Here is a 57,671-nt window from a genome sequence, read left to right on the forward strand (position 1 = left end):
AAGAAGAGCTGCGTACTGTGGTACATGAGGCAGGGGCACTCATCCCCCGACGCCACCAAGAAATGCTGTTATCTATCTTGGATTTAGAGAAAGTCACCGTTGAAGATATTATGGTGCCACGCTCAGATATCTACGGAATTAACGTCAATGACGAATTTAAGGTTATCAATCGTCAGGTGATCCAAAGTCCACATACCCGAGTGTTAGTGTATCGCGACACCATAGACGATGCAGTGGGCTTTATTCATCTACGCGATGCCCTGCGCCTCCAATCTAAAGAGCAATTTAGCAAGTCATCTTTGCTACGTGCAGTGAAAGAACTCTACTTTGTGCCAGAAGGTACACCACTCAATGTGCAGCTAGCTAACTTCCAACAAAATAAAGAGCGCATCGGCTTAGTCGTTGATGAATATGGTGATATTCAAGGTCTAGTAACACTCGAAGATATTCTTGAAGAGATTGTCGGTGACTTTACCACTTCTATGTTGACCACCCCGAGTGAAGACATTAAGGTGCAGCAAGATGGCAGCTACTTAGTCGATGCGGGCATTACGATCCGCGATTTGAATAAAGAAATGAAGTGGAACTTTCCCACCGATGGCCCTAAAACCCTCAATGGTCTGATTCTGGAGTATCTGGAGGAAATTCCATCTGCGAATACCAGTTTACGTTTAGCAGGTTATCCATTAGAGATAATTGATGTGTCAGAAAATATGATTAATACAGTGAGAATCATCCCGCTGTATTATCATCCCCCCAGAGTTTAATCCTCAATTTTGAGCATAAAAATTGGCCGAACCACACAAGTTAAGATGTGGTCCGGCCGATGATTTCCTCCAAGCGATGATGCTCCCCCGAGCTATACCTTTAGTGCTAATCTATCGACTCTAATTCACTATCTAGCCAAGCTATGCAGACTTTTTCGCCTCAAGTATACGACGCTTCTCAAGCGCGATTGGCGTTATCTGGGCATTCAGCGCCTTTTCTAAGCCCAACATAAAATACACTTCCGCCATTAAGAAAAATGGCCCAATTAATAGCTGATTTAAGTCATCCACAAAGGCTGGCTTGGCTTTTTCATATTGATGGCCGATTAGCTGGAACACCCAGCCCACCACAAATACCCCTAGGGCAAGCCAAGTGGCACCGGCGATATGCGCCGCCCACTCAGTCGTGAGCAGCACAGGTACCATGAATAATATGAGCCCCATTGAAAGCCTTAAGTGTAAACGGACATAATAGGCCAACACGAATATACCGACTATCACTGCTAAACTTGTCTCCCCCATACTGCCCAGCGGAATACGCACTGTGGCCAACAACAGGAAAGCAGACCAAATAATCAGTGGGATGCCAATAAAATGGGTCTGAATATTACGCTGATTTAAATGCACACTTTTGTAGGTCGATAACTGCTCTGCGGCGGATTTCATGTCGGGTTCCTCTTCATTTGCCCCTGCTTTTGCCTGCGCCAAATTGAGCGACGCGCAAGCCATAAACTAACGTAAAACAATTAAGCTGAACAGTAAAAGTAAATAAATTGTTGCATTCGCTGATTTAGCACTTATTTGGATACCCATCCAGAAATGAAAAAAGGAACACTAAGGTTCCTTTTTTACCGCCAACAGACACTAACTCGGGTTTATTGAGACTCTATGATTACCGTCGCAATCGCGTAGGATTTTTCATCGGCAATAGAGATATGCCCAACCGTCGCTTTAAGCTGCTGTAAGCGCGTTAACGCCCCCTCGGTAAAGTGAATCGTCGGTGCACCATCCTCATTGTTGCCAATGTGAATATGCTGAAACGACACGCCGCGGCCAATACCCGTACCGAGGGCTTTGGCTGCGGCTTCTTTTGCAGCAAAACGCTTGGCAAGATAACGACTTGGCTGACTATGGGCAGTATAAATGGCTAACTCAGACTCGGTCAGCACACGTTTCGCCAGCTTGTCACCTGCGCGTGCCACATGGACCTGAATACGCTCAATCTCGACGATATCTGTGCCTAGGCCGACAATCGCCATTATTCGCCTCGACGACCTTCAAGCATTAACACTTTCATGTCTTTCACTGCTGTCGCTAAACCGTCAATGGCGGCACGTGCGACAATCGCATGGCCGATATTGAGTTCATATAACTCAGGAATCGCCGCGATGGGTTTCACGTTGTGATAATGTAAACCATGACCCGCGTTAACCACTAAACCTTTGCCATGGGCGTATTTTGCCATTTCGCGAATACGCGCTAACTCAATAGCTTCTTCCGCTTCAGTTTTAGCATCGGCATAACAGCCCGTATGAATTTCAATAAGCGGTGCGCCAGAGGCAACGGCGGCATCAATTTGAGTTTTATCGGCATCGATAAATAAGGAGACTTGAATACCCTCAGCAGCTAAACGAGTCACTGCAGCAGTGATTTTATCTAACTGCCCCGCCACATCTAAGCCGCCTTCAGTGGTGACTTCTTGACGTTTTTCTGGTACTAAACAGACATAGGTCGGCTTAATTTCACAGGCGATGTTAAGCATTTCTTCGGTCACAGCGCATTCAAAATTCATGCGGGTTTTCAAGGTTTTTGCCAACAAATATACATCGCGGTCTATGATGTGGCGTCTGTCTTCACGCAAATGGATAGTGATGCCATCGGCACCAGCATGTTCAGCAACGGCAGCAGCATGCACAGGATCAGGATAACTGGTGCCACGGGCTTGGCGCAGAGTAGCAATATGGTCGATATTCACGCCCAATAAGATACGGCTCATCGGGAACTCCTTAATGTTTAACGCTGATATTGCGGCCTATTGTACTTAGGCTCACGCTAAAAAACAGGAGCTAGGGCGAATTATTCCCATCAATCTTAGTTGGTACGGCAGTGCTGACGAACAATTGTCGACTCAACAAAGGTTTAGTCCCGAGTAATGGCGTTAACAGGGAGCGCATCAACAACTTAGCGCTCAAAAAATGTGCGTCGGTGAGCTGGTTATCGTTAAGCGCCGTCAACATTGCCCCTTGATAGGCATTGCGAGCACGGGAGTTGAGTACAAATTGAAAACCTAACTCAGGCACGAGCTGGTAATAATAGTCAGGCACGAGGGGTTCACCTTGAGTATCGCGGCTAAGAGAAGGCATAAAACCTAATTCCCGCAGCAAGGCAAGCTCAATATAACGCAGTTGGGATTGGCAAAACTTCGCGGCAAGGCCGACTAAGGCTTGATGATAAATGAGGAACAACTCTTCGGCATTGTGCTGTACAGACAAAGTGCGAACCAATAACTCATTGATATACATGCCAGCAAACAAGCTTTGACCAGAAAGAGGCACAGCAGGCGCAGCGGCTTCGACTTGAGTTAAGGTTTTTAATTCAGACTTACCGCTAAATTCGAAGATCAGCGGTTGAAAGGGCTGGAGAATACTCTTGATAGAGCGCTTACCGCTGCCGGTTCGGGCAACCACATCAACCCGTCCAATGCCGTCAACTAAGAGGTTAACTAAGACACTGGACTCTCGATATGGGCGATGATGTAAAACGTAACCACGTTTCATCGGTAAGCGCGCTCGCTGAAATTAATGCTTAATCGTCGCCGTAACCTAAGCTACGCAAGGCGCGTTCATCATCGGCCCAACCGGATTTCACTTTCACCCACACTTCGAGGAAAACTTTATTATCAAACAAGGTCTCCATGTCTAAGCGAGCTTGAGTTGCGATAGTACGAATACGTTCGCCCTTGCTACCAATCACCATACGTTTTTGACCTTCACGCTCAACAAGGATCAAGGCATTGATTTGATAAACACCATTTTCCATCATCTTGAACTGTTCAATCTCAACTGTCGCATCATAGGGTAATTCATCACCTAAGAAGCGCATCAGTTTTTCACGCACAATTTCCGACGCCATAAAACGTTGCGAACGATCGGTAACATAGTCTTCAGGGAAGAAGAAAGGTCCTTCAGGAATAGACGCCGCCGCTAGCTCTAAAATGCGCTTAACGTTGGTACCTTTACTGGCTGAAATCGGCAAAATTTCATCGAAAGGATATTTTTTGGCGACTTCTTCCAAATACGGGAACAGCGATTCTTTGTCTTTGATATTGTCGACTTTATTGATCGCCAGAATTGTCTGACGCTCTTCACCACCACGGCGTAATTTACTCAACACCATCTCATCATCGGCGGTCCACGTCATGCCATCGACCACAAAAATCACCATAGCCACATCGGCAAGCGAACTGGCTGCTGCGCGGTTCATCAGGCGGTTAATCGCCCGCTGCTCTTCTATGTGTAAACCTGGTGTATCGATGAACACGATTTGCTTCGGACCATCGGTATGAATACCCATGATACGGTGGCGCGTTGTTTGTGGCTTTTTAGAAGTAATACTTACCTTCTGACCAAGCAAACGGTTGATTAACGTTGATTTACCGACGTTAGGGCGACCAATGATCGCCACCATGCCGCAATAAGTGACATCGTATTGGGCCGACGGCGTTGGCGCGGCCGCATTCATCCTTGCCAGTAATTCATCTAAACTCGGCTCAGTTGCCGCTTTTGCAGCATCGATACCTGACAAGTCTGTTTTTTTGGTCATTTCTTTAGTAACTCCAATACTTGAGCGGCCGCGATTTGCTCGGCTTTACGGCGTGAACTCGCCACACCAATGACGCTTTGGCTCAAGTCTTCAATACGACATTCAACAGTAAATGTCTGATCGTGGGCATCGCCTTCTATGTTGATTACTTGGTAATCAGGCAGCGGCTTTTTAAACCCTTGTAAATGTTCTTGCAGTAATGTCTTAGCGTCTTTCTGGCTGATCCCGGGTTGGATTTCGGCCAAACGCTCGGCATACCATTTCAACAGTAATGCACGGCAAACTTCGAGATCGGAATCAAGGTAAACGGCGCCAATAATGGCTTCAACCGCATCGGCAAGAATCGACTCGCGTCTAAATCCGCCACTTTTCAACTCGCCAGGACCGAGATATAAATAATCGCCGAGCTTAAACTCTTGGGCGATGATAGTTAAGGTATCACCGCGAACTAAAGTGGCACGCATCCGGCTTAAATCGCCTTCGGTTGCCTTCGGAAACTGATGATACAAAGCATCAGAAATCACAATAGATAAAATTGAATCACCTAAAAACTCTAAGCGTTCATTGTGTTTATTTGCCGCACTTCTGTGGGTCAGCGCTTGAGTCAAAAGCTCAATATTCTTGAACTCATAACCTAAAGTACGACACAAACGTGGCAAATTTTTAATCGGTTCCATGCTATTTAATTCCACCTACACGCTCAAAACGTACACCACTTGGCACCCAAGTTGGGAGGAAGTCGGCTTTTGAACGGTCAAATTCAAAACTAATCCAAATCGCTACCGCTTTACCAACAAGGTTCTCTTCTGGCACAAAGCCCCAGAAACGACTGTCGGTACTGTTATCGCGGTTATCACCCATGGCAAAGTAATGGCCTTCAGGCACTAAAAACTCACCCGCGGGTAAATTACCTTCACGCTTAAAATACCCCAGCATGTCAGGACGACTTGGGTTGATCAAAATATCGTGGGCAACATCGCCCAATTCCTCTTTATAACGCAGTAATGGCACACCATCTTGGCTGTAATCACCACGACTGATCTCTGTGCGGGCGATAACTTGCGGTTCTGGACAAGCTGTTTGCTCAACGCCACAGGCCTTTTGGATCATCAACTGTTTATTACGGTAAATAATTCTATCACCCGGCAAACCGACTACACGTTTAATGTAGTCAATGGCGGGGTTTTCAGGATATTTAAATACCACCACATCACCGCGTTTGGGCTCGCCAGTTTCAACCAGCTTGGTTCGCCATACGGGATCTTTAAGCCCATAACTAAATTTTTCCACCAGAATGAAGTCGCCCACTAAGAGGGTTGGCATCATAGAACCCGATGGGATTTGAAATGGCTCATAAATGAATGAACGTAGGATCAACACAAAGGCAATCACAGGGAAGATAGAGTGCGCAGTTTCGACGATGGTTGACTCACGAATGATTTGGTACTCAGCTTCTTCAGTTAAATTCGCTTGTGATGCCTTTGCTAACGCTAAACTCTCACGACGCTTTGGGGCGAAAACGAGCACATCGACTAACCAAATAAGTCCTGAGATCAGGGTGATTAGCACTAGAATAATGGAAAAATACGCTGCCATTGCTTATTGAACTCCTGCCTTAAAAATAATTAAAGGTGCCTAACTCAGCGAATATCATACTTTAGTTAACTTACCGTATTCGACCTTGGTAAACCAAAGTGATAAACCAATGCGATAACCTAACTAAAGCGCCGCAAACAGCGGCGCAATAGTCAACTAAATTGTCACTTCTTATGCTAACGATTACTCGTTTAGCTTAAGTACCGCTAAGAATGCTTCTTGTGGCACCTCAACGTTACCTACTTGCTTCATCCGTTTCTTACCCTCTTTTTGTTTATTTAAGAGTTTTTTCTTACGAGAAACGTCGCCGCCATAACACTTAGCCGTTACGTCTTTACGCAGGGCTTTCACGGTTGAACGGGCAATAATTTGACTGCCCACCGCCGCTTGAATCGCAATATCAAACATCTGACGTGGAATAAGTTCTTTCATCTTATCCACTAAAGCTAAACCGCGGTGACGAATGTTTGATCTATGGATAACCATAGCCAAGGCGTCGACTCGGTCACCGTTGATGAGAATATCTAAACGCACCATGTCTGCAGGATCGAAACGAATAAAGTTATATTCGAGGGATGCATAGCCACGGCTAGTGGATTTCAAACGGTCGAAGAAGTCCATGACCACTTCCGCCATTGGCAGATGGTAAGTTACAGCCACTTGGTTACCGTGGTAAACCATGTTCACTTGGGTGCCACGTTTTTCAATACACAGGGTAATCACGTTACCTAAGTATTCTTTTGGCACTAAAATGTTGGCCTCAACAATCGGCTCACGCATTTCTTCAATGTTGTTAATCGCAGGCAGATCAGACGGGTTATCAACGTAAATCGTTTCACCGCTGGTCATGACAACTTCGTACACTACGGTTGGCGCAGTGGTGATCAACTCTAGGTTGTATTCACGCTCTAAACGCTCTTGTACGATTTCCATGTGGAGCAGGCCTAAATAGCCAATGCGGAAACCAAAACCGAGTGCCGAAGAACTTTCAGGTTCAAAGAATAATGACGCATCGTTCAGGCTGAGTTTGTTCAGCGCATCACGGAAGTTTTCATATTCGTCGGTCGAAATTGGGAATACGCCAGCGTATACCTGTGGCTTCACTTTCTTAAAACCAGGTAACGGCTTTTCAGCACCATTTTTGGCTAAAGTTAACGTATCGCCCACGGGCGCGCCGTGAATTTCCTTCAGACCCGCAATCACAAAGCCGACTTCACCGGTTTTAAGTTCGGTTTTGTCAGTTTGTTTTGGGGTGAAAATACCCACGCGATCCGCTGTGTGGTTTTGCCCTGTAGACATTACCTTAAACTTGTCACCTTTTTTCAGGCTACCGTGTTTAATTCGCACTAACGACACTACGCCTAAGTAGTTATCAAACCAAGAATCGATAATCAAGGCTTGCAATGGTGCGTCAGGATCGCCTTCTGGCGGTGGAATTTTGGCAACAATGACTTCTAAAACCTCATCGACACCGACACCGGTTTTAGCCGAACAACGCACAGCATCCATCGCATCAATACCGACGATATCTTCAATCTCGGCAGCAACACGTTCTGGATCGGCTTGTGGTAAGTCAATCTTGTTTAAAATGGGTACCACATCTAGATTCATATCCAGCGCGGTATAACAGTTTGCCAGTGTCTGAGCTTCAACGCCCTGACCCGCATCAACCACCAGCAAAGCACCTTCACAGGCAGCTAATGAGCGCGAGACCTCGTAGGAGAAGTCAACGTGACCAGGGGTATCAATAAAGTTGAGTTGATAGACAAGGCCATCTTTGGCTTTATAATCCAAAGTGACACTTTGTGCCTTAATCGTAATACCACGCTCACGTTCTAGATCCATAGAATCTAAAACTTGAGAATCCATTTCACGGTCGGTTAAACCGCCACAAACCTGAATAAGACGATCTGATAGCGTCGATTTACCATGGTCGATATGGGCAATAATTGAGAAGTTTCTAATTTGTTTCATTATGCTGCAATGACTAATACTGAAAATGGATACGGTTCAAAGGAGCGAAATTGTACCTGATTGCGGTTTCAATACCAATCACATTCACTCCTACTTAAGACAGGCCGATAAAACAACGTCCAAAACCGCAGTTAGCTGTTATTTGATAAAAAATAACACATTGAAATTATTGGGCTAATTCGTTCAAATTGATGCTCCTACCTAAATAGGCCAAAATCACAGGCTGAGCATCAACTTCTAAACGTTTAGCCTGTTGCTTACCAAAAGACCACGCAATCAAGGCACCAACGGCCGCAAAGCCCATGGCACCTAGGTTAGGATTAAACTCAAGCAACTGGCCTAAAAATTGTCCTAACGCCGCGCCGACAAACAGGCCAAACAGCGGCATTAAATAGATTAATGCCGCGGCTTTGAGGATCACGCTCTCGGGAAGGCCTAATTTGAGTAATTCACCAGCCTCACAGCGGCGGTCACTCTGAATAGAAAATTGCTGGGTTTTCGAGGAAAAAGCCTGAGCGACAGCAGAGGTCCCGCAAGACTCACTGTTACTGCAGCTCTTGCAGGTACTCTTAAGTTCCACTTCAACCGTCAACCAGCCTTGACTATCACTGGAGACGACTCTGGCAATTTCTTCCATCATAATCGGCGTCCTATTCTAGCGTCAGACTTTTAGCAATGCGCGTTAAGGTTTCTGTCGGCACTTTACCCACAGCAACCACTTCGGCATTACCGACTTTTTCTGAGACTAACGACAAGCCATTACGGGTAATTAATTCTTCAGGCAATGGACTCGTGCCCGCACGCGCCACATAAACAGAAATATTTGCCAGTCCATCGGTCAGTGCTATGTATTCCACCGCCTCATGGCTGCCAATCAATCTATGGTGATCACGCACTACCACAGTAAAACCTGCGGGTAACCAAGCAAATTGCCAGTTTTGACCGTCTTGGCGCTCGGCTTGATCGATAACTGCCGGCCACTCTTGCTTATAAGCCTCTTGCAAAATGGCTGGCGGCTCGCTGAATTCAATGAGTTCAATCACCATGATCTGCTCAAGTAATTGCTTATCTTGAGTCAGCATGTCGTATCTCAGCGGCAGATAGGTTTCCATATCAAGCCAAATTTGAAAGCCATAACGGAATTCATCATTAGGCAACAGGCGGATCATCTGCCCCGGACGCCCAGCGATACGGGTACGGCCACCGAGTACAAACTGATAACCCACTTCTAAGTCCGCCATATTGGCAGAGAAAGCAGCAGGCCAGACACCTTGAATATGATTAGAAACGATACTATACGCAGGCTCATCGTGCTCAATAAAGGTCACACGATTACCGACACGCACTGCATTTTTGGGTGGACCGTTAAGGTATTCTAGAAAGGCAACTTCTTGATTATTCACCTTACCGTGCAGGTAAACCAAAGGCCGAATATGATCGGCCTGAAGTTGAATAATCGATGCTTTAAACTCTTTCTCTCGTAAAGCCTGACTCATTTTCTCGAGCCAAGCTTTGGCAGGCATGTCTTCCTGCGCGGTTGCAGGAAAGACCAAGGCTAATAAAGCCAACAGGATTAGACGCAAGCTAACTCCTCGTTATTGATTGACCGGAACGGGTACGACCTCGGTATTGTCCTCTACAACAGCACCAGTATTCAATCGTTGTTGCAACATATGATCTTGGATATAAGTATTAATTCGGCGACGTTGCTCATTCACCTGATCATTGGTATAGCCTTGATTCTGTTGTACAGGACCGGTTTGTAGGCTCACAGGTGATGCGCTACCAATAAGCGGCCTTGTAATTAACACGGGCGATGGTGACGCGGCATCATCGGCGGTTTGATTGTAATTCTGCACACCCACAATCGCAAACATAGCAACCGTCGCAGCAATGGCATATTGACCAAATTGCTTAAATAAAGGTACGACGCGGCTTTGCTCCGAATTGGCGGCAATTTGTGGCGTTACAGGTGCAGCAACGTTAGACGCATGATGCTTAGGCGCAACTATCGCTGGCTCAAGCTCAATGGCGGCGGCAATGCTAGCAGAGAGATCTAACACAATATTCTGCGGCAACTCGCCACGCATGGCATCGCCTATCATATGATAGTTATGCCATTTATCATGTGAATGTGTATCAGCAGATAACTCTGCCATGGTCTGCGCATCAGTCTCTCCATCGACTGCGGCAGATACCCATTCTTGACCTAATTTATCCATTTTTCACCTGTCTAAATATAAGGGTTTCTTAAAATAAGAATTTAGGCTTCCAGCAAAGGCTGGAGCTTTTTATCGATTGCCTCTCGAGCTCGGAAGATACGCGATCTTACGGTCCCGACAGGACAATCCATGACTATGGCAATATCTTCGTAACTCATACCATCGAGTTCACGCAATGAGATGGCCATTCGTAATTCTTCAGGTAAGGTCTCTAATGTATCGAAAATCACTTTTTTGATTTCATCCGATAACATTAGCCGTTCTGGGGAGGCAAACTCCTTCAGCGCGTCACTGCCTTCGTAATATTCGGCATCTTCTGCATCAACATCATTCGCAGGCGTTCTACGCCCCTGTGATACGAGATAATTCTTCGCAGTGTTTACTGCGATGCGGTACAACCAAGTATAAAATGCACTTTCACCGCGAAAGTTTGGCAAAGCTCTGTAAGCTTTGATAAACGCTTCCTGTGCGACATCAGCAACGTCCGCTTGGTTCCGTACATAACGGGATATCAAGCTAATGACTTTACTTTGATATTTAAGCACTAACAGGTTAAAAGCGTTTTTATCACCTTGTTGTACGCGCTCAACTAATTGTTGATCACTTAATTGTCCACTCATCCGAGCCGACTTCTCCTAAATCTAAAATGCTGATTTCTCAGTCGCTCGAATCATATTCACTTATGTAGACTCGCGGGCTTTGAAAAAGTTCTAAAAATTATACAAAAAAAGTAAGGTAAAAAGGAAAGTACCCATAATCGGTGAGTTGGTTTACCATAGTTGGCACTCTTCAGTCACATCATGATACCCGATGAAACAAGTAGTTGAACACCAATCTGACATATTAGTCATAGGTAGCGGTGCCGCAGGTCTGACACTAGCTTTGCATCTTGCTGAAAAAGCAAAAGTAATTCTGCTTTCAAAAGGCCCACTCTCGGAAGGGTCGACTTACTACGCCCAAGGCGGTATCGCCTCCGTCTTCGACGAAAGTGACACTATCGAATCCCATGTTGCAGACACCTTAATCGCTGGGGCGGGTTTATGTGACAAAGACGTTGTCACTTTCACGGCTGAAAATGCCAAGAGTGCGATGCAATGGCTTATCGAATGTGGTGTCGCCTTCGATAAAGAAGAAACCACAGACGGCAACGCAAAAGATGCACCTTACCATTTAACCCGTGAAGGCGGCCATAGCCACAGACGTATTCTGCACGCTGCCGATGCCACAGGCAAAGAAGTGCAAACGACACTCCAAGAGCGCGCACTCGACCACCCCAATATTCAAGTTTTAGAACGCTATAACGCCATCGACCTCATCACCACCCGTAAGTTAAATCGCCCAGGTAATCGTGTGTTAGGCGCTTATGTGTGGAATCGTAATGAAGAACACGTCGAAACCGTTAAGGCTAAGTTTGTTGCGTTAGCAACAGGCGGTAGCTCTAAGGTTTATCAATATACCTCAAACCCCGATGTCGCTAGTGGTGATGGTATTGCCATGGCATGGCGTGCAGGTTGCCGCGTGGCGAATATGGAGTTCAACCAATTCCATCCAACGTGTTTGTACCACGCAGATGCGCGCAACTTCTTACTCACCGAAGCCCTGCGTGGTGAAGGGGCTTATCTGCGTCGTCCAGATGGCAGCCGCTTTATGCCGGACTTTGATGAACGCGCTGAGCTCGCTCCCCGTGACATCGTTGCCCGCGCCATCGACTACGAGATGAAACGTCTGGGTGCCGATTGCGTCTATCTCGATATCAGCCATAAAGATGCTGACTTTGTGATGAAGCATTTCCCGACCATCTATAGCCGTTGCTTAGATCTAGGAATCGATATCACTAAAGATGCGATTCCTGTGGTACCCGCCGCACACTATACCTGCGGTGGTGTAATGACAGATATGCACGGTCAGACGGATCTCAATGGTCTCTATGCTATTGGTGAAGTCGCCTATACGGGCTTACATGGCGCCAATCGCCTGGCGAGTAACTCACTACTCGAATGTTTAGTGTTTGCCCGTGCGGCGTCACAGGACATAGAAAGCCAACTGCATAAAATTCAAATCCCGGGACAAATTCCAGCATGGGATGAAAGTAAAGTATCGAACTCAGATGAGGAAGTGGTCATCGCCCATAACTGGCACGAGCTGCGGTTATTCATGTGGGACTACGTTGGAATTGTACGCTCTGATAAACGTCTGGAGCGAGCACTGCGCCGCTGCCTGATGTTACAGCAAGAAATTCAGGAATATTACAGTAACTTCAGGGTTAGCAATAACTTGCTCGAATTACGTAACTTAGTGCAAGTGGCCGAATTAATTATTCGCTGTGCCATGGAGCGTAAAGAAAGCCGTGGGCTGCATTTTAATATCGATCATCCAGAGAAATTAGACGCGCCTCGCCCAACAATTTTACTACCAGAAAAGTAACCGCATACGCATAGGTGACTTCATCATAAACAGACTAAATCTCAGAATGAGGTTTAGTCTGTTGCATTTTAGCCCGCAGCAACAGCCGACATAAATGTCGATAGTCAGTATCGTCTAACATATCAGCCCAAATCAGCAAGAGCCGTAGCTGAGTATCCACTTCGATATAAATCAAGCAAACAAAGGGCGTGACCCAAGTGCGTTTTAGTACCTGAAAGTGCTCCCCCGTTGACAAACGTCCCTCGCCTTTATCACTCAGCACAAAATCTAAACGCCAATGCTGCAGTCGCCACAACTGCGACAGCAAAAAAATACTGACAAGTACGATAAACAAATATTTAAGCAGAGATAAGGCGATAATGTCGCTTTGGGGCCAAAGCAGAAATGAGCTAGAACAAACACAAATAAAAACGACCAACGAGAGTCGTTGGTCGAAAGAGGCTTTTACACTGAAACTATGGTGCCGGTCTTCCACGGACTTTCACTATCATACGAGCCAGTTCAGTGTCAGGGCACACTTCATGGCCCATAAACCAAGCAAACAATTCTGGATCTTCACATTCCAACAAACGGATAAACACGGTTTTATCTTCATCGGACATTTCTTGATAGAAATTTTCAACAAAAGGTTGAAGCAAGACGTCTAATTCCAGCATCCCACGGCGACATGCCCAGCGAACCCTTGCGATGTTCATTAATTCCAAGGTATTTCTCCCAACACAGATTTGGCATTAGTCTATCAGTTCACTGACTAAAGTGTCGATTAACCCTTCAAATTGACTCACAAAATTAGCATTGTTGTACTTGCGTATCGAGCCCCTCAAAGAGATCGCTGAAATCTGTATCCAATAATCGCTTTACCGCAGGATGTTGGATCATACGTTCGGCAAACATCACATGGTATTCCTCTTTCACATCGGTGGTTTCACCGAGCAAATTCATACCATGGGAAATCACTTCTTGGCGATAAATCGACGGTGTGACAAAAATACCTCGTTTAAGGTAACCAAAGGCTTTCATCATGGCCGCATCATCGAACTCACCTAAGATACTGACTTTAAGGTTTTGCTCGTCAAACCAGCGATATAGCTGTTGTCCAAGTGAAGTTCTACGGCCGGGGATTAATAGCTGGCCTTGTTCTAAACAGGCAGGAAAATCAGCGCTATAAGTCTCAGCGGAGAAAAAACTCACTCCACATTCGCCCAATTTTTTAGATAAAATTTCAGGGTATTTGAGTGACTCACCTGCACAATCCGAAAGGATCATATCCAGTTTATGCTCACGTAAACGCGCCATTAGGCTCTCGTGAGTCGCCTCATAGCAGGCTAAGTGCATAGAATTGTCATTAGGCACTACGGATAATAAAACTCGACTGACTAAAGCTTTAGATAAGGCATCGGCAATACCCACCTCGAATAACATGGCATCCGCTTTTTGATAATTAAGTAAATCGAGCATTTCATAGCTAAGGCTAAACATCTTATCGGCGTAGCGAAACACCAATTCACCTAACTCTGTCGCCTCCAATGTCCGCCCGACTCGCTTGAACAGACTGCCGTTTAACCTATCTTCTAAGGCACGAATTTGCCCTGTTATCGTTTGCGGCGTTAAACATAGGGCTTCGGCCGCCTTCGCGACTGAGCCCTTTTTCTTAATCATCCAAAAATAATACAAGTGGTTATAATTCAAGTGCAGCATGCTAACCCGCTGTTAATGCTCCCTCAAACGCCAAGGCGCTGAGGGGTTACTGTGTTATTTTAAACTCGATAGTTTAAAATCAGATGATTAAAAACCTGATGATTCCCAGTCAAGTTACTTTAAACGCTGGCAGTCGAGTAAGTTAGTAACTATGCCTTGTAACTGCTCCAAATCGGCAGCATTCCCCAGACTTACCGCTTCAGTGACTCCTGAAACTAAAACGTTACGTTCAGGAATACGTTCGGCGCAATAGGTTCGATTCGCTTCTTGGAAACGTTTACCACCGCGATACTTAAGTGCCCTCGATTCATAACCATTAGTTTCTAATCTCGCTCCTAAGGAATCAGATTTAAACATCAAAGCGCCATCCACTATTCCTTCAAGATAGCTTTGGCAAGTCTGCGAGTTTGCATCCTGATTACAGGCCAAAATTTGCGATGCCGTCGCGGTTGTCGATAAACATAAGAGCGTTGCGATTCCCATTAATTTCAACTTTATCATAGTTATACTCCTTTATTAGGTAACACTTTTGATAACCAGAAATACCCGACTAACGCTGCCATAATCGAACCGATTAAGGTCCCTAGGCGTGCTAAGTCACCGTACATAGGGTCTGCATGTTCAAAGGCTAACGACGCAATAAACATAGACATAGTAAAACCAATACCGCACATGGCCGCGACGGGGGCAATCTGCTTCCAACCTACGCCATCGGGCAATTGCGCTAATTTTAGTTTCACCGCAATAAAGCTAAATAACATTACACCGATTGGCTTACCTAACATCAGGCCCAATGCAATACCAACAGGTACAGGAGAAATTAACGTCTCCAAATTCATATTGCCGACATAAACGCCCGCATTGGCAAAAGCAAACACTGGCAAAATGAGGAAAGTACTCCAAGGATGCAAACTATGCTCTAAGCCTTCTGAGGGTGAACTGCCATCCTTTGCCCGCAATGGAATACAAAAAGCAATGATGACGCCAGCCAGAGTCGCATGCACTCCAGACTTAAGTACGGCAACCCAAAGGATTAACCCTAAGATGCCATAGGGTAAAAGTGAGGTAACCCCTTTGCGGTTTAACCCAACCAAGCCCGCAATCGCTAAACTGGCAATCACTAAACTGATGGTTGATAAGTCAGTACTGTAAAACAGCGCGATAATCACTATGACGCCTAAATCATCGATGATAGCTAAAGCAAGTAAGAAGACTTTCAGTGAAACAGGAACGCGGCTTCCGAGCAGTGCCATAATACCTAAGGCAAAGGCAATATCAGTCGCGGCAGGAATCGCCCAGCCCGCCTGTGTGACAGGATCACCATAGTTAAACAGTAAGTACACACCAGCAGGGACTAACATGCCGCCAATGGCAGCAAAGGTAGGCAGGGAAGCTTGAGCGACACTCGATAAGGCGCCTTCAAGTAACTCACGTTTCACTTCTAAACCAATCAGCAAAAAGAATATGGCCATCAAGCCATCGTTTATCCACAGGATGAGTGGCTTGTGTATATTGAGCTCACCAATTTTGACTTGAACGTCAGTGCCTAAAAAGCCTTGATAAAGTCCAGATAAGGGGGAATTGGCCATCAGCATGGCTAAGGCAACAGCAACCAATAACAGGATACCGCCAGCCGACTCTTGGCTCAGAAAATTTCTAATTGCTTTTTCCATCTTGCACTCCTAAAAATCATAATGAATTGAGTGTAGACGAATTGTAATAACAAATATAATCGTAAGTTTCTCCCCAACACCTCGGTTATCCCGAAGTGTTAGGCTAAAAAACATACATCACACAGCAACAGGGGCTTTGATATGAGGGTGTGGAGCGTAGTTTGTTAATTCAAAATCATCGAATTGATAGTCAAAAATCGACTCAGGTCTGCGTACAATAGTCATGGTCGGCAACGGTTTTGGATCACGGCTTAACTGCAGTGCCGTCTGTTCCATATGATTAGAATATAAATGGGTATCGCCACCCGTCCATACAAAATCACCTAAGGCCAAGTCACATTGCTGGGCGACCATCATAGTAAACAAAGCATAACTGGCAATATTAAATGGCAAACCAAGAAACACATCACAACTACGCTGATACAGCTGACAAGATAATTTGCCATCGGCTACATAGAACTGAAAAAATGCGTGGCACGGTGCCAAAGCCATTTTATCCAGTTCGCCCACGTTCCACGCAGAAACGATAAGACGGCGAGAATCTGGCTGAGATTTTATCTGGGCGATAACTTGCGAAATCTGGTCGATAGCATCACCACTCTGGGTTGGCCAGCTGCGCCACTGGGCACCATAAACTGGGCCCAAATCGCCATTATCATCGGCCCATTCATCCCAAATGCTGACCTTATTTTCGCGTAAATAGGCAACGTTAGTTTCACCCTTCAGAAACCACAGCAATTCATGGATGATAGAGCGCATATGGCATTTTTTGGTGCTCACCAAAGGAAAACCTTTGCTCAAATCGAAGCGCATTTGATAGCCAAATACCGAGCGAGTCCCAGTACCTGTGCGATCCGATTTATCCACGCCTTCGGCTAATATATGCTTCATTAAGTCTAAATACTGTTTCATTGCTGCTTACCTTGCTTACGAAAAATCAAGTACAAACCGATTAACACCATAGGAACAGAGAGTATCTGCCCCATAGTCATATATCCCCAGTAGAGTCCCAACTGTGTGTCGGGTTGCCTCACAGTTTCAACCATAATACGGAACATACCGTAACCGACTAAGAACATACCAGAGACTGCACCGACTTTATCGGTACGTTTGCTAAACCAGTAAAGTAATAGGAATAATGCTACGCCTTCAAGGGCGAACTGATACAACTGGGATGGATGACGTGGGTCAGGCCCACCAGTTGGAAACACCATAGCCCAAGGCACATCAGTGGTTCGTCCCCAAAGCTCGCCGTTGATAAAGTTACCAATACGACCAGCGCCTAAACCAATAGGCACAACAGGTGCCACCATATCGGCGACAGCAAAAAAAGTACGTTTTTGTTTCCACGCGATATAGAGCATCGCCGTAATCACGCCCATCAAACCGCCGTGGAAGGACATGCCACCTTCAGAGATTTTAAATAAATATAGGGGACTGGCGAGGAAATAATCGAAATGATAAAAAAGCACGTAACCGATACGGCCACCTAAAATCACCCCAAGAAAACCATAAAAGAGTAAATCTGAAACTTGCTCCCGCGTCCATATCCCCTTTGAACGGTCGGCTTGGCGGTTCAACAACCACATGGCCGCAACAAATCCGACTAAATAGGTAAAACCATACCAACGCAGTGCCGGTTCAAAGGTTTGTCCAAAAAGATTAAACGGTCCAAATGAAACGATCACGGGATCGATATTGGGAAAACTCAACGCCATAACACATCCATTAGCAGCCTAAAACAAAGATAAACATAAAAACTAGGTCAGAATTAACTTAAGGCCGACACATAGAAGTAACAATGCAAATATCTTTTTAAGTACAGGTGTTGGCCAAGTGCTCGCCGCTTTTACCCCCACAGGCGCCATCAAGACAGAAGTGATTACTAAACCAAACAATGCAGGTAAATAGATATAGCCTAAGGTACCATAGGGCAACTCAGGGGCATTCATACCTGCAATAATATAGCCGAAACTGCCAGAAAGAGAGATTAAGAAGCCCATCGCAGCAGAAAAGCCCACGGCTTGACGCATCTGTAAACCATAAAAAGTCAAAAATGGCACTATCAGTATACCGCCACCTATCCCGGTCAAACCTGCCAAAACCGCAACAAAAGCCGATACAACAAAAAGCACTACTGAATTAGGTAATTGACGATTTGATTCGGCCTTAACGGGATAAGCCATTTGAATTGTCATTAAAATCACAAAGATGGCAAAACCTTGTTGTAACTTATCAGCGGGAATACGCTCAGCAATAAAACCTGAAGCCAGCGCGCCTATAATCAGGCCCGGTAACATTGATTTGAATAAATCCCAAGGCACATTGCCACGCTTATGGTGGGCACGTGCCGACGAAATAGAGGTGAGAATAATGGCTGCTAGCGAAGTGGCAATTGCAATATGGGGGAGCTGAGTAGAGCTAATACCGACCGATGGCAAAATATAAAGCAGTGCCGGCACTACAATCAAGCCGCCACCGATACCTAATAATCCTGCCATAAAGCCGACAAATGCGCCTAAAGCCAAGCAAATAAAGAACACCAACAACAAACTATCCACACGAGTACCTACAGCGTGATAAATTGAGGGCCTTAGCTTAAAGCAAAACACAGCATTAGTTAATTAAGAATTGTTGCGAGACCCTGCTGGGTCAAATATTCTTTAACCAGCTCACGCACTTGGAAGCCGTTTGATAGGCTCAGCGCTTTAGCAAGTAATTGATCTAAATCGGCCCGCGCAACACGTCGCAATAGATAATTGATCCGCGCTAAACTGCCCTGATTCATACTCAACTGATCGTATCCCATAGCCACAAGCAAAATGGCCCCCATAGGTTCGCCCGCGAGCTCTCCACAGATACTAATATCGAGTTTATGGTATCGACAATCGAGGTGCGCCTGATGCAAAGCCCGCAATATTCCAGGATGATAACTGTCAAATAACGAGCTCACCCGCGGGTTATTACGATCAACAGCCAGTAAATATTGGGTTAAATCATTACTACCAACAGAGACAAAATCCACTCGTTTTGCCACATCATCCAACTGATATAACATGGCAGGCACTTCGAGCATAATGCCTATTCGTGGCATCACTATGTCTCTGTTAACATCGTTTTTTAATTCGACATAGGCTTGTTGCAAATATTCTAAGGATTGATCGATTTCATCTAAGTTGCTTACCATAGGCAGCAAAATACTTAACTGTTTACCGTCTCCCCCAGCCTGTAGCATGGCCCGTAACTGCACCAAAAACAGCTCAGGATGATCCAGAGACAAGCGAATACCGCGCCATCCAAGGAAAGGATTGTCTTCTTTAATCGGGAAATACGGTAAAGGTTTATCGCCTCCCACATCTAAAGTACGCATCACCACAGGTCGACCGGACGCTGCCGATAAGACCTGTTGATAGACTTTGACTTGCTCAGATTCACTCGGGAAGCGCTGTTGCAACATAAAAGGAATTTCAGTGCGATAAAGCCCAATACCGTCGGCGCCCTCTGCAATTTCAGAGGCCACACCACTGAGTAATCCCGCATTGAGATACAAGCGAATACGTGAACCATCTAAGGTTACAGAAGGCAGCGCTAATTCTTGGGCATACTGGCGTTGCAAGGCTTTTTGTGCCGAAATAAGGCTACGATACTCACCGACAATAGCGGGTGATGGCGACACCAATAACTGACCACGGCTTGCGTTTACGACTAGAAGTTTTTGGTCAATATTGGCAGATAACAGTTGCTCGACACCTGTGATTGCAGGCACACCTAAGGCGCGGGCTAAAATGGCGGCATGGGAGTTTACGCCACCAAGCTCCGTGACAATACCCGCAAGCTTTTGCCTTGGGAACTCAGCCAACATAGTCGCATCGGCTTCACGGGTAATGAGGATTACAGGTTTATCGGGCTCAAGCTCTAGACGTTCTGGCTCAATAAGTTGGCGCAATACTTTTTGACCTAAGTCGCGAATATCGCTAGCCCGCTCCTTAAGGTAAGGGTCTTCCATTGCTAAAAACTGTTGAATATAACGTAGAGACACTCGGCTCACCGCCGACTCAGCAGCCCAGCCTAATTGCACTTCACGGGTATATTCGCCGCCTAAACTAGCATCATCGAGCAGTAACTGTAATGCATTGAAAATGGAGACAACTTCGTCATCTTGCTCACGATCAAACCGTTGAGATAAGGCACCTATCGCTTCTTTACAACGCACCATAGCCGTGGTTAAGCGACTCGATTCATAGGCAATATCGTCAGAACGCACCTCAGGCTGTTCAAGGGGGATTTCCCCACCAAGTACGAAGGCATACGCAATGGCGATACCGTTTGATGCTGAAGTACCTTGAAACAGAATTTGTTGATGATGGGAGCTGACTTGTGCTTTTTGTTTTAACCCACGCACTGCCATCGCTAATTGGGCGGCGAGGGTCATCAGGAAGGCTTCTTCGCCCTCACTGAATTGACGAGCACTCGCCTGCTGTACCACTATCACCCCAACCACAGCCTTCTGGTAGATAATAGGTACAGCTAAAAAAGCGCGGTATTCTTCTTCGGCGACTTCAGGAAAAAGCTTAAACCTTGGATGAAGCCGAGCATCCGCTAAATTAACGGCCTCTTCTCGCTGGGCAGCGAGTCCAACTAAACCTTCAGTCAGCGGCATACGTACTCGACCAACGGCGCTTTTTTCAAGACCATCGGTTGCAGATAACACGAGTTCTTGCTCTTCTAGGATATAGATGGAGCAACATTGGGTTTCCATCGCCGCTTTAGTCGATGAAACTAAGATTTCTAATGCGGTTTCCAAACTGTGGGCAGATGCCACAGCCTGAGTAATATCCCTAAGCGTATTTAACACTGTTTTCAATCCTCTTTTGAAAATCAGCCCGTTGTTTTTTGTCTTCCCCGTTTCCTAGGTATTTCTAGGGTTTGGAATGACAATGCCGTTACCGCAAACTCTTTCATCACCTTACGATAAACATCACGCTTAAATGACACGACTTGCCGCACAGGATACCAATAACTTACCCAGCGCCAATCGTCAAATTCAGGATGCCCAGAAGAACTCAAATTAATCGCACTATCTTGGCTTTTCAGTTGTAACAGAAACCACTTTTGTTTTTGCCCGATACACACAGGTTTACTGTCTTGTCTGACTAAACGCTTTGGCAAACGATAGCGCAACCAAGAACGGGTCGAGGTTAATATATGCACGTGTTCAGGTCTTAGGCCCACTTCTTCATACAACTCACGGTACATAGCCTCTTCTGCTGTCTCGCCATCATCGACGCCACCTTGAGGAAATTGCCATGAGTGTTGACCGAAACGTCTAGCCCACATGACTTGGCCATATCTGTTACAAATTATAATGCCCACATTTGCGCGAAAGCCGTCGCTATCAATCACATGGACTCCAAATCACATTAAATTTTAATAAACTGATTGTTTCATAAAGCTAGTCTCTCAGCAAACCTCTATTTTATCCTAAGCTTTGGATAACATCTGACTTAAAAGACATTTATCAACAATGCTAGGGGATGGAATCCGGGGATATCCACATTTTCTGTGGATATCTCTGTTTGAAACTCAGGTGAACTTGTTATAACGTTCAAAAAACATCTATTTACCATCGTTTTTAAAATTTAGCGTTAAAACTTAATAGCAAACAAATTCATAAACTTGCACATTAATCATGATTTATTTTAGACTAAAAAACCAATAAAGCTCATTATTTGACCAGCAAGAAGTATTTCTATCATTCTCGCGATATTACTCAACTTTATACACAAATAGTGTCCACAACTGTCCACAAAAGCCAGAATAAATGCACTTTATTCGCATTGACTTAGGATTTTTATTAGGTTAAGAGGCTCACTTTCCTGAGTTATCCATAATATCTGTGGATAAGTATGTGGGGAACGCAAGGGAAAGCAGAGAGTAACTTTGAACACTTTTTTGCAAAACGGGGGTTAACACGGATATAAAATTTAAAATCAGTTACTTAGAATAAAAACATTCGGTACAAGTTCACTCCCCCTGTAGTGCTCGTTTTTTAACCGCCATTGCTAAGCGGTTATTTTTAAGTAAAATCCAGCCATGAATCGAATTATCCCCCCCGAAAATCTATCTGAACTACTCGAACGTGCCAACATGATGGCGGGCGTGAGTTTGGCGCAGATAGCCAGCCAAAGAAGCATTCGTGTCCCCAAGGATCTTAAACGCGATAAAGGTTGGGTCGGTCAATTAATCGAAATGGAATTAGGCGCAACGGCGGGTTCTAAACCTGAGCAAGATTTTCTACATTTAGGGGTCGAGCTAAAAACTATCCCCATTGATACACAGGGGCGACCGCTGGAGACCACTTATGTCTGCGTGGCGCCGCTATCGAATATCCAAGGATTAACCTGGCAAAACAGCTTAGTCTGCCATAAGTTACAGCGAGTACTTTGGGTACCCGTTGAAGGAGAGAGGCATATTCCTGTGGGTGAGCGCCGTATAGGTACGCCAATATTGTGGGAACCGGATCCGCACGAGTTGCAATTACTGCAACAGGATTGGGAAGAGATCATGGAGCTTATCGCCCTCGGAAAAGTAGAGAGGCTTACAGCGCGCCACGGCGAAGTGCTGCAATTGCGCCCTAAGGCCGCTAATAGTAAGGCGTTAACACAAAGCATTGCCGAAGATGGTAGCCTCAAAATGACCAACCCTAGGGGCTTTTATTTAAAGACCAGTTTCACTGCTATGATACTTAATAAGGTATTTGGTTAATTTTTAGTAACGATATGGACTTGGATTGATCCAGATCACAAATTTCACTGGCACTAAGGTGACTCTTTTCTATAAACTACGGCATCCTGAAATCACAGCCGTATTCGGATACCAATCAAGCAGTGAGAGCACGTAGACAAGCGAAAAAACTCCTTTTTGCGATTTTAGCTTGGGCGATTGCCATGGCTGCATTCGTGTTTTTTCGATATGCCCAATCACCAGAGCTGCCCCAATGGGCTGTAAGTTCGGCTGATCTCGCAACACTTGCTATCTACATGGGGATAATTTTTGGCAGCTTACATTGGATGTCGAACGTCATTGCAGATTTCAGTGCAATCAATCGCCTCCCCTATGTGTTTTCAGTCATCTTTAAGGGCTTGTTTTTATTACTGGGTGCTACGACGTTAGCTTACATGACTCAGTTTTTAAATATGTGGGCCATCGAAAATCACATGTCGACCCTCAGACAGATGCTGACGGCGCACATTCTCTATAGCCCTTCATTCCAAGCATTGATCGTATATTTGGTCGTCGTACGAGTCAGCTTAGCTTTTGTCGAGCAAATGGCATTATTAGTCGGGCCGCGTATTTTACTCAACATAGGCCTTGGTAAATACCACAAGCCAAGATATGAGCAGCGCTTATTCCTCTATTTAGACATGGTCGCCTCAACCACACATGCCGAATCACTTGGCGATTACCGCTTTAGTCGATTGATCCAAGACAGCTTTAGTTTACTTTCAGATACAGTGTCCAATAACGAAGCTGAAATCTACCGCTATATGGGAGATGCAGTGCTGCTTCACTGGCCATTAGAAGAAGGGATAGTTCACGACCGCTGCATGAATATTTATTTTGAATTTAGCCAACAACTGAACTGGCAACGCCGCTACTTTGAAGAGCATTATGGCTTTGTGCCGAAATTTAAAGCGGCAGCCCATTGTGGCCAAGTCGTCGCTGCAGTTGTTGGTGTACAGAAACAAGAAATTAGTTTCTTTAGTGACGTGCTCAATACCTTAGCAAGACTGCAAGATCAATGTAATCCACTAGGACAGCGCATGTTGATTTCGGGCGCACTCGCGGGACGTTTAGATAACCCCAACACTCAGTATCACCTATCAAATCTAGGCCCAGTAAAACTCAAAGGGAAACAACACTCAATTGAAGTGTTTGGCGTTTCCCCGCTCTGATTTGTAATCGACTTTAAGCTTTAGCTTGAATTAATGCTTTGCAGTTACAGTCAGTTTATTCCTCGTCCTTAGCTAATAATTTTTGGATCATTAAACCTAAAGTGCGGAAAGTTAAGATCCGACTGGTGGTTTGACGCCAGACAAGGCCGATATCACGGTAAGGTGCCTCACCCGGTGGCGTCATCACCACTAAATCTGTGTCATTCAAAATACCCGCGTCAATGGCCATTTGCGGAAGAAACGTGGTGCCCAGTTTACTGTTCACCATCTGCACTAAAGTATGCAAACTGGTGGCGGCAAACGGATTGACTTTCGCACTATCACCTAGCTGACATGCAGTAATAGCATGGCCAGTGATGCAATGCTCACTTTGCAGAAGAAAAATGCTCTCGTCCGGCAGAGTTTGATAATCAATAGGTTGATGTATGCCACCCGCTAAATCTTTGTGGGCAACCATTTTGAAAGGATCTATGCCCACTTTCATGCTGTGGTAACCGCTAGTATCAACGGGTAGCGCTAGGATCAATAAGTCCAGCTCTCCTTTACCCAAAGCATCTAGCAAACGCTCAGTGGTATCTTCCTTCAATAATAAACTCATCGCCGGATAAGATTGCTGACACTGGCGGATCACACGACTCAATAGGAAAGGCGCTATGGTTGGAATACAGCCTAAGCGAATATCCCCCGTCATCGGCTCACCTTGATTTTTCACTAATTCCACCAAATCATCCACATCAGTGAGAATTTTACGGGCGCGCTGCACCACTTCTTCACCAATGGCGGTAAACATAAATGACTTATGGTCTCGCTCAATCAACTGATGTCCTAACTGCTCTTCTAGGTTTTGGATCCCACTTGAAAGCGTTGATTGACTGACAAAACACACCTTAGCGGCGCGGTTAAAATTCTGCTCTTGATGGAGATTCACCAAATAGAATAAGTTTTTTAAGCTAGGTAAACTTTTCATTTTCTCGATTGCCATTAAGGTTATGAATTAAGAAATTAAATCTACTTTAGCATAAGTGATGAGCAATAACGCGGCATAAGATATCAGGATTGTGACCCGAATCGATATTCAATCGGTTCGCCGTAAAACTTAAGTGGGAGTAACAAAATAAGATGGGAAAAGCGCTAACAAGAAAATGTCGAAAACAACAAACTTAATCGTAAAACCAATGCAAGATTCACTCAATTGAGCGCAACAATAGACATTATTGCTGCGCCTTAACTTACCTTAGCAAGTAATATTTTATGCTTTGGCTTGGAGGAATAACTTTAACTGTTGTAAATCTGCACTCGCGTGTTCAACGATGTCAGCAACCCAAGAGCCATGTTCAGCATCCCATCTTGCTTCTTCGCCATGCTGTAATAATTGGGCGATTTGCTGAATACGTTTTAACCCCACAGAACCTGCAGCACCTTTAAATTTATGTGCTTCTGAACATAAGGTATCTTTGTCTGCTGCGTCGTTAGCCTTCACTAGATTTCCAACATATTCAGGCATTAGCTGCTCAAATAACACCACACTCTTGAGTAAGGTACCGGCACCAATGGCGCTGCAGTACTGTTCGAGAGTATTGAGATCTAGGATTGCTTCTAATTCAACTGTGGCCATAAGGCCTCCCTTAAGTGGTTCAATGCTTAAAACGAATTTATCACATGATACCCACTAAAATTGTCAGTGCAACTTATAGCGATATTCATGGTCTAATTCAGATTAAAATTAACAAAAAACAAACTAATAGTCGTAAATAAACGCTTACGACATAATAGCGACGACATAACATTTGGGGAGTAAATTTATCCCACTAACTTGCCTCTATCGTTGCGCTAATGCGTGCCCTTGTCCACCATAAAGCTGCAAATTATCCACAATCGCCACCAATCCATCCCAACGATAGACACACCAATCGGGTGCTAATAGCATAGGTTTTTTCGCATAAGCGGTGACACGGTGAAAAATCACTTCCGCGGGAGTATGGCGGATCATCTCACCGACACTGTGGGCATAATCCTCAAGACTCAATAAAGGTAAGCGCCCACTTCGCCACGACTTAGCCATAGTACTACCTTCGACGATATGCAAAGGATGTAGCTTCAAGCCATCAACGCCATGCTGCAATACAGCAGCTAAAGTCGCCATATAATCGCTATGGGTTTCATCGGGTAAGCCAAGAATGAGATGAGTGCACACCTTAAGACCGCGAGCTCTCGCCCTCGACACAGTGTCACAATAACAAGCGAAATCATGGCCACGGTTAATTCTACGCAGTGTTTCATCTTTGGCTGTTTGCAACCCGAGCTCTAACCACACATCGACACCTTTTTCCTGATAGCGCGCCAGTAAATCCAGTACATTATTCGGCACACAATCGGGGCGAGTTCCTACACATAAACCGACTATCTCGCCATCTTTAACCGCTTCATCGTACTTAGCCATTAACACTTGATATTCATCATAAGTGCTAGTGTAAGCTTGAAAATAAGCAATAAATTTATCGGCTTGTGCCTGAGGCTTCGCCTCACGATAGCGGCTCTTACCCTGTTCGAGTTGCTCAGTAATACTCAATACATCGGCGGTTTGATGGCTAAATGACGCCACATTACAGAAAGTACAACCTCCGCGCCCTAAAGTGCCGTCACGGTTAGGGCAAGTAAACTTGGCATCTATAGTGAGTTTTCGCAGTCGGGTGCCATATCGCGCCTTGCAAACGGCACCAAAGGTGTTCACATATGCATCAAGCCCCATCAGAGCACCCACCAAATTTCATATCGCTTCATTGAGAATAACCAAGATAAAATCACAAATAGAAAAGAAAATACGTGAACAAATAGAAGAAAAAGCTTAGTGTAAATAAGGTAGCGAGAGTTTTCTTGGCGCTACATCAAATTCCCGCCTGACTCATACCGTTATTATCATAAATGTGCGCACCCTCAAATTAGCCAGCTTACCGCTGAGATCTTGCTCACATCAAAAATGAATAACAATTCAACAATTTTAATTTTTTATCTACTTACTGTGTTTGCAATAAAAATCACTATTTCTAAATCAAAAACAATCCCATCAGCATGTTATACCTTGGTAAATTTTGAGTTTGATAGTTTTTAAAATTCTTTTTATTCATAATGTTATACGGCACATTTTACTGTTGACGTTAACGTAAGGCAATTGTGATTTGTGTATGAAACATGAATTAATACCCATGTTTTATGCAAATTTTTGGTTTGACCTTTATTGAATCTCAGGCTAATTTGGGTGGTTCGGGTGCATATCTATAGAAAGTCTTTACATTTTCTCCCCGAGTAGTAATCAGTTGAGGTCTAGGGAGGTTTTTGTATGAGCTTATATCATCCCAGTTTTGAGCGGGACAATTGTGGTTTTGGGTTGATAGCACAGATGGATGGCGAAGCCAGCCACCGTATAGTGCGCACGGCAATCCATGGTCTAGATCGCATGAAGCACCGCGGGGGCATTGCCTCCGACGGTCGCACTGGCGACGGCTGTGGTTTATTAATGCAATTACCCGTGCAATTTTTTGAAGCGATTGCCGCGGAAAATGATTGGCATTTGAGCAGAAAATTTGCCGTAGGTATGCTGTTTTTAAGTCAAGATGATGAACTGGCTGACCAAGCCAAGTTTATTCTTGAGCGCGAACTCGAGCGTGAAACCTTAAGTATTGCAGGCTGGCGCAAGGTGCCTGTCAATCCCGATGTGTTAGGTGAAATTGGCAAGGCTAGCCTGCCACAAATCTATCAAGTGCTGATCAACGCCCCCATTGGCTGGCGTGAAAAAGACTTGGAACGTCGCCTTTATATGGCGCGTCGCCGCCTAGAGCAGCAGATCACCGACGACAAAGACTTCTATGTCGCGAGTTTGTCAGGCCAAGTTATCGTCTATAAAGGTCTGATGATGCCTGTGGACTTGCCCGCGTTTTATCCCGATCTCGCGGACATTCGCTTAAAAAGCTCTATATGCCTATTCCATCAACGTTTCTCAACGAATACTTCTCCTAAATGGCCATTAGCTCAGCCGTTTAGATATTTAGCCCATAACGGCGAAATCAATACGATTACGGGTAACCGTCAATGGGCCCGCGCCCGTGCCTATAAGTTTAATTCACCGCTACTGCCAGATTTGCAGCAGGCCGCTCCCTTTGTGAATGAAACAGGCTCAGACTCTTCATCTTTAGATAACATGCTGGAAATGCTGTTATCTGGTGGCATGGACTTATACCGTGCCATGCGTCTATTGATCCCGCCTGCTTGGCAAAGTAATCCGGAAATGGATGACGAATTAAAAGCCTTCTACGACTTTAACTCTATGCACATGGAGCCTTGGGATGGTCCAGCAGGTATTGTGATGACCAACGGTCGCCATGCCGCCTGCGCCGTAGACCGTAACGGTCTGCGTCCATCGCGTTATGTGATCACAAAAGATCGTATTTTGACCTTAGCTTCCGAAGTCGGAATTTGGGATTACGCCGCCGATGAAGTCATCGAAAAAGGCCGTGTTGGGCCTGGTGAATTGCTGGTATTAGATACCTTGAACGGCCGCCTGTACCAATCTTTTGAAATTGATAACGATCTTAAACGCCGCCACCCTTACAAAGAGTGGATGGCGAAAAACAGCCGTACTTTAACGCCAGCGGAAGATTTAGCCTCTGAGCAGCACGGTGCCAGCGAATTAAGCCCTGAACTATTGCTGCAATATCAAAAACAATTTGGCTATACCCGTGAGGAATTAGAACAAGTCATTTGGGTATTGGCGAAGCAAGGTGAAGAAGCCACAGGTTCTATGGGCGACGACACACCTATGGCGGTCTTGTCGAAAAAGTCACGTTCCCTGTATGACTATTTTAGGCAGAAATTTGCTCAAGTAACGAATCCCCCCATAGATCCATTACGTGAAAAGCACGTCATGTCGTTGACCACTTGTATTGGCCGTGAACAGAACCTCTTCAATGAAACGACTGGGCATGCTTACCGGGTAATGTTCAATTCACCTATTTTATTATTCAGTGATTTTAACCAGTTACTGGGATTAGATAGCACTTACTATCGCGCCAATATTGTCGATTTAAATTACGAACCACAGGAAGGCTTAGAAAGTGCCATTCGCCGTATCACAGCCGAAGCCGAGCGTTTAGCCCGCAGCGGCACGACTTTGTTGATCCTTTCTGATAGAGCCATAGGTAAAACGGCGCAAGTGATCCCCGCGGCCATGGCGGTCGGTTCTGTGCAGCAAATGCTGGTAAATAAGAGCCTGCGCTGCGACACCAATATCATAGTTGAAACCGCATCGGCGCGAGATCCGCATCACTTTGCCGTATTGCTTGGCTTTGGTGCCACGGCGATTTATCCGTATTTAGTGTATGAGTCAATTTCCGAACTGGCGAAACGCCATGACTTAACCGATACCACGGCATTGATGTTGAACTTCCGCTACGGCATCGAAAAAGGCTTGCGTAAGATCATGTCCAAAATGGGCATCAGCACTGTCGGCTCCTATCGTTGCAGTCAGCAATTTGAAGCCATAGGCATTGCCAGCGAAGTGATCGAACTGTGTTTTAAAGGCGTAATTAGCCGCATCGAGGGTGCAGGCTTTGCAGACATCGCCCAAGACCAGGCTATTCTGCACAAAGCGGCCTACCGTGCCCATGTGCCATTACCGCAAGGTGGCCTGCTGAAATACGTTGAGGGCGGCGAGTATCACTGCTTCAACCCTGATGTGGTCAACACCTTGCAAGCGTCATTGATTGACAAAGATTTTGCGAGCTATAAAAAATTCGCCGAACTCGTCGACAATCGTCCCGTGGCCACACTGCGTGACTTAATCGGTATTAAAGGCGCACAAACATCGATTGATGTCGCCGATGTAGAAGCGGCATCAAATCTATATTCACGTTTTGACAGTGCCGCCATGAGCATAGGCGCCTTGAGCCCTGAAGCCCATGAAGCTCTTGCTATCGCGATGAACCGCTTAGGTGGCCGCTCGAACTCAGGTGAAGGTGGTGAGGATGCACGCCGCTTTAATACTGAACTCAACTCTGCAATTAAACAGATTGCCTCGGCACGCTTTGGTGTCACGGCGCATTATCTAGTTAATGCCGATGTGTTGCAGATTAAAGTCGCCCAAGGGGCAAAACCCGGTGAAGGTGGTCAGTTACCCGGCCATAAAGTCAGCGTTGAAATCGCCGGACTGCGTCATGCACGTCCTGGTGTGACCTTGATTTCACCGCCACCGCACCACGATATTTACTCTATCGAAGATTTAGCCCAGCTGATTTTCGATTTGAAGCAAATCAACACTAAAGCGCTGATTTCAGTGAAACTTGTGTCAGAACCCGGTGTGGGCACCATCGCCACCGGCGTGGCCAAAGCCTATGCGGACATGATCACGATTTCAGGGTATGACGGCGGCACAGGTGCTAGCCCAATTACCTCAGTGAAATATGCGGGCAGTCCATGGGAGCTAGGGTTAGCCGAGGTGCATCAATCGCTAGTAGAAAATGGTCTACGCCATAAAATTCGCCTGCAAGTCGATGGCGGCCTAAAAACCGGTACCGATGTGATTAAAGCCGCGTTATTGGGCGCCGAAAGCTTTGGTTTTGGTACTGTGCCTATGATCGCCCTAGGTTGTAAATACCTGCGTATTTGCCACTTGAACAACTGCGCAACTGGCGTGGCGACGCAAGATAAAAACCTGCGTGACAACCATTACCATGGTCTGCCAGAGCGAGTGATGACTTACTTTGAGTTTGTTGCACAGGAAGTTCGTGAATGGATGGCGACCTTAGGGGTGAGCAAGTTTGAAGACCTCGTCGGTCGTAGCGAATGGTTATATGCCCTCGAAGGACAAACCGCGAAGCAACAAGGCTTAGATCTGTCACCGATTTTGTATCAACCCAAGGTGCCAGCAACCTCGTCACGCACTTGGCAAGAAACCAATCCACCGGCGGATTTAGGGCTGCTTAACCAGCATTTATTAAACGAATGCCAAAGCGCCGTCGATAAGGGCGAGAGTTTCGATGCAGCTTACAGCATCAACAACACCGACCGTTCCGTTGGCGCGACGTTGTCAGGCTATATCGCGAGCACACTCGGCGTCAAAGGCACCAAAGCGCCGGTCAAACTGAGCTTTAACGGCAGTGCCGGCCAAAGCTTTGGCGTGTGGAACAGCCCAGGCCTTGAGTTAAAACTCTGCGGCGATGCCAACGACTATGTGGGTAAAGGCATGTCTGGCGGTCAAATTGTGATTTATCCGCCGATTGGCAGCCCGTTCCAAAGTGAACGCAGCGCCATTGTCGGTAACACCTGCCTTTACGGTGCGACGGGCGGCAAGTTCTTTGCCGCAGGTCAAGCGGGCGAGCGTTTTGCAGTACGTAACTCAGGGGCGATTGCTGTGGTCGAAGGGCTTGGCGATAACGGCTGCGAATACATGACCAGCGGCATTGTGGTTGTCCTTGGCAAAACAGGGGTGAACTTCGGCGCTGGGATGACAGGCGGTTTTGCCTATGTGTTCGATCAATTCGGCCGCTTCAATCGCCGTGTGAATACTGAGCTTGTCGATACTCAAAAACTCGAATCACCGATCCATCAACAACATTTAAAAGGTCTGATTGAAGCCCACGTGGCCGAAACGGGCAGTGAACATGCCAAGATGATCTTAAGCGATTTTGGTAACTGGTTAGATTGCTTCGTATTAGTGAAACCTAAAAATATTGCCGTGGCCGATCTGCTCAAGTTAGAGAAATCGAGCCCAGAATTAGTTGTAAAAGCGGGGTAATGGCGCATGAGTAACGATTTTCAATTTATTGAAGTGGGTCGTAAAGACCCCGCTAAACACCCTGCGGCTAAACGTGCGACTCAGTTTATTGAGATTTATCAGCCTTTTGCTCAGCCTGAAGTGGCACAGCAAGCGGACCGCTGTTTAGATTGCGGCAATCCTTATTGTGAGTGGAAATGTCCGCTACACAATTATATTCCTAACTGGCTCAAGCTAGCGGAGCAAGGTCGCATCATGGAAGCGGCGGATTTAGTGCATGAGACTAACACTCTGCCCGAAATCTGCGGCCGAGTTTGTCCACAGGACAGACTCTGCGAAGGCGCTTGTACCCTTAACGACGACTTTGGTGCTGTCACTATCGGTAATGTCGAAAAATACATTACCGATACAGCAATCGCCCAAGGCTGGCGCCCAGATATGAGCAAGGTCACGCCGCGCGCTGAACGAGTAGCGATTGTCGGTGCAGGTCCTGCGGGTTTAGGCTGCGCGGATATTCTGTCTCGCAACGGTGTTAAAGCTGTGGTCTTTGATAAATATCCACAAATTGGTGGTCTACTCACCTACGGTATTCCGTCTTTTAAACTCGACAAAGCCGTTATGGCGACCCGTCGCAGTGTATTAGAAGGCATGGGCATTGAGTTCAAACTCGGTGTCACTGTAGGTAAGGACATCCCATTTACTAAACTGCTCGAAGAATACGATGCCGTCTTCCTCGGTATGGGCACCTATACCGCGATGAAAGCAGGCCTTGAGGGTGAAGATGCCCAAGGCGTATACCAAGCCCTGCCCTATTTGATTGGTAACACCCATCATTTAATGGGCACCCAGAATACTGAAACGCCCTACCTGAACCTTGAAGGTAAACGTGTGGTGGTATTAGGCGGTGGTGATACTGCGATGGATTGTGTGCGCACAGCCGTCAGACAAGGTGCCAGCAGCGTAGTCTGTGCTTACCGCCGGGACGAGGCCAACATGCCAGGCTCACGTCGTGAAGTGCAAAATGCGCGGGAGGAAGGCGTTAACTTCCTGTTTAACCGTCAACCTGTGGCGATTAAAACCCAAGATGGCAAAGTGATCGGCATTGAATGCGTTGAAACAGCCATGGGCAAGGCCGATGCAAGTGGTCGTCAACGCGCCGAAGCGATTGCCGGTAGCGAACAGTTGCTCGAAGCCGATGCGATTATTATCGCCTTTGGTTTCCAGCCTAGCCCTGCCCCTTGGTTTGCCGAACACGGTATCGAGCTCGATCAATGGGGCCGAGTCAAAGCGAGCAAGTTAGACGAAAACCCATTCCAAACCACCAACCCAAAAGTGTTTGCCGGTGGTGATATGGTGCGCGGTTCTGACTTAGTCGTGACAGCCATTGCCGAAGGTCGCGATGCCGCCCAAGGTATTCTTAACTACTTAGACTAAGCGCTATAGATTCAGCGCCACGTGTTTGTTTTATCGGTAAAAAAACATTTTACCCTTGTCATTTTAACAAGCACTCCAATGGCTGGACTCGTGCAAACGAGTTCAGCCATTATCAAGCAATCCCAATCTCGCCATAACGACTGCATAAAACTGTGTGGTATATTAGCCAGCATTCCCGTGTCCCACTCTTTAAGTGTTGAATCAAAAAGGTCTCCCATGAAAATTGGAATTATTGGCGCAATGGAGCCAGAAGTCGCTCACCTGATCGCCGCCATGACAAATGCGACATCGCAAACCATTGCTGGTATTGAATTTATTGCTGGTACTCTCGCAGGTAAAGACGTAGTAGTGACTCGCTCAGGCATAGGTAAAGTCGCCGCAAGTATTGCGACCACGCTACTCATCGAAAAATATGCGCCGGATGCGGTAATCAATACTGGTTCTGCCGGTGGTTTTGTGGATTCGTTGGCCATTGGCGATATCGTGATTTCTTCTGAAGTGCGTCACCATGATGTGGACGTCACCGCCTTTGGTTATGAAATTGGCCAAATGGCGCAGCAACCAGCTGCGTTTATTCCTGCCGCACATTTAGTTGAAGCCGCCAACAAAGCGATTGCTCAACTAGGTGAAGTCAAAGCAATTGAAGGTTTGATTTGTACTGGCGACAGCTTTATTTGCGATCCTGTTCGCACCCAAGCCATGCTCAAAAACTTCCCGACTATGGCCGCCTGTGAGATGGAAGGCGCAGCTATCGCTCAAGTTTGTCATCAGTTTGGAGTGCCATTTGTGGTGATCCGCTCTTTATCGGATAACGCCAACAATGACTCGCCAGTGGATTTCGACTCTTATATTGTCAAAGCGGGTTATCACTCGGCTCTGATGGTCATGTTGCTGCTTGAGCAACTGAATCCTAGCGCAGTAAAATAATCACTTAAGTGGAAAGTACCGAATGCACACCTCTTTTTATCAACAACTTGTCGAGATAGATGGCGCTTTGTTTGAAGGCTTTTTGGTACTTTTTTTTGCTTTGTTATTGGCGCGGTTAGCGCCATTGCCACGGGAAATGCAGCCGCTTATTTGGTTTAGCCATTTAGCCAAGCAACTCGCTGCCAAAGTGAATCGCCCTGAACGATCTCCAAGCCAACAAGCCACAGCAGGCTTTTTAGCTATGTTGCTATTGCTGTTTCCATTTTGGGCCATTATCACCTTTTTGCTCGAACTGGCTGCCTTTCCATGGTTTTTCGAATTTTTGGTGCTTTATCTGTGTTTAACCGATGCAGGGTTTAGCCAAGTCGCCGATGAAATCGCTAAAGCCTTAAAACGTGGAGACAATACCAGCGCAAAAAAGCTTTTACAGCCTTGGGTGGTGCGCGATACCGATAGTTTGTCGGAAATAGGCCTAGCCAAAGCCACCATAGAAAAACTCGCCACAGCGCCTATTTACGGCACAGCATCGACCATTTTCTTTTTCGCTATTGCTGGAGCACCGCTAGTGCTAGCAGTGCGCATGCTCAAACAACTCGAATTGAGCTGGCCGCCCATTCAACCAAAGTATCAACATTTCTGCAGTACTGTGAATGGTGTATCGATTATCTTGCTGGCGATTCCGGCTTGGTTGTGGAGCCTGTCGCTCGCCATTCAAGGCGGGCCTAAGGCGTTTGCAAAACTTTTTAGAGCCCCTAAAAATCATCACGCTATTCGAGGTTATGTTCTCAGTGTGAATCTCGTGGCCAGTATTTTGAGAATCGAGCTCGGTGGACCACAGAAGTTTGCTGGCGTGCGTATCAATGTGGATAAATTGTGCTACGGTCCGCAGCCAACCTGTGATGACATCACGCCTGCAATTAAGCTGACCTCACGTGCCTGTGCTATCTGGTTTAGCTTTATCATTATACTGCCCTTGTTATGGGCAAGTTTACGTTGGTTACAAAGCCTGTGATATGATGCCGCATTATCTCAACGTGAAGTTAAAGGCTGACCATCTTGCTCGAAAACATGCATGTTTCATTAACAACACCTGCGTTGTTATTTCCTGCTATCTCATTGTTACTATTAGCTTATACCAATCGTTTTTTTGCCTTAGCCGCATTAATCCGAAATTTAAGCAATGGTGAAAAACCCGTACATAAAGATCAAATTAAGAACCTGAGCCAGCGTATTACCATCATTCGTCGAATGCAGGAAGCAGGCGTGTCAAGCTTTGCCCTATGTGTACTGTGTATGATTTTTATCTATATCGGCTTTAATAAAACCGGCTCAGTGATTTTTGGCGCTAGCCTACTGCTCTTGCTCTATTCACTGATTTTATCTGTGATTGAAATCCGCATCTCTGTTGACGCATTAAATATCCATATCAAAGAGATGAGTAAATGAGCCAGTGGATCTACTTTTTTGATTTATGGGGTACCGCTGTATTTGCATTATCCGGCGCACTTGCCGCTGGACGCCATAGAATGGACCCCTTTGGCGTAATAGTGCTCGCCTCGGTTACCGCTGTCGGTGGTGGCAGTATTCGTGATGCCTTAATTGGTGCAACGCCAGTGTTCTGGATCCGCGACCCGAATTACATCATAGTGATCCTCGCGACCGTGCTCGTCTGTTTGCTATTAGTCCGTCGCCCTCGTAAGGTACCCGAGTATATTTTACCCGTCGCAGATGCCTTTGGATTGGCCCTGTTTACCGTGATAGGTGCTGAAAAGGCCCTCAATATGGGCTTGAGTGGGATGATTGCCGTCGTAATGGGCTTGATCACAGGCGTGGGAGGAGGCATTATTCGAGACTTACTGTGTAGACAAGTTCCTATGGTCTTACGCACAGAAGTCTATGCCACAGCTTCGATCATAGGTGGTATAGGCTATACCGTGAGCTTAGCCTACGGTATGGGCGAAAAAATGGCGCTGTTTCTGGCGATGGCCAGTGCCCTGTTAATCCGCTTAAGTGCCATCAAGTGGCATCTTTCATTACCGGCCTTTGATCTCAAGACCAAGAGGGAATAGTTTGCGAATATTGTGTTTTATTTTGTGCCTCATTTTTGTTCCAGCCCTCAATCCTGCAGCGGCGCAAGCCAACTCAGGTGAAATGCCACAAGAACAGCAGTTAGCCGTAAAATATATGAATGCGCTAACTGAACACGACTATAAGACACTGCGCAAATTCTATAACCGCGAAAGCGTCTTCTTCGACAAAACCGCCAACCGCAAATACACCGGCGGCCGCTTCATCATCGACTTCCTTGAGCGCGCCCACGAGGGCGTGCTCGAGTACAACTTCAACATAGAACATATGTATAACGCAGGCTCTTTAGTAGTGATGATAGGTAACTATCATTTCAAGGGTCCAGGTGAACAATTTGGCAAACCGGGGAAAATCATCGATGTTGCGATACCAGGTGTGACAAGCCTTAAAATCGACATGCTCAATCGCAGAGTAACGGAACATGTCGACCTAATCGATTACCAGACCATGTCAGACCAATTAGCGATGCAGTAGTCACAAAATTTATCCGTCTTTGAAACTTGCTCCCTAAAAACGAGTCGAAACTAACAATGAGTCAATACCACTGCGTGTTTCACCCTTGAAAAATTGACTGAGCCGTTTCGTTTCAATGAGGTTTGTATGAAGTTTTTTGGATTGATTGCCCTACTCGCCCTTAATGGCTTAATACTGGCCCCCAAAGCACAGGCCTTACAGCCCATTATCGTTTCCTACGCAGTTCAGCCAGTAAGCCATTTTAATCAACAACTACGTACCGCTCAGGCGCAACATCAGCCTTGGTCGGAAGATCCCAATAAAATCAGCAGCCAATATGCAGGCAACAAATTTACCTTAGTGCGAACTCAAACCAATAAAGACGGCATTTTAACCTATCAAGTGAGCGAGCTTTCCAAGCAGCATCCACAGATGCTGTTGATTATCTCACTGAAACAAAACGCTAAACTTTGGCAGGTAAGTTCGGCCCAATTGGCATGGAAATGCAGTGGTGGGCAACACTTTGGCACCGACAGATGTAATATCGCCGAGCATGAGGCCAGCACAGCGCCTTAACCTTGTATTATCAAAAGATTCAAAAACAAAGAGCACCCTAAGGCGCTCTTTTTGTTCGTTTAAACTTACTGTAGCGTAAACCTAACTAAACCAACGTCACTATACCAAAGTCACTTTGGCAAACTTACGTTTACCGACTTGGAATACAGCAACAGTACCCGCGAACAAAGTCATACGGCTATCTTCTAGCTTTTCGCCGTCCATCTTCACCGCGCCTTGCTTGATCATCCGCATCGCTTCTGAAGTCGATGACACTAAGTCTGCGTCTTTCAACAGATTGGCAATCGCAATACCTTCACCCGCAGCTAACTCAATTTCTTCGATATCATCGGGGATCATGCCCTTAGAACGATCGACAAAGGCTTGATGCGCACTTTCGGCAGACGCCGCATCATGGAAACGTGTGATAATTTCCTTAGCTAAGGCGATTTTAGTGTCACGTGGGTTAGACCCATTCGCCACATCTTGCTTAAACTGTTCAATTTCAGCCAGTGGGCGGAATGACAGTAGTTCAAAGTAGCGCCACATCAAGTCGTCTGAAATTGACATCAGCTTGCCAAACATTTCATTGGCAGGTTCGCTCACGCCAATATAGTTATGCGCCGATTTAGACATTTTCTTCACGCCATCTAAACCTTCGAGCAGCGGCATCATGATCACAGCTTGTGGTTTTTGACCTTCGGCTTTTTGCAGTTCACGGCCCATTAACAGGTTGAACTTTTGATCTGTACCACCCAGCTCAACATCGGCCTGTAGCGCAACTGAGTCATAGCCCTGAAGTAAAGGATACATAAACTCATGAATCGCAATAGACTGACCCGAAGCATAACGCTTCTTAAAGTCATCGCGCTCCATCATACGAGCCACAGTTTGCTTAGACGCGAGACGGATCATACCAGCGGCGCCCAATGGCTCTAACCAGCTTGAGTTGAATTCGATACGAGTCTTAGCAGGATCGAGGATCTTGTAAACCTGTTCTTTATAGGTTTCTGCGTTCGCTAAAACTTGTTCACGGGTGAGCGGCGGACGTGTGCTATTTTTACCACTTGGGTCCCCCACCATACCAGTAAAGTCACCAATCAAAAAAATGACTTCATGACCTAACTCTTGGAATAATCTTAATTTATTCAAGATTACTGTGTGTCCAAGATGGATATCCGGAGCGGTAGGGTCAGCGCCTAACTTAATACGGAGTGGACGTCCTTCTTTGAGTTTTTCCAGCAGATCCGCTTCGAGTAAAATCTCATCGGTACCACGTCTAATTTCTGCTAATACTTGGTCTAAATCAGCCATCTCGGCAGGGACTCCTAAGGCCATGATCATAAAATGAAGAGACTTATGTTACTTGTTAGCCACCACAATTGAAAGTGTGTACACTAACGGGATTATTTAAGTCTCTGGTTATTGGTATCGGCGTCAATGGGAAAGGTTATAACGTTATTTAAATTGTTGCCTAAAAAGCATCAAATTCTCCTTAGCATTCTTTCAGTTATCACAATGATAACCATGCTTCTACCTTCTGAAGAAGCGCAAGCTTCAAGACAAACCACTAGCATTGATGACCAAGCTCAAATCAACACCCGTTATGATGTGCCCTTAGCTTTTCGCTCGCCTGAACGCCCTGAGTTGCCAGAAGGTCAAACAGATAATGCTCCGACAACGGCTGAACCGTTATCCTCACCCGATGCGCTCGCTGCAGGTGGATCCAATAATCAAGCCGCAGGATCCCACGAAAGCGCTCTTCACAGAGATGTCGAACATTTTAACGTCAAAAATGGTGATACTTTAGCCGCGGTATTTGATCGCGCTGGCTTAACCAGCAAAGATGTTTATGAAATCACCCAGTTGCCTTTAGCCAAGCAAAACTTGCTTAAGATAATGCCGGGCGAAGAAATTGTGATTTCAAAGGATGCAAACGGTAATTTGACTGAAGTGCGTTATCGGGTCGATGCTATTTCCACCCTAGTCATCACTAAAAGCCAAGAGCAATACAACGAAAAAATCTCCGAAAAGGATGTGGAAATCCGCAACCATTTCACCAGTGCCAAAATTAAGAGCAATTTCTGGAATGCCGCCGTCGATGCAGGCATGTCTGCCAACCAGATATTACAATTATCGACCGTATTCGGCTGGGATATCGACTTTGCCTTAGACTTACGCGAAGGCGACAGCTTCGCCATTATTTACGAGCAAGAATATGCCGATGGTGAATTTTTGCGTAATGGCAATATCTTAGCTGCAGAATTTGTTAACCAAGATGAACGCTATACTGCCATTCGCTATACTGACGGTAACTACTATTCCGAAAATGGCACTAGTATGCGTAAAGCCTTCCTGCGCTCACCGGTCGATTTTAAGTATGTCAGCTCCAACTTTAACCCAAGACGTTTGCACCCAGTGACAGGCCAAGTCAAAGCCCATCGGGGTGTAGACTATGTCGCAGCCATTGGCACGCCCATTAAAGCTGCGGGTAGTGGACGCGTTATTGAGTCTGGTTATAATCAATTCAACGGTAACTATGTGTTTATTAAACATAACGATACCTATACCACCAAATATCTACACCTCACAAAACGTAATGTCAGCAAAGGCGCCAACGTTAAGCAAGGACAAATTATTGGTACTTTAGGTAAAACAGGCCGTGTCACAGGGGCTCATTTACATTACGAATTTATCGTCAATGGCGTACACCGCAACCCGAGAACGATTACGCTACCGAAATCCGAATCAATTGCGAGAAAAGAAAAAAATCAATTCGATGCACTTAGCAAGCAATTGATGACTACACTTTCGCAAAACAAGCAAACGCAATTGGCAATGCAATAACGACGGATGGATTCCTCCCAATGAAAAACGCTTATTATATTGGACTGATGTCAGGCACCAGCATGGACGGTGTCGATGCGGTATTGGTCGACTTTTCAGGCGCGCAGCCGCAACTTATCGCCAGCCATACCGAAGCTATTCCGAGCCATTTACTCAAAGGTCTACAGCGCCTGTGCTTACCCAGCTCAGATGAAATTAACCGCCTCGGCCGTTTAGATCGAAATGTGGGTCAGCTGTTTGCCTTAGCAGTCAATAATCTGATGGCTAAATGTGCTATTGCGAAAGAAGATGTCATCGCCATTGGTAGCCATGGTCAAACTGTTCGCCATATGCCAAACCTCGAAGTGGGTTTTACCTTACAAATAGGCGATCCTAATACTATTGCGACCGAAACAGGCATAAATGTCATTGCCGATTTTCGTCGCAAAGATATTGCCCTTGGTGGCCAAGGCGCGCCCTTAGTACCCGCATTCCACCAGCAAACCTTTGCCCAAGTCGGTAAAAAACGTGTCATCCTCAATATTGGTGGTATTGCCAATATCACCTATCTGCCGGGCAATAGCGAAGAAGTTTTAGGCTTTGATACAGGGCCTGGCAATACCTTAATTGATGCCTGGATGCAACAGGTTAAAAGTGAGCCCTTCGATAAAAATGGCGAATGGGCTGCATCCGGAAAAACTGATCAAAGCTTATTAACTCAGTTGCTTTCGCATCCGTATTTTTCCCTTGCTTACCCTAAAAGCACTGGTCGCGAACTGTTTAACCAAGCTTGGTTAGAGCAGCAATTATCGCCCTTTAATCATTTAGATGAAGAAGATATTCAATCAACTTTATTGGATTTAACCTGCCACAGCATAGCCCAAGACATTATAAAACTATCCAATGAAGGAGAATTATTCGTCTGTGGCGGCGGTGCATTTAATGGGCAACTGATGCAGCGTCTTGCAGCCTTATTACCAGGTTATAAGCTGGATACTACCTCGGCCCTTGGCGTCGATCCTAAGTGGGCAGAAGGCATCGCCTTTGCCTGGCTCGCCATGCGCAATCACTTAGGTTTACCCGCTAATCTCCCTGCAGTAACAGGCGCCTCCCGCGAAGCCGTACTCGGCGGACGATTTAGCGCTAGGTAATTGGCCTTCGCAAAATACTCAAGCGATAACCTAAACAAGAGCTTCTACATGAAGCTCTTGTTGTCTTTAAAAGACAAACTAATCTTTTCCCCCTCTTCCTACCTAAATTTATCAAGAAAATCAGCAGCTATTTTAAAGCCATCTATTCTTAATTACTGAAGCATTTAGTGACAGAAGCATGAGTAAAAAAGTTTCGTCACTGAAGCTTAATCAAGTCTCACTATAGTAAAAACGGATACAGGATATTGCTCAAACACTTAGGAATAGCCTCATAGGCGTCCAATAAGAAACTGGTTTTAAGGGAACTCATGTCTACAGCGCGATTTTGCTCACTCAGACAAGATCCGTTAATAGGCAGGTAAATTAGGAATAAAGACGCACTGATTAACAAACAAGCGTCTTTAAAAGAATAGGAAATCAAACAATGAACATGTCACAAAAAATGGCGGCAGAATTTCTCGGCACCTTATGGTTAGTCCTTGGAGGCTGTGGTAGTGCTGTACTTGCAGCCGCATTTCCAGAAGTAGGCATAGGCTTACTCGGCGTCGCTTTAGCTTTTGGATTAACCGTATTAACCATGGCCTTTGCGATTGGCCATATTTCAGGTTGTCATCTCAACCCTGCAGTGTCATTCGGCCTTTGGGCTGGGGGACGTTTTCCGGCAGCAGAATTATTGCCCTATATCATAGCCCAAGTCGCGGGTGGAATTGTGGGCGCTGGCATCTTGTATCTCATCGCTTCAGGACAAGAGGGATTTTCACTCGCGGGCGGATTTGCCTCTAACGGTTTTGGTGAGCACTCACCGGGTGGCTATAGCATGCTGTCGGTGATGATTTGTGAAATCGTTATGACACTGTTCTTCTTGATTATTATTTTAGGTGCCACCGATGAGCGAGCGCCTAAGGGATTTGCCCCAATTGCCATAGGGTTAGGTTTAACCTTAATTCACCTTATTAGTATTCCTGTGTCCAATACTTCGGTGAACCCAGCGCGTAGCACAGGCCCTGCACTGTTTGTCAGTGACTGGGCGGTATCACAACTCTGGTTGTTCTGGGTAGCACCGATTGTCGGCGCCATTTTGGCAGGCTTTATCTATCGCTACTTCCGTGCGGAAGAATAAAAGCCGAAGATCTAATACAACAGCGCTCTCTTGGCGCTGTTGTTCTTTTTCTAATTCCGCTCTAATGTTACCATTTAGCCAACTGGCGAATTTTGCTGTGCCCTAGGTTTTTACATTAGAGACACAACAGGCTTCGCCCTATCCAAGCAAAAGAGATATTTTTCATGAGCAAGACTGTTAAAAACCTCGCTGAGACAGCAGCAATGACGCCAGAAGCCCGTTACGATTACCTCGTTGAACAAGTTAAAGAACACAAAATACTTTGGACATTACAAGACCAAGACGGTTGCGTGATGTTAACCACTGAAGAAGAAGATTGCATCCCAATGTGGCCAACCGAAGAAGCCGCTGATTCTTGGGCTGTGGATGAATGGAGTGATTGCCAAACGTTAGCGATTCCACTCGACGAATTTCACGAAAGATGGGTGCCAGGCATGGAAGATGACGACCTCTTTGTCGCCGTATTCCCAGTATTAGATGATTTAGGTGTGGTAATCCCACCTTATGAGTTAGATCAAAGATTAGCGCCTAAGCAAAGCCACTAATCGCTATCGCTAAACGAGAATGCCTATGAGCGAGCAAAAATCGGCGATACCGACACCAGAGGCAAGTACAGCCCTGAGTCAGCACTTTCCGAAACGACTCATTGCCCTATTGCTAGTGTATGTTGTTGCGTCAGTGAGTGGCTTAATCGCTAAACAAGGGGTGTTATTTTGTCTGCTAACCCTCCTGATGGTGATTGCCATTATCGGTCGGCAAAAAGCAGGGCTTATCATGCTGCGCGGCTACACAGTCGTGCAGCTTGGATTGATTAGCATGCTGCCAGTGATCATGTACGATCCGGGCAACTTAGTGGTAGGTCCAACGACAGTGTACCTAGGTGAATGGCAGGGAAAACTGCCTGACTATGTGATTTTTATCGCTTTGATCGTCTTGTCATTACTGCAAGTTTGGATAGCCTTTGATAAAAAGGTAAAGGCATGGTTTAAGCCTAAGCTTAACCTGAACATCATGAGCTAAGCTCTTGTAGAAAATAAATTTAGCCCAACAAAAAGCCGTCATTGCGACGGCTTTTTTGATCTCACTCCACGCCTAATAAAGATGCAAAGTTAGTCATCATTAAACAGAAAAACTTTTTACACAGAGAAACTGGCACCACAGCCACAAGTTGTGGTTGCGTTAGGGTTTTTCACGAAGAAGCGAGAACCTTCCAGTCCTGAAGTGTAATCCACTTCACCACCGACCAAATATTGTAGGCTCATAGGATCGACAACCAAAAGAACGCCTTGTTTTTCTATCGTAAAATCGCCGTCATTGACCTTTTCATCAAAGGTAAAGCCGTACTGAAATCCAGAACAACCACCACCAGTCACATAGACTCGTAGCTTAAGTGCAGGATTTTGCTCTTCTTCCAGCAAACCTTTCACCTTAGCGGCTGCCGCATCGGTAAATTGGATTGGCATTGCTGTATCAGCTTGATCAGTCATTACTACCTCTTACATCAGTTTTCTGGGGCAAATTATCCTTTACCTGACTGTTTTGTTCAAGTATTACCCGTGGTTCTTTTTCACCCTGTAATAACTCAGGGGCACTATAGACATGTTCGGTCTGCGAATTCTTAGTCCAGCGGCTCGAAGGCACCAGCACTTTGACTTTCACTTGTTGTAAATTAAAGCCAGCAGGAACAGTAACCTTGGTATCTATGACTTGAAAATAACGAAAATCAAATTCCAACTTAGAACCCGTGAGTTTGTTCACACTCAAGCTAACAGATTTGCCATCTTGCACACCAATGAGCGTCAATTCAGTTCGACCTTGAATAGCTTGCTTACGCTTTTGCAACTGAGTCAACACCAACTTGAGATGATATTCATCGGCCAAAGCGCCCGGCGTCATTTCAAGTCCGTGAATAGCGACACCTTCAGCATTATCATCCGGTGTCATAATGCTGCGGTAAAACGCCAGCTCATGTTCCAATTCTTTTTGCTTTTTCATTTGCTGGCCAAACATTTCTTGCATTTGGGTATTAGCCTCTCGCTCGACGGACAGCTCTAAATTTCGGGTTGCAAGTAGTTGGGTCTGTGCCTCTAACTCAGCGGTCAAGCGTTGAGTCTTGCTGCTGATATGCTTAACAACAGGCTCATCGCTGCTTAATAGCAGAAAACTTATCCAAGCCCCAAAAAGAATAGAAACTAACACTAAAAGCGATAAATATACTGAAGATGGACGATACTTAAGATCCATCACTTGCAGCCGATCTAGCCAACGATGATAATTTGGCATTAGGTAACAGCCCCTTATATAAAATACAATCAACTCAAGAACGAGTTCGATACAATACAACTCAGGTCAATGTAGTGCAATTAACGATAAATAAAGTCGCTATCCAACATGCCATCGTCACAGCCAAAAAGTATTTAACCAATGAGCTACGTGACCATTTATCTCAAGCCCGCATCAGTGCACAGCTGTGCATACTGGCACTGTTATTTGCTATTTTTGCATCCTGTGTGATCTTACTGTTTCGACTCTTGCTCGTTTGGGCTAATCATTACACCCAAATACAGGCGCTGGATTTTACGGGGAACGTCGCCGACTGGCGAGCCCTGTTACCCCTTTTAGGCGCAATATTAATTTGGATAGTGGCGAAGTTGGGCTCCAAACGCTACAAACGTATGGGAATAGCCTATGTGTTACATAGAGTTAAACTGCATTATGGTAAAATCCCCCTACAATCCGCCGCTGGGCAATTTTTTCAAGCACTCTTTGCCCTAGGCACAAATTTCTCAGTCGGCCGTGAAGGTCCTGCCATTCATCTGGGTGCTGTCAGCGCCAGTTTTCTCGCTGAAAAATTCAATCTTCCCGATAATAGCGTACGCATCATGTGTGCCAGTGGCATTGCAGCAGGGATTGCCGCCACTTTTAACGCGCCCTTAGCGGCGGTGATTTTTGTACTCGAAGTGATAGTTCGTGAATATAAAATCCATTACTTTTTCCCGATTATGCTATCAGCAATTTGTGGCGCAGTTTCAAGCCAACTGGTGTTTGGTAATGTGCACGAATTTGACCGTATTCAAGTGATCCACATTCCCTTAGACCATTACCCTATTCTCGCCATTGGCGGCGTGGTATTAGGCTGCGCCGCGGCACTATTTAATTACTCACTCTTAAAAGTCACCGCGACGGGTCAAAACTGGCCACTCATTTACCGACTATTACTGGCGGGCAGCGTCACCACCTTAATAGGTCTAGTATTGCCACAAGCCCTTGGCACAGGCGATCTCGCTATTGGCGAAGCCATTAGCCAACATCCAAGCCTATTGCTGTTAATCGCCCTGTTATTTGCCAAAACCATCGCCACTATTGCGGCGATTGGCTTAGGTATTCCCGGTGGTTTGATTGGTCCACTTTATGGTATCGGCGCGCTGCTCGGGGCGATTTTGGCGCTGATCAGCGCTATCTTATTCCCGTCCATCGCCCCTTATGTAGGGCTTTACACTGTGATCGGCATGACAGCCATGATGGGCGTGTGTTTAAGCGCGCCGCTGGCCGCCTTAGTCGCCCTGTTAGAAATGACTAATGACGCCAGCATTATTTTACCGGCAATGTTTGTAACAATTCCGGCTTTTTTAATCGCTTATCAGGGTTTTAAGACTGACTCCATTTTCTTTAAGCAATTAGAAATTATGGGACTAGGTTATAAGGTCGCCCCCGTGAATTTAGCACTGCAGAAAAAAGGCGTGCGAGCCTTAATGGATAAACGCTTTGTTATCGTCAATAACAACGATGAATTGTTACTCGAAGTGCTAAAACGCGCCGAAGGTCGCCCTGTGCTAGTCCGCAATGCCGATGGCATTATCGAAATGCTTAGTCTTGAAATGCAATCCTATGATGACAGTACCACGCTATCACGCCATCCCATGCAAGGGCTAAGCGACAGCACCACCCTCAATGAAGTCTATTCACTATTGTCACCCAAACGCTGCGGTGAGGTGTTTATCTATCAAGATACACCAGACAATGTGGTTGGAGTGATCAGTTGGTCGAACCTACAACAGGAGATTCGTTCAGGCCAAGCCTAATATCGCTTAAAAATCTAGCCGCTATTCAACACCTAATTTTGATTCAAAACCTGAGACGGCAGATTAAAAGCTTTGGGCTTCATCGCAAAAATCTAACACAGTGGCAATGTGGCTATTTCGTTGCCCCAGTGCTTCTGCTACAATCGCGCCTCAGCCACCCTACATAACATCAGGGCAGATAAGCGCGATAATGCAGCTTAAAATGCCCCCTAGCAAATTGGAAAACAGGCTGATGAATCAGTTCGAAGGATCCCATATCCTCTCCGTAAACCAGTTAGATCTTGACTCAATCCAAACTATTTTTAATGTCGCTAGCCGAATGATGCCCTATGCACTTCGAGAGAAGCGCAATAATGTGCTCGATGGCGCCATTTTAGGTAACCTGTTTTTCGAACCCAGTACCCGTACCCGCGTGAGTTTTGGCTGTGCCTTTAACTTGCTCGGCGGCCATGTACGTGAAACCACAGGTATGGCTTCATCGTCTTTATCTAAAGGTGAATCCCTGTACGATACCGCGCGGGTGTTATCCACCTATTCTGATGTCATTGCCATGCGCCATCCAGACTCATACTCGGTCAAAGAGTTTGCTGAAGGCAGCCGCGTCCCAGTGATCAACGGCGGCGATGGTTCGAACGAGCATCCGACCCAAGCTTTGCTCGACTTATACACTATCCAAAAAGAACTCAAGTGTGCTGGCCGCGGTATCGATGGCATGCACATCGCTATGGTCGGCGACTTAAAATTTGGCCGTACTGTGCATTCACTGTCGCGCTTACTCTGCATGTATAAGAACATCAGTTTCACGCTGATTTCACCCGCAGAATTAGCGATGCCTGATTATGTGATCTCCGACATTGAAAATGCTGGCCATAGCATCAAAATAACCGACCAACTTGAAGGCCATTTAGATAAAGCAGATATTTTGTATCTCACTCGCATTCAAGAAGAACGCTTCCCTTCACAGGAAGAAGCAAATAAGTATCGCGGCAAGTTCCGCTTAAATCGCAGTATTTACACTCAGCATTGCAAATCTAACACTGTCATTATGCATCCGCTTCCAAGGGATTCACGCGCGCAAGCCAATGAGTTAGATAATGATTTGAACAGCCATCCCAATCTCGCCATCTTCAGACAGGCGGATAATGGGCTGTTAATTCGCATGGCTTTGTTTGCATTGACACTCGGCGTTGATAATCAACTCGAAAAATATGAGTGTCCGGTTAATTGGTATTCACGTAAAGCCGATCGCTAATTGGCTACAGACTTTAAGGACTAAACATGACCCGTTCCGAAGCGCTATTTGAACAGGCTAAAAAAACCATCCCCGGCGGCGTTAACTCTCCGGTTCGTGCATTTAATGGTGTAGGCGGTTCGCCCCTGTTTATTGAAAAAGCTAACGGCGCTTATATTTACGATGCCGATGGTAAAGCTTATATCGACTATGTCGGTTCTTGGGGCCCGATGATCCTCGGCCACAACCATCCTAAAATCCGTGCTGCGGTATTAGCAGCGGTGGAAAATGGCTTATCTTTTGGTGCGCCAACTGAGCTTGAAGTGCAAATGGCCGAAAAAGTCATCTCTATGGTGCCTTCTATCGAGCAAGTACGCATGGTGAGTTCAGGCACAGAAGCTACTATGAGTGCTATCCGTTTGGCACGCGGTTTTACCAATCGTGACAAGATCTTAAAATTTGAAGGCTGCTACCACGGCCACGCAGATTGCCTGTTAGTTAAAGCTGGTTCTGGCGCGTTAACGTTAGGCCAACCTAGCTCACCCGGTATTCCTGAAGATTTTGCCAAGCACACCTTAACCGCTGTGTATAACGATTTAGATTCAGTTAGAACTCTGTTCGAACAGTATCCAACTGAGATTTCTTGCATCATCATAGAGCCCGTTGCTGGCAACATGAACTGTATTCCACCTGTCCCAGGTTTCCTGCAAGGCCTGCGTGATATGTGTGATGAGTTTGGCGCGCTGTTGATCATCGATGAAGTAATGACAGGTTTTCGCGTATCACTAAGTGGTGCTCAAGGTTACTACGGCGTCACACCAGACTTAACCACACTCGGTAAAGTGATTGGTGGCGGTATGCCAGTGGGGGCTTTCGGTGGCCGTAAAGATGTGATGCAATTTATCGCCCCTACGGGTCCGGTTTACCAAGCGGGTACGTTATCGGGTAACCCCATTGCAATGTCAGCGGGTCTGGCACAAATGGAAGCCCTGTGTGAAGAAGGTCTGTACGAAGCACTGAGCGCGAAAACCAAACGTATTGCAGAAGGCTTTAAAGCGGCTGCGGATAAGCACGGTATTCCAATGGCGATCAACTATGTTGGTGGCATGTTCGGTTTCTTCTTCACAGAACAACCGGAGATCACTCGTTTCGACCAAGTGACCCAATGCAACATCGAACAGTTCCGTATTTTCTACCACGGCATGCTAGATGAAGGTGTTTACTTGGCGCCAAGTGCCTATGAAGCTGGCTTCCTGTCAATGGCTCATGGCGAAGAAGAGATGCGCTTAACCTTAGAAGCGGCAGATCGCGTATTGGCTAGCATGAAAGCGGCAAGCTAAGCCTAAGCTTTAGTATTTAAGCCGTTTAAACATAACAAAGGGACGCCAATGCGTCCCTTTGCTTTTATTCGATTTAGTTAGCTTTGTGTCGCTTTAATAACAATCAGACTTTTTAGAACCTAAAGCCGATTTAAATATTATCCCAGCCAACATGAATTGTAAGGTCAAGTGGATATGCTCAATAACGTGCTAAGGCCAACCCATCACGCCCAGCGCAATAAGTTGCTTGCCACAATATATTAACCAAACGAGTGAGCCTAAAAGCAAAATACTCCGGATAACAAATCTCATTTTCCTCTACTTCAAAAACACAATATCCAGTATTGATACCCAAACAAGCTCAAGACGCAGAATTCTGCAGGACTGAGTGCTAAGAGCACTCTACTTCCGAATGGCACTCATTCAAAAGGCAAGCATTAAAAATGCCTGCCTACATAGGCACGACAATTCAGGAATATCGACCTGAATAAAAATTAATTGAAGAATATGCAAACTAACTGCTTAGACTTTAATCGTAGATCTCACTTTTAACGCGGTAATCAAATCAAACAATACAGTTAATAACGCTACAATAATCACAATAACCAATATATAAAACTAATTAGCAACCAAAAAGCATGAGATAGACATCACAAAGAAGCATTAAATTGAGTTACAGCTAACAGTTGCGTTCTCTAGCCCATTATGTTCTGATCCGCACGCGCTAACACGGCTAGCTTAATTTAGCCTTGATATGCCCAATCTTTAGGTTGACTCAAGTCGCCCTACGACATCAAAACAGCAGTTGGAATTGCAGTTATGTTAAATACCTTTCTCATCTTACTAGCCGTGCTCGCATTGCTCAGTATTATTTTCGAAGAAGTGACCCACCTTAATAAAGCAAAAACCACCTTATTCTTTGGTTGTATCTCTTGGGTAGCGCTGTTTATGGCTGCAGGGGAACCGGCTAATGAGAAAATCGTTGCCCATCAGCTCAATGAAAATTTGCTCGAGATTGCCACACTTTGGCTCTTTCTGATGTCGACCATGACTTTCGTAGCATATTTGAATGCTAAGGGTATGATCCAAATCATGGTGCAAAAGCTGTTTCCGCAGAAAGTATCAGTGCGTATGTTAATGATCCAAGTCGCCCTGTTTGCACTCGTGCTCTCGGCATTTTGTGATAACGTCACCGCGACTTTAGTGTCTTTAGGTTTATTAACCACCTTTAAACTCGATAAGCAAATGCGCCGTAGAATGGCAGTGTTGATTATCTTCGCGGTGAACTCAGGCGGTGTGGCCCTGATCACTGGCGATGTGACGACACTGATGATCTTCTTAGCTGGACATGTGCATATGTCTGAACTGCTGATGTTATTTATTCCATCGGCCGTGAGCGTGATTTTACTGGCAACCCTGTTCTCACTCAAAGCCGAAGGTGTTGTGAGCACGACGCCAATCAAACATACTTATCAAACCGTTGATGTATTGATTGCCCTCGTCTTCTTCTGCACCATTTTAATGACCATGCTACTCAACATATTGTTTGGTATCCCGCCAGTGTTAACCTTCTTAACGGGTCTATCAATTATGTTCCTGATTGGCCATACCACGCGCAGTGATAAAGAAGAAATCAAGATCCTAGAGTATATTCGCCAAGTTGAATACGACACTCTGTTGTTCTTCTTAGGTATTTTACTGCTCGTTGGAATGCTTAAAGAAATTGGCACCTTAGACATGTTGACTGAAGCTTATACTCAGTTTAATCCAAACATCTCTAACTTCGTCACGGGTATGGGCTCAGCCTTAATTGATAACGTACCGCTAACGGCGGCATTGTTAAAAGCCAATCCAGTACTGAGTACTCCTGAATGGCTTGGCTTGACTTACAGCGTCGGAGTCGGTGGTTCACTGCTGATTATCGGTTCAGCATCAGGTATTGTTGCCATGAGTAAAGTGAAAGAACTGACTTTTGTGAGTTACTTGAAATATGTTCCCGCACTTTTCCTCTGCTACAGCGTCGGTTACGCACTGACCCTATTCTTAGCCAACAGACTGTTTGATTAAGTTGAGATTCACTAAGATCAAAAAAGGCGCCTAGTGCGCCTTTTTTATCAACTACTTATTCATTGTTACCACAAATAACCGCTAGCAGGACTTATCGTAATACCTGATTAGATTGCGGGCACCTTAAACTGGGTTCCTTGAATATCTAACACTATGTCCCTTGGACGAATAGAGATGATTTTCAGCTTACCAGCAATCATATCCCCTTCTTGTAACTCTGCACCGTCTACATTCAGCCATCTCTGGGCAGGGTCGCTGGAATAAACATGAGCAACGATATTAAATTCAGGCACTTGTAATTGCAGACCTGCAGGTAATTGGCCGTATTTCGGAATTTCATCCACAGCAGTTTTGGGGATAGGATCTAATTTAGCTTCAGTGACATTCGTCTCTGCAGCATTAACATATTCCACATCCTTTAATGCATTTTGAAAGGAAGCCACTAACTTATCTTCATCGCGACTTTTATTGGTCTCTAAACCGACATCTTCCGCCGCGGCACTAACTTGCTGACGCAGGGCTTCAAGACTCGCTAGACCCGACTCATTGGCATTAGCACCTAACATCATAGGCTGCTGTGCTTGCGTCTCTGCTGCTGGCACAACCGCTTCCTGACTTGCCGCATCGACTTGGGCTGACGTCGACATATAATCTGCGTAGCTTGAATCACTAAAACCCGAATTGCTATCACTTTGAGCCGGCATGCCAACAGAATTGGTCGTTATATTCGCGCTAGCATTCATTTGAGGCGCATTTGATACTACAGTCTCAGCCTGAAATTGCGGCGATACCGTTAGCTCGGGTAAAGTCTGCGTCCGAGGAAGCGCCACTTTCCCAGCAAGCCGAACACCTGAAGCAGCACTGGGCTCAACTTGGAGCTCAGAGGCAGCTCCTACCGTAGACTGAAGCTCATTTTTAATCGCAGTCGAAGCGGGCAATGATGAAATTGATGGCAGTACGTTAGCCACTGCCACAGTATCACTTTGGGGAGGTCGAGTTTTATCCCAAACGCTTAATCCCCAAGCCACACCAATTCCTGCGGCAACTGCAACGACTAATATAGACAGTTTTCCTATCGGCACACCCGATTTACGTGGCTGTGGATAATTCGCCCTTGGCGTCATCACAGCATCAGGTAACGGTGATTGTTGCTGTTGTTTATTGCGGGTTACGGCATCGAGTAAAATGGACATCAGCTGCGCGCCCCATCATCAGTTAACCGTGGGCCTTGCTGACTTAAATACAAATTTAATCTCACTAATGTTTGATTCCCTGCAATACCATCGGCTTTTAATCCATGCTGACTTTGGAAGGTTTTAAGATCATTTTCCAATTGCACATCAAATTGATTAACCCGACGGGGGCTACGACCATTCACATGGGCTAACGCATTCTCTAACCACTGTAATTGACCAGGACTCGATTTTTGACTGATATCCATCATAGGCAAATTAGGTGCTTGCCATAATATTTCGAAGGTGCCACTGAAATGTTGATTAAACCAAGCTCTATCAACCCAAAGTTGCTGCTCACCCAGTTGCATCAGTAATTGTTCCCCCTCTACCGCAAGCACTGCACCATAAAAATCTTGTTGCTTGTCATCAACCAAATACACGACAGCCGGATAATTAAGCCGAGTCAGTGACATCCAGTTACCCTGCTGTTGATAGCAAGCTAATCCTTGCTCAACCGCCGATTGGCAAGCCGTCAAGCCTTTATAGGGCACTTTGCCCCACACGCTAAACAAACCTGCAAAAGCAGTATCGATATTGCGACTCTGATTAATCGCCTCGTTTAACAGACGTTGATTTGGATCGGGAATGGAAGTCTGACCGCTTGGTTGATTAGTCGGTTTTACTGACTTATCAGCGACGTCTTCCCTGCCCAAGGTTTGAGCATTTAATGACGCCACATTTGTTGGCACAGACTCAGAAACCAAATTGGACGCTGGCGCCGTATTGACTGACTTATCAGTAAATAACCAATAAGACACACCAAACGCAACACATAACGCCACAGCGGTTGCTGTCGGCCACAAATACCTATTTTGAGTCGGTTCTTCTTCACCTAATACTTCAGCCGCAGCTTGCCGCACCATATGATGATCTATGGGTACCCGCGATTGTGCATAGCCTGCCATCAGTGAACGTTCACATAAAAGGTTAATTAATCGAGGGATGCCGCCACTGTATTTCTGCAAAACGTTAACGGCTTTACGGGTGAATAAAGGCTCAAACCGCCCTGCCACTTGCAAACGATGCAGCACATAGAGGGCGATTTCATCTTCATTGAGCGGCAATAAATGATAACGAGCCGTGATCCGCTGGGCTAACTGACGCAATTCTTGGCGCTTCAATAACAGCTGTAATTCCGGCTGACCGATTAAAATCACCTGCAATAACTTCTTAGTGTCCGTCTCCAAATTAGTCAGAAGACGCAATTGCTCCAGCACCTCAGGACGTAAATGCTGTGCTTCATCGATAATGAGCACGGTATTACGACCTTTGCTGTGATTCGCCAATAAAAAACGGCTCAAGTGATCAGTCAATTGCTTGAGTGTAGGATTATCGCCGTAGGAAATCTTAAGCTCATCACAAAGCGTTGCGAGTAATTCAAGCTCAGTTAACGACGGATTAAGGATAAAAGCAGTATCGGTATTGTCGGGCAATTGCCCAAGTAAACAGCGAGATACTGTTGTTTTACCCGTGCCGACTTCCCCAGTTAACAACACAAAGCCGCCCGTTTCCCCTAACCCATAGGTTAAATGGGCTAACGCCTCTCTGTGCCTATCACTCAGAAATAAATAATGGGGATTGGGTGCAATTGAAAAAGGGTTATCGCTGAGTCCGTAAAAGGCCTTGTACATACCACCAATCATCCTAATTTAAAAATAACGCCCCACGTTAAAGCGTCCCAATGTTATTGTCAAAATATCTGCAACATCAATGTGACAGATAAGTGCGCAAATATCTCACGACGACTTTATCCATCATCTTAATGAGCGTGATAAGCTATGTTCATGACACATTAGCCGAATCTTGCCTGTGAAAATATATCTCGTCGGCGGTGCTGTACGTGACAGCCTGCTCAATCTTCCCATTAAAGATAAAGATTACCTCGTCGTTGGAGCAACACCAGAACAAATGCTGCAACAGGGTTACCGCCAAGTGGGTAAAGATTTCCCCGTATTTCTACACCCCAAAAATCAACAAGAATATGCTTTAGCCCGAACCGAACGAAAAATTGGTCTGGGTTATGGTGGTTTTAGCTGCCACGCCAGCCCTGATGTGACTTTAGAGCAAGATTTGTTGCGCCGAGATCTAACCATTAATGCGATCGCCCAAGATGAAAAGGGCAACTTATATGATCCTTTTAATGGCATTGAGGATATTAACGCGCGCCTGTTACGCCATGTGTCGGATGCTTTCGTTGAAGATCCACTGCGAGTGTTACGCGTCGCCCGCTTTGCCGCAAGGTTTCATGCCTTAGGATTTCAAATTGCCGCAGAAACCCTGGCACTGATGCGTCAAATTAGCACAAGCGATGAGCTTAGCGCTTTAACGGCGGAGCGAGTTTGGCAAGAAGTTGATAAAAGTTTAGGCGGACCTCACCCAGAAGTCTTTTTTGAGGTACTGCACCAATGTGGCGCACTCGAAGTCCTGTTCCCTGAAATTCACGCCTTATTTGGCATACCTCAACCTGAAAAATGGCATCCTGAAATAGATACTGGCGTGCATACCTTAATGGTGCTCGCTCAAGCCGCACAGCTCACTGGAGATAAAAGCGTTCGGTTTGCCGCCCTAGTACATGATTTGGGCAAAGCACTGAGCCCAAAAGAGCATTTACCAAAGCATCACGGCCACGGCCAAAAAGGCTTGCCACTCATAAAAGCACTCTGTACACGTTTACGAGTACCGAATGAGGCACGCGATCTGGCGTTGCTCGTCAGCGACCAACATCAGAACGTCCATCAGGCATTCGAGCTCAGAGCCGAAACTATCGTTAAAATATTCGATAAAGCTGACTTTTGGCGTAAACCAGAGCGCTTAACGCAACTTATATTAGCTTGCACCGCAGATATGCGTGGCCGCACAGGATTTGAAAACATCCCATATCCTCAGGGAGAGTATTTAACTCAGTGCTTCACTGTCGCCAATAATGTCGATATTGCCACCATCATTGCCACTGGTTTCCAAGGCGCAGAAATAAAACAAGCCTTAAATTTACATCGAGTTGAAGCCGTCAGTCAGTTTAAACAAAAAATGCAAACAAAACTGCCGATGGATAACCAGTAATTTGTAAAGGATTTGTAAGTCGTGCATCACTGCATGGTGAATAATGCCCCTTTTTACGATTAGAAATGTCGATATCACATAGAAAAAAAGCTTTTAAAAAAAATTTATATGCCTATAGTGGTTAAACACATTAATATTCGTAGCAAATTAAAATAGCTATGTCATAATTAGGCAGTTTCGCTTACAAAGTAACGAAACATTCAAATCCAACCTATTTTAAGGGATTTTTTACAATGAACAAAAAAGTACTGATGATTGCTGGTTTAGCAATGACTGCCCTACTAGGTGGTTGCGCGAACACTACTGCTCTGGAAGAAAGCGTTGCAACTCTGGGCAACAAAGTTGATCAATTGTCAGCTGATGTTGGTTCTCTGAAATCAGAGCAAAGCAAACTGTCTGCAGACGTTAAAGATGCAAAAGCAGCATCTATGGACGCACAAGCAGAAGCTAAACGCGCAAACGACCGTTTAGACAACGTTGCTTCTCGTTACAAGAAGTAATGAAAGGTAATTTAGCTTACTATTTAGTAAGTTAAGACAAAAGGCTTAAGAAAGATGAAAGCGATAAGCACATCAATCTAAGCCTTTTTTTATACCTGCAATTCAAGATTGCCATGCAAAGAATAGCGAGTGCGGCAATACAAAATCGCTAAATTGATTTTAAACTTCCAAAGGCATGTTAAAGGCGATTCGCCTACCTCCCCCCCTAAAAGTTAGCCTTGGCATACTTCTGTATAAACGAGTGCTATCCCTCTTTTAAATAAAGTCGCGTTATTAATCTAAACTTCTCGTTTGCGTTTTTAAGCATCCCTAACAATCAGCCTCATTTATCATAAAAAATGTATTTATGGGAAATGAAAGCTATTAATTTAAAGCACAGCTATAGATAAAAAAATCGAGGCTATATGGGAAACAAAGGCAATAAGAAGGTTGTATTTGTCACTGAACAAATAGGCCTAAAGTTAAAAATAATAACACCTTCAGCCTATCCAACATAAAAACAACATAAAAACAACATAAAAACAACATAAAAACAACATAAAAACAACATAAAGACGTCAAACAGAATCATAGACTTGAGTAATATAGCCTTTTAAAACATCAAAAAAACATCTAACTAAGCCTATGAATTGTCTTAAAATTAACCGCATCGACTGCAAGTTTTAACCTATAGCGATTCACTCACGCGTTTATGTGCTAAGACTAATACATAGTCAATTTCTAGCAACTCAAAATGATTAGCTTGAATATCGTGTTTCATCTTGTCAGTTGCACGCCACGCATAGGGTGCCATATCCAATAACGTTAATGCCTGTTCACCTGTAACTGATAAAGTAAAGCGCAGTGACTGAGTTTCTTTTACCAATAATGCTGAAGGTAAATTCACTTGGAAAGGTTTTTCAGCCAAGTTGGAATAAATATATTCTCTGAGTTGCCATAGATGTCGTGGCCCAGGCATAACCAGTAACATGGTCCCATCGTCTTTCAATACCCTGACAGACTCTTTTCCCTTTAACGGCCTATCAATAACAGTAATAAAATCCACACAATTATCGGCAAAGGGTAATTTTTTAGAAGAACTTAAACACAAGATCCCAGGAGTCTGCGCTTTTGCTGCAGCAAAAATAGCATTTTCTGCGTCCGCTACACCCACGTACTGGACGTTTCGCGGATTTTCGACCTCTGCCAACTTGGAGGCTAAAGCACGCAAATAGAAGCCCTCAGCGCATTCATAATCCAATAAACAAGCGTCAGGCTTGATAGAGCCGGTGATTATCTCAGCCAATTTATCGATTAAAGGCGAAAAGATGCTTGATTCGAGAAGAAAACGCTTAGCCCTAACTTGCTCGCGCGAATCCCCTGTCGGCTTTTGGCGTTGTGGTTTAGTAAAAACCCAATAACCTTGCTCATTTCGATCAAAATGATGCTTATTTGCACAATAAAAACCTTGGGAGGCTTTGTGTTGTTTTAACGCAAGTCCGCAGGTTGGACACTGATATTCGAGACCCATATAAAGCTCCAAAAATAAGTTAAGCTTCAGAAAAATGAGGAAGCTCCAAAAACAAAAATCGGGTACTTGACCCGATTCTATTATTCATAATTTCACTATGATGACTGAGCTGGAATGACTACAAAAAAATAAATCCACACAGCACAGCACCCAGTGCCAAACGGTAAATAACAAACGGGGTCATTCCCATGCGGCTGATGATTTTCAAGAAATAATG

The 57,671-nt window shown here is 45.4% G+C and carries 55 protein-coding genes (2 of these 55 running past the window's edge); 23 read left to right on the top strand and 32 right to left on the bottom strand.

All coding sequences use genetic code 11. The features are described from left to right. A protein-coding gene (locus tag L5L94_RS01370) for an HlyC/CorC family transporter (protein WP_113940661.1) crosses the window boundary here: on the top strand, nucleotides 1–767 show its 3' portion. 508 nt of this gene lie to the left of the window's left edge; the window shows 767 of its 1,275 coding nt (coding positions 509–1,275); its start codon lies off the left edge, out of view; its stop codon occupies nucleotides 765–767. Nucleotides 768–908: 141 nt separating this feature from the next. Here L5L94_RS01370 and L5L94_RS01375 read toward each other — a convergent pair whose 3' ends face one another. The 12 genes from L5L94_RS01375 to rpoE form a co-directional block, all read right to left on the bottom strand. Continuing rightward, nucleotides 909–1,433, bottom strand: a complete 525-nt coding sequence (locus L5L94_RS01375; protein WP_263160818.1) for a DUF962 domain-containing protein — start codon at nucleotides 1,431–1,433, stop codon at nucleotides 909–911. A 209-nt stretch (nucleotides 1,434–1,642) separates the two neighbouring features. Beyond that, nucleotides 1,643–2,026, bottom strand: coding sequence for a holo-ACP synthase (gene acpS, locus L5L94_RS01380; protein WP_028760816.1), 384 nt, complete (start codon nucleotides 2,024–2,026; stop codon nucleotides 1,643–1,645). Continuing rightward, entirely contained in the window at nucleotides 2,026–2,763 is a 738-nt protein-coding gene (gene pdxJ, locus L5L94_RS01385) for a pyridoxine 5'-phosphate synthase (protein ID WP_263160819.1), read from the bottom strand. Before pdxJ ends, acpS begins: the two co-directional genes overlap by 1 nt. A 70-nt stretch (nucleotides 2,764–2,833) precedes the next feature. Beyond that, complete coding sequence (gene recO, locus L5L94_RS01390) at nucleotides 2,834–3,544, bottom strand: DNA repair protein RecO (RefSeq protein ID WP_219250088.1); 711 nt, start codon at nucleotides 3,542–3,544, stop codon at nucleotides 2,834–2,836. Nucleotides 3,545–3,572: 28 nt separating this feature from the next. Then, entirely contained in the window at nucleotides 3,573–4,589 is a 1,017-nt protein-coding gene (gene era, locus L5L94_RS01395) for a GTPase Era (RefSeq protein ID WP_028760819.1), read from the bottom strand. Next, nucleotides 4,586–5,266: a ribonuclease III gene (rnc, locus tag L5L94_RS01400; protein WP_012088603.1), complete on the bottom strand. Its 681-nt coding sequence runs from the start codon at nucleotides 5,264–5,266 to the stop codon at nucleotides 4,586–4,588. The genes era and rnc overlap by 4 nt, the downstream gene beginning before the upstream one ends. A gap of 1 nt (nucleotide 5,267) precedes the next feature. Continuing rightward, nucleotides 5,268–6,185 carry a signal peptidase I gene (lepB, locus tag L5L94_RS01405; protein WP_028760821.1) on the bottom strand — a complete coding sequence of 306 codons (918 nt, stop codon included), beginning with the start codon at nucleotides 6,183–6,185 and terminating at the stop codon, nucleotides 5,268–5,270. A gap of 183 nt (nucleotides 6,186–6,368) precedes the next feature. Further along, on the bottom strand, nucleotides 6,369–8,159 hold the full coding sequence (gene lepA / locus L5L94_RS01410; RefSeq protein WP_028760822.1) for a translation elongation factor 4: 1,791 nt from the start codon (nucleotides 8,157–8,159) through the stop codon (nucleotides 6,369–6,371). A gap of 166 nt (nucleotides 8,160–8,325) precedes the next feature. Further along, on the bottom strand, nucleotides 8,326–8,799 hold the full coding sequence (locus L5L94_RS01415) for a SoxR reducing system RseC family protein (protein WP_105249858.1): 474 nt from the start codon (nucleotides 8,797–8,799) through the stop codon (nucleotides 8,326–8,328). Nucleotides 8,800–8,809: 10 nt separating this feature from the next. Next, entirely contained in the window at nucleotides 8,810–9,742 is a 933-nt protein-coding gene (locus tag L5L94_RS01420; RefSeq protein ID WP_028760824.1) for a MucB/RseB C-terminal domain-containing protein, read from the bottom strand. 12 nt (nucleotides 9,743–9,754) lie between these two features. After that, on the bottom strand, nucleotides 9,755–10,381 hold the full coding sequence (locus L5L94_RS01425; RefSeq protein ID WP_263160821.1) for a sigma-E factor negative regulatory protein: 627 nt from the start codon (nucleotides 10,379–10,381) through the stop codon (nucleotides 9,755–9,757). Between the two features lie 41 nt (nucleotides 10,382–10,422). Further along, complete coding sequence (gene rpoE / locus L5L94_RS01430) at nucleotides 10,423–11,001, bottom strand: RNA polymerase sigma factor RpoE (RefSeq protein WP_028760826.1); 579 nt, start codon at nucleotides 10,999–11,001, stop codon at nucleotides 10,423–10,425. Nucleotides 11,002–11,191: 190 nt separating this feature from the next. On the opposite strand from rpoE, the gene nadB reads away from it, so the two are divergent. Next, entirely contained in the window at nucleotides 11,192–12,805 is a 1,614-nt protein-coding gene (gene nadB, locus L5L94_RS01435) for an L-aspartate oxidase (protein WP_263160823.1), read from the top strand. A 34-nt stretch (nucleotides 12,806–12,839) separates the two neighbouring features. Here the strand turns inward: nadB and L5L94_RS01440 are convergent, their stop codons facing one another. From L5L94_RS01440 to rppH, 10 genes are all read right to left on the bottom strand, one after another. Continuing rightward, nucleotides 12,840–13,280, bottom strand: a complete 441-nt coding sequence (locus L5L94_RS01440) for a protein YgfX (RefSeq protein WP_263160825.1) — start codon at nucleotides 13,278–13,280, stop codon at nucleotides 12,840–12,842. Beyond that, nucleotides 13,261–13,509, bottom strand: a complete 249-nt coding sequence (locus L5L94_RS01445; RefSeq protein WP_028760829.1) for a succinate dehydrogenase assembly factor 2 — start codon at nucleotides 13,507–13,509, stop codon at nucleotides 13,261–13,263. The genes L5L94_RS01440 and L5L94_RS01445 overlap by 20 nt, the downstream gene beginning before the upstream one ends. Before the next feature lie 85 nt (nucleotides 13,510–13,594). Further along, entirely contained in the window at nucleotides 13,595–14,503 is a 909-nt protein-coding gene (gene nhaR, locus L5L94_RS01450; protein WP_028760830.1) for a transcriptional activator NhaR, read from the bottom strand. A 114-nt stretch (nucleotides 14,504–14,617) separates the two neighbouring features. After that, a complete protein-coding gene (locus L5L94_RS01455; protein WP_263160827.1) occupies nucleotides 14,618–15,004 on the bottom strand; it encodes a hypothetical protein in 387 nt (128 codons plus the stop codon). A 2-nt stretch (nucleotides 15,005–15,006) separates the two neighbouring features. Continuing rightward, the gene (gene nhaA / locus L5L94_RS01460; protein WP_028760832.1) at nucleotides 15,007–16,176 is read right to left on the bottom strand and encodes a Na+/H+ antiporter NhaA; all 1,170 of its coding nucleotides are present in this window, start codon (nucleotides 16,174–16,176) and stop codon (nucleotides 15,007–15,009) included. A 117-nt stretch (nucleotides 16,177–16,293) separates the two neighbouring features. Beyond that, nucleotides 16,294–17,088 (bottom strand): thymidylate synthase, encoded by a 795-nt coding sequence (gene thyA / locus L5L94_RS01465; protein WP_263160829.1) that lies wholly within the window; start codon nucleotides 17,086–17,088, stop codon nucleotides 16,294–16,296. Continuing rightward, a complete protein-coding gene (lgt, locus tag L5L94_RS01470) occupies nucleotides 17,085–17,894 on the bottom strand; it encodes a prolipoprotein diacylglyceryl transferase (protein WP_263160831.1) in 810 nt (269 codons plus the stop codon). The genes thyA and lgt overlap by 4 nt, the downstream gene beginning before the upstream one ends. Nucleotides 17,895–17,936: 42 nt before the next feature. Next, complete coding sequence (locus L5L94_RS01475) at nucleotides 17,937–18,737, bottom strand: sulfite exporter TauE/SafE family protein (protein ID WP_028760835.1); 801 nt, start codon at nucleotides 18,735–18,737, stop codon at nucleotides 17,937–17,939. Nucleotides 18,738–18,796: 59 nt separating this feature from the next. Then, nucleotides 18,797–21,031 carry a phosphoenolpyruvate--protein phosphotransferase gene (ptsP, locus tag L5L94_RS01480; RefSeq protein ID WP_263160832.1) on the bottom strand — a complete coding sequence of 745 codons (2,235 nt, stop codon included), beginning with the start codon at nucleotides 21,029–21,031 and terminating at the stop codon, nucleotides 18,797–18,799. Between the two features lie 23 nt (nucleotides 21,032–21,054). Beyond that, the gene (gene rppH / locus L5L94_RS01485; RefSeq protein WP_006080762.1) at nucleotides 21,055–21,579 is read right to left on the bottom strand and encodes an RNA pyrophosphohydrolase; all 525 of its coding nucleotides are present in this window, start codon (nucleotides 21,577–21,579) and stop codon (nucleotides 21,055–21,057) included. A gap of 690 nt (nucleotides 21,580–22,269) precedes the next feature. Here rppH and mutH point away from each other — a divergent pair. Both mutH and L5L94_RS01495 read left to right on the top strand, forming a co-directional pair. Then, nucleotides 22,270–22,941 carry a DNA mismatch repair endonuclease MutH gene (gene mutH, locus L5L94_RS01490; protein WP_131523041.1) on the top strand — a complete coding sequence of 224 codons (672 nt, stop codon included), beginning with the start codon at nucleotides 22,270–22,272 and terminating at the stop codon, nucleotides 22,939–22,941. A gap of 122 nt (nucleotides 22,942–23,063) precedes the next feature. After that, nucleotides 23,064–24,131 carry an adenylate/guanylate cyclase domain-containing protein gene (locus tag L5L94_RS01495; protein WP_105249866.1) on the top strand — a complete coding sequence of 356 codons (1,068 nt, stop codon included), beginning with the start codon at nucleotides 23,064–23,066 and terminating at the stop codon, nucleotides 24,129–24,131. Nucleotides 24,132–24,186: 55 nt separating this feature from the next. On the opposite strand, the gene oxyR is transcribed toward L5L94_RS01495, so the two are convergent. From oxyR to L5L94_RS01510, 3 genes are all read right to left on the bottom strand, one after another. Further along, nucleotides 24,187–25,098: a hydrogen peroxide-inducible genes transcriptional activator OxyR gene (gene oxyR / locus L5L94_RS01500; protein ID WP_028760839.1), complete on the bottom strand. Its 912-nt coding sequence runs from the start codon at nucleotides 25,096–25,098 to the stop codon at nucleotides 24,187–24,189. Between the two features lie 282 nt (nucleotides 25,099–25,380). Next, nucleotides 25,381–25,746, bottom strand: a complete 366-nt coding sequence (locus tag L5L94_RS01505) for an Hpt domain-containing protein (RefSeq protein WP_028760840.1) — start codon at nucleotides 25,744–25,746, stop codon at nucleotides 25,381–25,383. 204 nt (nucleotides 25,747–25,950) lie between these two features. Further along, on the bottom strand, nucleotides 25,951–26,880 hold the full coding sequence (locus L5L94_RS01510; protein WP_263160834.1) for a TIGR01212 family radical SAM protein: 930 nt from the start codon (nucleotides 26,878–26,880) through the stop codon (nucleotides 25,951–25,953). Nucleotides 26,881–27,468: 588 nt separating this feature from the next. On the opposite strand from L5L94_RS01510, the gene gltB reads away from it, so the two are divergent. From gltB to L5L94_RS01550, 8 genes are all read left to right on the top strand, one after another. Continuing rightward, a complete protein-coding gene (gene gltB / locus L5L94_RS01515; protein ID WP_263160835.1) occupies nucleotides 27,469–31,917 on the top strand; it encodes a glutamate synthase large subunit in 4,449 nt (1,482 codons plus the stop codon). A gap of 6 nt (nucleotides 31,918–31,923) precedes the next feature. Further along, on the top strand, nucleotides 31,924–33,330 hold the full coding sequence (locus L5L94_RS01520; protein ID WP_263160837.1) for an FAD-dependent oxidoreductase: 1,407 nt from the start codon (nucleotides 31,924–31,926) through the stop codon (nucleotides 33,328–33,330). Nucleotides 33,331–33,546: 216 nt separating this feature from the next. Next, entirely contained in the window at nucleotides 33,547–34,257 is a 711-nt protein-coding gene (locus L5L94_RS01525; protein ID WP_028760844.1) for a 5'-methylthioadenosine/adenosylhomocysteine nucleosidase, read from the top strand. Between the two features lie 22 nt (nucleotides 34,258–34,279). Beyond that, on the top strand, nucleotides 34,280–35,269 hold the full coding sequence (locus L5L94_RS01530; RefSeq protein WP_263160839.1) for a cobalamin biosynthesis protein: 990 nt from the start codon (nucleotides 34,280–34,282) through the stop codon (nucleotides 35,267–35,269). A 56-nt stretch (nucleotides 35,270–35,325) separates the two neighbouring features. Then, complete coding sequence (locus L5L94_RS01535; protein ID WP_012088590.1) at nucleotides 35,326–35,703, top strand: DUF2721 domain-containing protein; 378 nt, start codon at nucleotides 35,326–35,328, stop codon at nucleotides 35,701–35,703. After that, the gene (locus L5L94_RS01540; RefSeq protein ID WP_105249873.1) at nucleotides 35,700–36,326 is read left to right on the top strand and encodes a trimeric intracellular cation channel family protein; all 627 of its coding nucleotides are present in this window, start codon (nucleotides 35,700–35,702) and stop codon (nucleotides 36,324–36,326) included. Before L5L94_RS01535 ends, L5L94_RS01540 begins: the two co-directional genes overlap by 4 nt. Before the next feature lies 1 nt (nucleotide 36,327). Further along, nucleotides 36,328–36,819, top strand: coding sequence for a nuclear transport factor 2 family protein (locus tag L5L94_RS01545; RefSeq protein WP_028760847.1), 492 nt, complete (start codon nucleotides 36,328–36,330; stop codon nucleotides 36,817–36,819). Nucleotides 36,820–36,945: 126 nt separating this feature from the next. After that, on the top strand, nucleotides 36,946–37,374 hold the full coding sequence (locus L5L94_RS01550) for a hypothetical protein (RefSeq protein WP_113940677.1): 429 nt from the start codon (nucleotides 36,946–36,948) through the stop codon (nucleotides 37,372–37,374). Nucleotides 37,375–37,473: 99 nt separating this feature from the next. On the opposite strand, the gene tyrS is transcribed toward L5L94_RS01550, so the two are convergent. After that, nucleotides 37,474–38,667: a tyrosine--tRNA ligase gene (gene tyrS / locus L5L94_RS01555; protein WP_028760849.1), complete on the bottom strand. Its 1,194-nt coding sequence runs from the start codon at nucleotides 38,665–38,667 to the stop codon at nucleotides 37,474–37,476. 126 nt (nucleotides 38,668–38,793) lie between these two features. Here tyrS and L5L94_RS01560 point away from each other — a divergent pair, with 126 nt between their 5' ends. The 5 genes from L5L94_RS01560 to L5L94_RS01580 all read left to right on the top strand — a co-directional run bounded on the left by L5L94_RS01560 (nucleotide 38,794) and on the right by L5L94_RS01580 (nucleotide 43,470). Continuing rightward, the gene (locus L5L94_RS01560) at nucleotides 38,794–40,200 is read left to right on the top strand and encodes a peptidoglycan DD-metalloendopeptidase family protein (RefSeq protein ID WP_263160841.1); all 1,407 of its coding nucleotides are present in this window, start codon (nucleotides 38,794–38,796) and stop codon (nucleotides 40,198–40,200) included. A gap of 20 nt (nucleotides 40,201–40,220) precedes the next feature. Further along, nucleotides 40,221–41,330: an anhydro-N-acetylmuramic acid kinase gene (locus tag L5L94_RS01565; protein WP_263160843.1), complete on the top strand. Its 1,110-nt coding sequence runs from the start codon at nucleotides 40,221–40,223 to the stop codon at nucleotides 41,328–41,330. Between the two features lie 424 nt (nucleotides 41,331–41,754). After that, nucleotides 41,755–42,450 (top strand): aquaporin Z, encoded by a 696-nt coding sequence (gene aqpZ / locus L5L94_RS01570; RefSeq protein ID WP_263160844.1) that lies wholly within the window; start codon nucleotides 41,755–41,757, stop codon nucleotides 42,448–42,450. 164 nt (nucleotides 42,451–42,614) lie between these two features. Continuing rightward, nucleotides 42,615–42,995 carry a DUF2750 domain-containing protein gene (locus L5L94_RS01575; RefSeq protein WP_028760853.1) on the top strand — a complete coding sequence of 127 codons (381 nt, stop codon included), beginning with the start codon at nucleotides 42,615–42,617 and terminating at the stop codon, nucleotides 42,993–42,995. A 25-nt stretch (nucleotides 42,996–43,020) separates the two neighbouring features. Continuing rightward, nucleotides 43,021–43,470 carry a hypothetical protein gene (locus L5L94_RS01580; RefSeq protein WP_168823456.1) on the top strand — a complete coding sequence of 150 codons (450 nt, stop codon included), beginning with the start codon at nucleotides 43,021–43,023 and terminating at the stop codon, nucleotides 43,468–43,470. A gap of 116 nt (nucleotides 43,471–43,586) precedes the next feature. On the opposite strand, the gene erpA is transcribed toward L5L94_RS01580, so the two are convergent. Next, nucleotides 43,587–43,937: an iron-sulfur cluster insertion protein ErpA gene (erpA, locus tag L5L94_RS01585; RefSeq protein WP_006080742.1), complete on the bottom strand. Its 351-nt coding sequence runs from the start codon at nucleotides 43,935–43,937 to the stop codon at nucleotides 43,587–43,589. Then, nucleotides 43,930–44,733, bottom strand: a complete 804-nt coding sequence (locus L5L94_RS01590; protein ID WP_105249880.1) for a DUF6776 family protein — start codon at nucleotides 44,731–44,733, stop codon at nucleotides 43,930–43,932. Before L5L94_RS01590 ends, erpA begins: the two co-directional genes overlap by 8 nt. A gap of 74 nt (nucleotides 44,734–44,807) precedes the next feature. Here L5L94_RS01590 and L5L94_RS01595 point away from each other — a divergent pair, with 74 nt between their 5' ends. The 4 genes from L5L94_RS01595 (at nucleotide 44,808) to nhaD (ending at nucleotide 51,149) form a co-directional block, all read left to right on the top strand. Further along, nucleotides 44,808–46,532, top strand: a complete 1,725-nt coding sequence (locus L5L94_RS01595) for a chloride channel protein (RefSeq protein ID WP_212599969.1) — start codon at nucleotides 44,808–44,810, stop codon at nucleotides 46,530–46,532. A 232-nt stretch (nucleotides 46,533–46,764) separates the two neighbouring features. After that, nucleotides 46,765–47,784, top strand: coding sequence for an aspartate carbamoyltransferase (locus tag L5L94_RS01600; RefSeq protein WP_113940696.1), 1,020 nt, complete (start codon nucleotides 46,765–46,767; stop codon nucleotides 47,782–47,784). A 26-nt stretch (nucleotides 47,785–47,810) separates the two neighbouring features. Continuing rightward, complete coding sequence (hemL, locus tag L5L94_RS01605; protein ID WP_105249882.1) at nucleotides 47,811–49,103, top strand: glutamate-1-semialdehyde 2,1-aminomutase; 1,293 nt, start codon at nucleotides 47,811–47,813, stop codon at nucleotides 49,101–49,103. 798 nt (nucleotides 49,104–49,901) lie between these two features. Beyond that, nucleotides 49,902–51,149, top strand: a complete 1,248-nt coding sequence (gene nhaD / locus L5L94_RS01610; protein WP_028760859.1) for a sodium:proton antiporter NhaD — start codon at nucleotides 49,902–49,904, stop codon at nucleotides 51,147–51,149. Between the two features lie 107 nt (nucleotides 51,150–51,256). On the opposite strand, the gene L5L94_RS01615 is transcribed toward nhaD, so the two are convergent. Together L5L94_RS01615 and L5L94_RS01620 are read right to left on the bottom strand one after the other, a co-directional pair. Further along, nucleotides 51,257–52,342: a general secretion pathway protein GspB gene (locus tag L5L94_RS01615; protein ID WP_263160847.1), complete on the bottom strand. Its 1,086-nt coding sequence runs from the start codon at nucleotides 52,340–52,342 to the stop codon at nucleotides 51,257–51,259. Beyond that, nucleotides 52,342–54,015 carry an ExeA family protein gene (locus tag L5L94_RS01620; protein WP_263160849.1) on the bottom strand — a complete coding sequence of 558 codons (1,674 nt, stop codon included), beginning with the start codon at nucleotides 54,013–54,015 and terminating at the stop codon, nucleotides 52,342–52,344. Before L5L94_RS01620 ends, L5L94_RS01615 begins: the two co-directional genes overlap by 1 nt. Nucleotides 54,016–54,193: 178 nt before the next feature. Between L5L94_RS01620 and L5L94_RS01625 the strand changes: the two genes are divergently transcribed. Both L5L94_RS01625 and L5L94_RS01630 read left to right on the top strand, forming a co-directional pair. After that, nucleotides 54,194–55,444: a multifunctional CCA addition/repair protein gene (locus tag L5L94_RS01625; protein ID WP_263160851.1), complete on the top strand. Its 1,251-nt coding sequence runs from the start codon at nucleotides 54,194–54,196 to the stop codon at nucleotides 55,442–55,444. Between the two features lie 233 nt (nucleotides 55,445–55,677). Continuing rightward, complete coding sequence (locus L5L94_RS01630) at nucleotides 55,678–55,944, top strand: Lpp/OprI family alanine-zipper lipoprotein (protein WP_006080732.1); 267 nt, start codon at nucleotides 55,678–55,680, stop codon at nucleotides 55,942–55,944. Between the two features lie 667 nt (nucleotides 55,945–56,611). Here the strand turns inward: L5L94_RS01630 and L5L94_RS01635 are convergent. Both L5L94_RS01635 and L5L94_RS01640 read right to left on the bottom strand, forming a co-directional pair. Beyond that, entirely contained in the window at nucleotides 56,612–57,454 is an 843-nt protein-coding gene (locus L5L94_RS01635; RefSeq protein WP_263160853.1) for a putative RNA methyltransferase, read from the bottom strand. Between the two features lie 118 nt (nucleotides 57,455–57,572). Beyond that, on the bottom strand, nucleotides 57,573–57,671 hold the 3' portion of the coding sequence (locus L5L94_RS01640) for an undecaprenyl-diphosphate phosphatase (RefSeq protein ID WP_173246178.1). The gene runs 702 nt beyond the window's last position; the window shows 99 of its 801 coding nt (coding positions 703–801); the start codon falls outside the window, past its right edge; its stop codon occupies nucleotides 57,573–57,575.

The organism is Shewanella sp. SM21 (genome assembly GCF_025654335.1).
GTDB lineage: Bacteria > Pseudomonadota > Gammaproteobacteria > Enterobacterales > Shewanellaceae > Shewanella > Shewanella oncorhynchi.

Excerpts from the sequence above, each read along its gene's own strand:
- L5L94_RS01375 (WP_263160818.1), bottom strand. The coding sequence starts at position 1,433 with ATGAAATCCGCCGCAGAGCAGTTATCGACCTACAAAAGTGTGCATTTA.
- acpS (WP_028760816.1), bottom strand. The coding sequence starts at position 2,026 with ATGGCGATTGTCGGCCTAGGCACAGATATCGTCGAGATTGAGCGTATT.
- pdxJ (WP_263160819.1), bottom strand. The coding sequence starts at position 2,763 with ATGAGCCGTATCTTATTGGGCGTGAATATCGACCATATTGCTACTCTG.
- recO (WP_219250088.1), bottom strand. The coding sequence starts at position 3,544 with ATGAAACGTGGTTACGTTTTACATCATCGCCCATATCGAGAGTCCAGT.
- era (WP_028760819.1), bottom strand. The coding sequence starts at position 4,589 with ATGACCAAAAAAACAGACTTGTCAGGTATCGATGCTGCAAAAGCGGCA.
- rnc (WP_012088603.1), bottom strand. The coding sequence starts at position 5,266 with ATGGAACCGATTAAAAATTTGCCACGTTTGTGTCGTACTTTAGGTTAT.
- lepB (WP_028760821.1), bottom strand. The coding sequence starts at position 6,185 with ATGGCAGCGTATTTTTCCATTATTCTAGTGCTAATCACCCTGATCTCA.
- lepA (WP_028760822.1), bottom strand. The coding sequence starts at position 8,159 with ATGAAACAAATTAGAAACTTCTCAATTATTGCCCATATCGACCATGGT.
- L5L94_RS01415 (WP_105249858.1), bottom strand. The coding sequence starts at position 8,799 with ATGATGGAAGAAATTGCCAGAGTCGTCTCCAGTGATAGTCAAGGCTGG.
- L5L94_RS01425 (WP_263160821.1), bottom strand. The coding sequence starts at position 10,381 with ATGGATAAATTAGGTCAAGAATGGGTATCTGCCGCAGTCGATGGAGAG.
- rpoE (WP_028760826.1), bottom strand. The coding sequence starts at position 11,001 with ATGAGTGGACAATTAAGTGATCAACAATTAGTTGAGCGCGTACAACAA.
- nadB (WP_263160823.1), top strand. The coding sequence starts at position 11,192 with ATGAAACAAGTAGTTGAACACCAATCTGACATATTAGTCATAGGTAGC.
- nhaR (WP_028760830.1), bottom strand. The coding sequence starts at position 14,503 with ATGCTGCACTTGAATTATAACCACTTGTATTATTTTTGGATGATTAAG.
- L5L94_RS01455 (WP_263160827.1), bottom strand. The coding sequence starts at position 15,004 with ATGATAAAGTTGAAATTAATGGGAATCGCAACGCTCTTATGTTTATCG.
- nhaA (WP_028760832.1), bottom strand. The coding sequence starts at position 16,176 with ATGGAAAAAGCAATTAGAAATTTTCTGAGCCAAGAGTCGGCTGGCGGT.
- thyA (WP_263160829.1), bottom strand. The coding sequence starts at position 17,088 with ATGAAACAGTATTTAGACTTAATGAAGCATATATTAGCCGAAGGCGTG.
- lgt (WP_263160831.1), bottom strand. The coding sequence starts at position 17,894 with ATGGCGTTGAGTTTTCCCAATATCGATCCCGTGATCGTTTCATTTGGA.
- mutH (WP_131523041.1), top strand. The coding sequence starts at position 22,270 with ATGAATCGAATTATCCCCCCCGAAAATCTATCTGAACTACTCGAACGT.
- oxyR (WP_028760839.1), bottom strand. The coding sequence starts at position 25,098 with ATGAAAAGTTTACCTAGCTTAAAAAACTTATTCTATTTGGTGAATCTC.
- L5L94_RS01505 (WP_028760840.1), bottom strand. The coding sequence starts at position 25,746 with ATGGCCACAGTTGAATTAGAAGCAATCCTAGATCTCAATACTCTCGAA.
- L5L94_RS01510 (WP_263160834.1), bottom strand. The coding sequence starts at position 26,880 with ATGGGGCTTGATGCATATGTGAACACCTTTGGTGCCGTTTGCAAGGCG.
- gltB (WP_263160835.1), top strand. The coding sequence starts at position 27,469 with ATGAGCTTATATCATCCCAGTTTTGAGCGGGACAATTGTGGTTTTGGG.
- L5L94_RS01520 (WP_263160837.1), top strand. The coding sequence starts at position 31,924 with ATGAGTAACGATTTTCAATTTATTGAAGTGGGTCGTAAAGACCCCGCT.
- L5L94_RS01525 (WP_028760844.1), top strand. The coding sequence starts at position 33,547 with ATGAAAATTGGAATTATTGGCGCAATGGAGCCAGAAGTCGCTCACCTG.
- L5L94_RS01530 (WP_263160839.1), top strand. The coding sequence starts at position 34,280 with ATGCACACCTCTTTTTATCAACAACTTGTCGAGATAGATGGCGCTTTG.
- L5L94_RS01535 (WP_012088590.1), top strand. The coding sequence starts at position 35,326 with ATGCATGTTTCATTAACAACACCTGCGTTGTTATTTCCTGCTATCTCA.
- L5L94_RS01540 (WP_105249873.1), top strand. The coding sequence starts at position 35,700 with ATGAGCCAGTGGATCTACTTTTTTGATTTATGGGGTACCGCTGTATTT.
- L5L94_RS01550 (WP_113940677.1), top strand. The coding sequence starts at position 36,946 with ATGAAGTTTTTTGGATTGATTGCCCTACTCGCCCTTAATGGCTTAATA.
- tyrS (WP_028760849.1), bottom strand. The coding sequence starts at position 38,667 with ATGGCTGATTTAGACCAAGTATTAGCAGAAATTAGACGTGGTACCGAT.
- L5L94_RS01560 (WP_263160841.1), top strand. The coding sequence starts at position 38,794 with ATGGGAAAGGTTATAACGTTATTTAAATTGTTGCCTAAAAAGCATCAA.
- L5L94_RS01565 (WP_263160843.1), top strand. The coding sequence starts at position 40,221 with ATGAAAAACGCTTATTATATTGGACTGATGTCAGGCACCAGCATGGAC.
- aqpZ (WP_263160844.1), top strand. The coding sequence starts at position 41,755 with ATGAACATGTCACAAAAAATGGCGGCAGAATTTCTCGGCACCTTATGG.
- L5L94_RS01575 (WP_028760853.1), top strand. The coding sequence starts at position 42,615 with ATGAGCAAGACTGTTAAAAACCTCGCTGAGACAGCAGCAATGACGCCA.
- L5L94_RS01580 (WP_168823456.1), top strand. The coding sequence starts at position 43,021 with ATGAGCGAGCAAAAATCGGCGATACCGACACCAGAGGCAAGTACAGCC.
- erpA (WP_006080742.1), bottom strand. The coding sequence starts at position 43,937 with ATGACTGATCAAGCTGATACAGCAATGCCAATCCAATTTACCGATGCG.
- L5L94_RS01590 (WP_105249880.1), bottom strand. The coding sequence starts at position 44,733 with ATGCCAAATTATCATCGTTGGCTAGATCGGCTGCAAGTGATGGATCTT.
- L5L94_RS01600 (WP_113940696.1), top strand. The coding sequence starts at position 46,765 with ATGAATCAGTTCGAAGGATCCCATATCCTCTCCGTAAACCAGTTAGAT.
- hemL (WP_105249882.1), top strand. The coding sequence starts at position 47,811 with ATGACCCGTTCCGAAGCGCTATTTGAACAGGCTAAAAAAACCATCCCC.
- nhaD (WP_028760859.1), top strand. The coding sequence starts at position 49,902 with ATGTTAAATACCTTTCTCATCTTACTAGCCGTGCTCGCATTGCTCAGT.
- L5L94_RS01615 (WP_263160847.1), bottom strand. The coding sequence starts at position 52,342 with ATGTCCATTTTACTCGATGCCGTAACCCGCAATAAACAACAGCAACAA.
- L5L94_RS01620 (WP_263160849.1), bottom strand. The coding sequence starts at position 54,015 with ATGTACAAGGCCTTTTACGGACTCAGCGATAACCCTTTTTCAATTGCA.
- L5L94_RS01630 (WP_006080732.1), top strand. The coding sequence starts at position 55,678 with ATGAACAAAAAAGTACTGATGATTGCTGGTTTAGCAATGACTGCCCTA.
- L5L94_RS01635 (WP_263160853.1), bottom strand. The coding sequence starts at position 57,454 with ATGGGTCTCGAATATCAGTGTCCAACCTGCGGACTTGCGTTAAAACAA.